We start from the raw sequence: 57,671 nt of genomic DNA, 5'->3' as shown, positions 1-57,671 counted from the left end.
TACTAATGGCACTCACGCCTTATTGAATGCGAACCTTGAGGTAAAAAAGGGAGAATTTCTGTTTATCACGGGGCCAAGTGGTTCTGGTAAATCAACGCTCTTGAAACTGCTGTATGGCCAGGAGTTGCCTACACAGGGACAAGTAATTATTGATGAATGTAATGTAGCGGATTTGCGGGGCGATCGCTTGTCATTATTGCGGCGACGGATTGGTATTGTGTTTCAAGACTACAAACTGATTACCCAACGAACAGTAGCGGAAAATGTCACTTTTGTGCTGCAAGCTCAAGGGTATACCCGTAAAGAAATTCAACGACGTTTAGAGCCAACCTTAAAACTGGTAGGTTTGCTGAGTAAAGCTGACTGCTTTCCAGATCAACTGTCTGGGGGAGAGCAACAGCGGGTGAGTATTGCCCGTGCGATCGTTGGTACACCACCGCTACTGTTGGCAGATGAGCCTACTGGAAATCTCGATCCAGATAATTCCTGGCAAGTGATCCAGATTCTCCAGAAGTTAAATTCCTTTGGGGCTACGGTAATTGTTACCACCCACGATGAACAATTGGTGCGGCGATGCAATCATCCCGTAGTGCAAGTTCACAATGGAAGGCTGTCTCGAAAATAAGGATTGGCGATTGGGGATTGGGGATTAATTAAGACTGATCATTTAACCAATGACAAATCACAAATCACAAATGATTAATAAACGTGATGCTTGACTTTTGCTGATACGGGTGTAAAAGTTGTTGCTATTTTGGGGGCTACGACTTGTAGGCGATCGCAAGCTTGTAAACTCTTAAAAGCTGCCTCTCGAACTACAACTTCTTCCTCTCGACTCAGTAAAAGTTGCAAGCATTGGACAACATCTTGCTCCACTGAAGAATCAACTCGCTTACGGTTGATGAATTTAGTTAGTTGACGTAGGGCAATCAACCGCTTCAATGGATCTTTTTCTGTTAAATTCACCAACAACTGATCGAGGTGGTCTTCTTCTCGATTTTCATAGAAGTTGACAATTTGCCATCCCAATAAAATTAAAGTTAACAGTGTTCCCACACCTTGCACAATAGCACCAGCGGCAATCCAGGGACTTTGAGAGTCAACCCATATTGCTGCTGCCATGTAAGTGCTGACAGTAGCAAGACCACCACTGATGACTGCTAAGGCTAACCGACGATTTGAACTATTTAAGAACTTACGTATTTTAGACCAGCGCAATTGCCAGTCCCACTCCTGCATTGAGTAAACCAATACCATTACTCCAACGCCGATTAAGAGAGCCAATAGCAGTTTCCAGTTCCACAACAACATAGCAATCACGATTGTCAGGAACCCAAGAAATCCCCCAGGCCCAGAAAAGCGCTTAAATGTTTGCTGCTTTATGGCTCCCTTTGTCTTGATTTTTGTCAGCGACCAGTTCCAGTTGGGGATTTGGTTGATCAATTGCTGCCAAGAAGACGAAGCCTGTGCCACAGTGTTTACCTACTTGATTACGAAATTACCTATTGTATAAGTTTTACTATGGATGAAGAAAGGATGAAGGCCCAAACCACAAGATGCCCGGTTTTATGGACGGATAGTAGACTAGTACAGCACGGCGCAAACAAAGATACCATTTTAAATCGCTCAGAGCAAGGGCATCTTGTACGTAAGTGCTAATTAAAGACAAAAACGAAAGTTATCAAGGGTGAATTGACCATCAAAAGCACAGAAGGTAACGCTGTAGATGTTATTCACATCGATAGATAATAAGGTGTTGGGGGAAATTGCCGAGTCTGAGTTGGCAAGATTAGAGCCGGGTAGTGCAGTTTGAGCGAGTAGTTGCCGATCGCGATCGTAGGCGGAAAGCACTAGCCGTTGCGAACTAGTGACAAAGGCACTAACCGAGTTAACTGGACGCAAGAAAGTAGCTTCTAAAAATCCGCTTTTGGGCGCTCCCATTAAGACTGTTAACCCTGAATAGGTTGGAAATGCTGGATTTGATGGCTGTATTGCTAGAGAATTGTGAAAAATAACTCCCCAGCGTTCATATTGGCGCTCTACTGCTTCAAAACACTTCAAGTCTTCTAAGTCTAAAGAAATACAAGTAGGTACAGTAAGTCTGGCAGCATCAATAGCTGGCTCGACCTGACCTCGCCAAGCTGAAGCTTTAATTTCGTTTTGTATATTAAAGTTGTCAAGCGCAAATTTAGCGTCTTCAATCGTTGGTAGTTTATTTGATTGAAGAGTAGCCTGCTTTCCCATGACATCCCGCCTTACTATTACTTAGATAATAATCAGATTAGTTATACATTAAAAGTTATTGTTTCTACGTATAGAAGTAGAAGTAATAGCTTATTTTAATAAGCGTTTTAACTATTGTTGACGCTCAAAATTATTTATGGGTTTTTTGATAGACTACCATAAAAACTTATGCTGGATTCACGCTGGAGTGATACTCGCTACCATGAGAAACCCTTATAAAGCAGTAATTCCAACATTAAGTTACTTTTTTTGATGAAAAAAAATTACCAAATCTTTATAAGTAGTCTAGTAATTTTATATCTACTTAATCTGACGGTGGCGAGAAGTCTTAGAGTGATTACTTCGCTGATAATAACAATGAGTGAGGAGTTTGAACTAAACACATGAAAAGTGCTGAGTTAAAAGACCGCTTACAAGGGGCGTTGCTCTTACTAAGTACACAAGTATTGAGTACTTTTTAATCTACTCGTAAATATCCAGGGTGACTCAAGGGGAGGCGAAGAAATTATCAAATCTTCTCTTTGCGTCCCTGCGTCCCAGGTATCTTGTTTCACTTCTGCCAACGAATCACTACAGTCAACAAAAAATACTTATGTTTCAACCAATAGGATTTGAACAACGCTCCATAAATACCTCACTAGGTAGAAAGGTATATTATACTGCTGCTGGAGCGCCTTGGCAGGACGATGTGACTGCCAAAGATGATCGGGAAACCTTGGTGTTCCTGCACGGCTTTGGTGGTGGATCTTCTGCCTATGAGTGGTCGAAAGTTTATCCAGCTTTTGCCGCCCAATATCGGGTCATTGCGCCAGATTTGCTCGGTTGGGGTAGGTCTGAACATCCAGCACGGAGTTATAAGATTGAGGATTATTTGACGACGATTCGGGAGTTTTTCGAGCAGACTTGTACGGGGCCAGTAACTGCGATCGCTTCTTCTTTGACCGCAGCATTTACAATTCGGGTAGCAGCAGATCATCCTGATTTATTCAAGTCTTTAATTCTTACCAGCCCCGCCGGACTTTCCGACTTTGGCGAAGACTACTCACGCAGTTTTTTTGCCCAGTTAGTTAGCGTTCCCATTGTTGATCGTTTACTTTACAGCACTGGAGTTGCTACTAGTGGTGGTATTCGCGGCTTCTTAGAGCAACGGCAATTTGCTCAATCCAATCGAGTCTACCAAGAAATTGTAGATGCTTATCTCCAATCCGCCCAACAGCCTAATGCTGAGTATGCAGCACTGTCCTTTGTACGTGGCGATTTATGCTTTGATTTATCCCTTTACATTCAGAACTTGACCACTCCCACCGCCATTATTTGGGGACAAAAGTCAGAATTTACAGGGCCCTCAATTGGTCGTCGCCTTGCCGAAATCAATCCCCAAGCGATCCGATTTTTTCAACAGTTGGAAGATGTCGGATTAACACCACAGTTAGAATTGCCAGCAGTGACAATCGGGTTAATTCGCAAATTTTTGCCTTTGCTTAATTAACATGAGTAGTAGAGACGCGAAATTGGACTGGGCAACTCTTAGAGACGCGTTAGCGAACGCCCCCCTACGCTAACGTCCCGCTGCGCTAACGCGTCTCTACATTCTTTTTCACCAGATGTTTAATAAGATTGCAACAGAAAAATATTATCAACAAAAGTGACAATACTATTTGTCTTTCAATCTGATATCAATGACAGTTGCATTGAAGTTATAGTTAAAGCCTTCTAACTCAAATGGCATCCCAATTTTCACTTTACTGTTACCCAGAACTGGGCCATTTTCAGTGACTTGAGCTTTGCCATCTAAAGTCAAAAGAAAATCTGCACTATAATTGTTGGTCTTGGGATCTGGCAATTCTTTAACAGTACCATCAGGTTGGAAAACATTGATTGTTCTAGGTAGCTGTTGAATAGATTTAATTTCAATCTGTCCGTAGGGTTGATTACGGATAATCACATTAGTTTTCTCGCCTTTTTTTAAACCATTTTCGATTAATTTTTGCGGGTCACGTACATTCAAACCGCGAACCACTAAGTCTACTTCTATGGGTACTGTTTTCGCACCGACTTGGGCAACAGAACCAGAAGTGCCAGGAAAGACAAAGATGCCAAAGATAACTAGCAGAATTACCAGCGCCGCACCTAAATCTAGGAGATTTATTTTGCCAAACAAGCGACCTTTTGAATCTAAAATAGCCATAAAAAGTTTTCCGATGTAATAGCGAAGTAATGGATTGTAGCAAGAAAGTTTTCGATGGAAACGGCAATTTTACCTATTTGGTAATAACTCAAAGTATCCGGGGGTTGCGGTTATGCGACAGTTTATCACGAGTTCGTAATTTCCGAGGAGCGGTAGCTAACCCTCAAAGCTTTACCTGTTAATACTGACGCACCTAGAAAGTAAAATCTATTGTTTAAGCCTATCTCTAGATAAAATCCCTAGCCTGCCGCAGTTCGGTAGATTTGCGTCAAGATTATCTGTATAACAACTCCTTTGGTCTTGAGTGCAGAATGCAACTTAGAATACTCTAAATCCGTCTGATAATTTATCTCATCATTGTTATGTTCTCCCGGAATAATCTTCAGAGCGTATTATGTTCAATTGGAAAGGTTTTGTTGGAAATTACCGTGTGTGGCGGCGGCGCTGGTTTTATCCCCTAATTTCGGTGGTAGTCGCCCTGAGTCTGTGCCTGAGTACACCTTTGCCTGGAAGAACTTTAGATTTCTTGCCTCTTCTACTCCAAGGAGTTCAGGCATTTCAGCTTTCTAATATATCCCCTAATCAAGAAGTTGATCTTGGTAAGCAGATTAATCAGGAATTAGTCGGTAGTCAAGTGCGGCTTTACCGCAATCCCGAAGTTAATCGTTATGTAGAGCAAGTTGGTCGGCGTTTAGCAGCGAATAGCGATCGCCCCGATCTCCCCTATACTTTCCAGATAGTTGAGGATGACACCATTAACGCCTTTGCGACCTTGGGCGGCTATGTATATGTCCACACGGGTTTGCTGAAAACCGCAGACAATGAAGCGGAACTGGCAAGTGTACTCGCCCATGAAATTGGTCACATTGGCGGAAAACACGTAGTTAAGCAGATGCAGCAAAAAGCCCTCGAAAGTGGTCTATTAACAGCAGCTGGCTTAGATCGAAATTCAGCGGTGCAAATTGGCGTACAGTTAGCGCGAGACTTGCCACGCAGTCGTAAAAATGAATTTGAGGCTGATCAAAGAGGACTACGAACTTTGACACGTACTGGTTATGCCCAGTCTGGGATGGTTTCTTTTATGCAAAAGCTACTGAAAAAGGGTGGTTCTGCTCCGACATTTTTGAGTACACACCCCGGAACCAGCGATCGCATCAATGCCCTCAGACGTGCAATTAACTCTCAACCCAGTAATGGAAAATATGGCTTGGATAATGCTAGTTATAAAGCTAATATTCGACCATTAGCGAGGTCTTGAGGGAATTGGGCATTGGGAATTGAGCATTGGTTATTCCCCTTGTCTTCCTCATCCTCCCAACTCCCCACTCCCCCTCATCTCAAATATTGCTCAATTCTTATTGCGGCGATCAACTTTAATTTTGGCTGGATCAACGGTAATTACAACCTCTTCTAAAGGTAGGGTACGGATATAGTTTTTAAAGATGTTAACTTGATAAACTAACTGATTTGTGACATCCAGCCCAGTCAACCAGCCACTCCGGGGATGATAAGCGCCAGTATCTATGTCTAGCCATCCCTGTCCTTGTGCCAGTTTACCAGGAGAAACACCCGGCAGGGTAAAGGTAATGGTGTGACCGATAATAATTTGCTTATCTGGGAAATAGGGTTTTTCGATGCTGTGAAATTCCTCTCGTATCCAGCACAGTTCATCGGCAGTTTGTTCTGTCACCGACTTGGAAGGGTCAACACCAGCATGAGTTAACCAAATATCCCCCAAGTCAAGGTATGTAGGTAAAGTTTTTAACCAATCCAGATGGTCATCAGGAATTGGAGCCTCTTGGTAACTGGCCACGGTAGCTTGCCCTCCACCAAACAGCCATGCTTGCATCGTCGAGGAGGAAGTCCTTTCATTGGTCAGAATGTTTAATAACATCTGCTCATGATTTCCCAACAAACATGGGTAGTTATTTTGTTTGACAAAATTAACTACCTGTGCGCTATGAGGGCCACGATCAATTAAGTCTCCCAGAAAATAGACTCGATCTTCTGACGTGGGGGCGATCGCCTCCAACAATGTCATTAAACCTTCATAGTGTCCATGCACATCCCCAATTACAATTCGTCTGGGGCTAATTTCGCTCATTGTCTCTTAGCTGCAATAGTTTTGGCTAATACTTCTGCTACAGTTTACGCTGTCTGCTTTCCGCAATGAAAGGTGAAAATACTGGATAATGTTTATTTTAATTTAATTCTTGTACGAGTCATAAACTTAACTTATCAAATATATACAACGGCAATTGTTTTTCAGATATCACTTATAACAACGATGGCGTAAGACCAGCTTTTTCTGCTAATTTGAAATATCAGCGAATTTCATCTACTTAGCTGAGAATTTAGGCTCTTGCCATATTGATCACTTTCAACTTCACAATGTCTAAGAATTTCTCTGCTGAAATTAGTTCGCGCATCTGCAAGCACATGAATGATGATCATACAGATGCTGTAGTTATTTATGCTAAAGCCTTTGGCGGTTTTACAGATGCTAGCGCAGCCGAAATGATGTCAATTGATGCACAGGGTATGGATTTAACAGCGCAAGTGAATGGTGAAGCTGTACCAGTTCGCATCCAGTTTGATCATGTTTTAGCAGATGCGGAAGATGCCCATCAAACTCTGATTGCTATGGTGAAGCAGACGCGAGTGAAGGCTAAGTAGAAATCGCTTTAACTTAGATCCAATCTTGTTTTGCGTATTTATTTTCTCAAAACTCTAATTATTCATAGTATGAAATATTACTTATATTAAATATAATTAACTAGCTATACTGAGGTGATGATAACGTATTGTAATACGGCACAACCATCTTGATTTTCTCAAGTAATCGTACTAAAGCTTGGGATAAAAGTAACTTAATATCTATGCATAAAATTCGGTTTGTTGATTTATTTTCAGGAATAGGGGGAATTAGATTAGCTTTTGAACAGGCGGCTGATTCTTTAAATATAGAAAGTGAATGCGTTTTAAGCAGTGAAATTAATACTGATGCTCAATTAGTTTATGAAAAAAACTTGGGTCATACAGCTTTAGGTGATATTCGATTAATTGATCAACTACCAGAACATGAATTTTTACTAGCTGGATTTCCTTGTCAATCATTTTCTCATGCTGGCAAAAAAGAAGGATTTGTCGATACACGAGGCACACTATTTTTTGAAATAACAAGATTACTTGATACCTATAAACCACAAGCTTTTATTTTTGAGAATGTCCGAGGGCTTTATAGTCACGATCAAGGGCGAACCTTAGCAATAATTAAGCATAAAATTCAAAAAAGAGGTTATAGTTTTCATGCTTTTTTACTCAATAGTGCAAACTTTGGCTTACCGCAAAATCGTGTCCGTATTTATCTGGTAGGAATTTTAGATGCTTCTCCCACTTTTGAATTGATTTCTGATGTGGGACCAAAAGATTCCCATTCATATAACCCTCAGCAGTTATCTTTATTTTACCCACCCAAAAAATCTGTAACTGTTGCCGATATTTTGGAAAGTAATCCAGATGAAAAGTATGATTGTTCACAAAGTTTTGTTAATGCCTTAAAACGAATATTTAATAATGATTTAAATCGCTTGCATGGGATAAGATTGATTGATTATCGGGGTGGAAACTCTATTCATTCCTGGGATTTAGGATTGCGTGGCGAGTGTAGTGCTGAGGAGATTCAACTAATGAACCGTTTTATATTAAAGAGACGTAATAAACAATTTGGACAGGAACAAGATGGCAAACTATTAACTCAGGAGCAAATAGCTAGCTTTTTTGAACATCCCAATTTAGGAGAAGTTTTGAATTCGCTGGTTACCAAAAAATATCTAAAACTTATTAATGATAAATATAAACCTCTGTCGGGTAACTTTTCATTTGAAGTTTATAAGTTTGTAGATCCAAATAAGATTTCGGTAACGCTGGTTGCTAGCGATGCCAATAGATTGGGAGTTTATCACAATCAGAGAGTACGGCGACTAACTCCGCGAGAAGCTGCAAGGCTACAAGGTTTTCCTGATAGCTTTATACTTCATCCTAATGATCATAAGGCTTACCATCAGTTAGGAAATTCTGTGAGTATAAATGTAGTCAAAGCTGTGGCCCAGGAAATGATTATAAAAACCTTATATTCTACTCAAGAAAGAATAGATAAATCTGGGCGTTCACTTTATTCCCTAACACCCCTAAACCACAAATCCCAGAACTACATTTAAAGCTGTGTGAATAAGTTCCCAGTACTCTGACTCCAGCACACCCAGCAAACCCAAAATCCGACTATGGCCAACAGCACGAATTTGCCCAACATCAATAAAACGGTCTTGGTCTAGTCCATTATTTGGTGTTGCTATAGACACCTAGTGCCTTGTAGTCAGACATCGCTTTAATCTATTTCTTTAGCTATATAAATTAAGCGGACAAATATTTTGGCAATTAATATCAATATTCTGTGCGTAATAACCAAAAGCCGCTATAAGTCATACCAGAATCATCGGGTTGAACTAACAAAAAATGCAATCCTCGGCTTTGCTGTTTTCGCTGTTCAAATGCTTGGGCTGCTGTTGTAACTTCTGGATCTTCAAAAGTGGCAACAATCCATCTATCCACTAAGCCAGCTTCTAATATTAAGCCATTCGGTGCGCCAGATATGTAATTCAAACCTACGGGACGGGCTTGCTGCAACCACCGTGCTAGGCGCATTGATTGCCGTCCACCATAAATTACTACACCAGGGACGGGTACTGTTGATGCCAAACCCAAATTAATCGGTTTGAGATGTTCTGGGATGTGCAAAATGGGAATGGGGCGATCGCTAAATCTGGTTTCCACATCACCAGCAGCTAAAGTCGCAAAACGCCATTGTTCTCCCCAGAGGTTTTCTGATAATGGTGCTGGGGGTGGTTTATCGAGCGTTGAGGGATATTGCTTTTCTTGTAACCACTGCTTCAGTGCCAAAGTGTGGGGGGTAGGTTCGATATTAATACCTAAATTGCGTCCAGCCGCCTCAATTAAACTTAGAGACTGAGGACGAAATACTTGAATCACATCTGGCAATTTTTCACCAGATGCTAACTCAAATTGAGCCGCAACCCAATTAGAATTTGCTGCTGACTGGAGACAGCTAGCTTCATACTCAAAGCTGCGAGTTGCGTCACAAATCAACAACTCCCATAAAATTTGTCCAGATGCATCTGGCAACGGACGACGATAAAAATCAGCCTGCCAAATTTTCATAAGTGGGGAGTGGGGCATTCGTGAGAGATTAAGATAAAATGCCTTTTATCAATCAGTTAAAATACTCAAAACAGTCTTAATAAGAATGATAATCGGCTATGGGGAGAGGGGGATGAGGCGAACGTCGCTCGCCTCATCCCCCTCTATTTAATTATTATTATGCTTTTGATAAAATACTGGTAACATTTTAAACAGATAAGTCTGATTAACAATTCGGGGCCTATCTTTTTCTACCATAGATTGCTACACTCTTTGCCAATCAAGTATTTCAAAAAACTATTTGCAACCTACCACCCTTTTCTAAATCTTTTGCTGAAGGCGAATAATAGACCCACCATCCCGGAGCCGATAACACCAAGTGATGAGTCAGGTTCTGGAACCTCTGCTGCTACTTCCTGTGGCTTTGTATAGCAGGTGCTGGAGACCTTGTTGGTATCCATCGTCACGGCACCATTTTGCGCCAAGGCTCTACCGCACTCAATGTTTACGCCAGTAGTCAGGGTGATGCTCGTGAGCGCTAGAATATTTCCCATGAACTGAGTGCCAGTACCGAGAGTCGCGGAGCTGCCGATCTGGAAAAACACATTGGGAGCTTCACCGTTGGTCGTGACAACAGACGAGTCGCTTGCGGTGGTGAGCGTGCTGGCTATCTGGAAAACGAAGAGCGCATTGGGGTCGCCTTGATTGTCGAGCGTGAGTTTTCCTGTCAACTGAGCCGATGAGCTAAAAGAATAGACGCCAGGTGTGAGCGTGAGTCCACCCAGATCCACACCAGTCAACTCCTTAGTGGGACTCAATTTTGCTAAATAATTGTACGCACTTGCATTATCCAGCTGAGCCTGAGCCGCAACTGCATCAGATGTGAATATCGTTCCGTTCACGATTCCTGGAGAAAAGCCAGTGGCTGAAGAACCTGCGTTGACACCCAGAGATTGCATGATGACGGACGGGCCAGTATTAGTCACCGTCGAGCCACCCAAGACCCCGAAGTCATTCGCCGTTCCAAGCAGAGAACCGGCTTTTGCTGGAGCTTGAAAACTGGAGAATGCAACGATTCCCAAGAGTATCGCGTACTTATAGTTCATTTTGAACATTTAGTTTTTAAGTGTTATCATTTATTATCTGCTTGTCTTAAGAAATACAAGTGTGCTTGATCTCAAAGAAAAAAATTGTGTTTTATTTAACCTTTACACAATCTTTAGGGTTGTATAAAGGCGGGATGAATTTGCACTTGACAAAGACCGAAGTAGTCAAGGATTGCTGGCAGAAGCTTTAAATGATTTATTTGAAAAATATGGCAGGAGTCCGATTGCTTAAGCTTGTACGAAAAATTAAATAGATTTTTATGCAGTATTAGTTGACTTGGGAGACGTGGTAGCTGATGAATTAGCTTTACCATTTGACAAAAGTCCATTTCCCTTAACCTGTCAAGAATGCCCCATACCAATTTAAAAAGCCTGAATCCATTCTTTGACAGAATATTCAGTCCAGATGCCATTTTTCCAGTACGGGTCATTTTCAATCAACTGGCGCACAGTGGCTTCGTCTTCGGCTTCGTAAATCCCAAAAATTTTTGTGACATCCTTGGTGGGGCCAATAGTAATCAGCACACCGGATTCTTTCTGTTTTGCTAATCCGTCTAAATGAGCTTGACGGTGGGGGGCGCGTTTTTCGAGAACGTCTTCGCAGTAAGTTCCCCAGAGTACATATTTAGGCATAGCTAAGACTATTTTGGATTTTGGATTTTGCAGGCAGTGCATCGGGGAGTGAGGAATTATTAATTTCTCACTCCTAGCAAATGACAAACGACAAATGACTAACTTCTCAAGTTGACGCCGAATTTTTCCACCAAGGCTTCGCGAACTTTATTGTGTACTGGTTCAACTTCTGCCTCAGTCAGAGTCCGATCGCTAGCCCGATAAATTAAGCGAAATGCTAAACTCCGCTGTGCTTCGGGGACATTTTCGCCACGATATTCATCAAATAATTCCACCGATTCGAGCAAATCTTTACCAGCTTTGGTAATTACTTTTTGAATTTCGGCAACTGAGATTTTCACGGGTGCGAAAAAGGCGATATCGCGATCGCTAGCTGGATAGGTAGAATAGGGCTGGAATGTTGGCACAAGGACTTCATCTTGTTCTAGAGAATCTAAAAGTACATCTAGATCCAACTGGAAAACATAAACGGAATCTGGTAGGCCTTTTTCTCGTCGCAATTGGGGATGGAGTTGCCCAAAAATTCCCAGTCTATTACCCCGAATCCACAGGGAAGCGGTACGTCCTGGATGTAAGCGATCGTCGCGGCGATCGGGTTGAAATTCTATTTCCAAGGCAAGTTGCCGAAATACACTTTCTAAAATGCCTTTGGCTTCAAACCAGGTGATGGGTTCTTCGCGTCCACTTTTTGACCATTTGCCAAGAGTGCGATCGCCTCCCACAATCCCCGCCAGGGCTTCTGTTTCTTGCAAACCGTCTTCTTCTAGCCAGAAAATTTGCCCGATTTCAAAACCGTTGAGCGCACCATTACCCTGCTCTAAATTGTATTGAAAGGCATCAATTAACCCAGAGATCAAATCGGTTCGCAGCGCTGAATATTCGACAAATAAGGGGTTTGACAGTACTATGTTTCTGTCTTCTCCTGGTTTGACTAAAGAATAGTGGATTAATTCTGTCAATCCTTCAGCCCGGAGGAAAGCTCGTAACTTGCGAATCAATTCTTGATCTAAAGGCAGATAGCCAGCTTCAGCTTTTTCTGGTAAGGTATCACAGAATTTGTTGTAGCCATAGAGACGGGCAATTTCTTCAATTAAATCAATTTCCCGCTCTAAGTCGCGGTAACGATAGGGTGGGACAGAAACTGACCATGTAGGTTGATGGGTGCTATCTTCTCCTGAAGGAGTTAATTTACATCCTAATGCAGTCAGGATGCGCTCAACATCTTGTTCTTGGAGTTCACCTGTGTCCTCTTCCAAATCGATCGGCCCCAGTATTTGATTAACTCGGTCTAAACGCAATGCGATCGAACGACTCCAAGTAGACGGTTCGGGGCGGGTGTCGGCAATTTCCTGCTGGACAAGAATTCCACTGGCCAATTCACTAATTAAGGATAAAGCACGGCGATTAGCTACTTCCAACTCAGCCCGGTTAACTCCCCGTTCGTATCTGCCAGAAGCCTCACTTCTTAAACCTGCGCTGCGGGAAGAACGGCGAATTGCCACGGAATCAAATAAAGCTGCTTCTAAAACTAGGCTTTGAGTCCCTTCATGGACTTCTGTTTCTTCCCCACCCATGACTCCCGCCAGTGCAATGGGTTTTTCGTTGGCGGTAATTAACAAATTTTGGGTTGATAAGGTGCGGGTTTGTCCATCCAGGGTTTTGAGGGATTCTCCAGCAGTGGCGAAGCGAACGCCGATGGTTAAATTTTCACTACTTGCAAGAGATTGTAGGCGATCGCAATCAAAGGCGTGCAGTGGTTGTCCCCATTCCAACAAAACGTAGTTAGTAATATCCACCACATTACTGATGGGACGTACCCCAGCCGCCCGCAAACGCTGTTGCAACCATTCGGGAGATGGAGCAATTTTTACCTGTTCAATTACCGTACCAATGTATGCAGGACAAGCTTGGGTATCGGCGATTTTTAAAGCTAAATTTCCGGCATTTTTGGGAATAGAAACTTCACCAGGTTCAGGAATGCTCAACTTTCCGCCCGTCAAGGCTGCTACTTCTCTAGCTACGCCTACCATACTCAGAGCATCAGCGCGATTAGCAGTTGCAGTCAGGTCTAAAATTACATCATCTAAACCTAACAACGGACGCACATCACTACCCAATGGTAAATTTTCCTGGGTAAAAATATGAATTCCGTCTACATCGGTGGGCAAACCGAGTTCCTTTAAAGAACAAATCATGCCCTGAGATGCCACACCACGCAGTTTTGCAGGTTTAATTTTTAAATCAATCTTGGGTAAGTAAGTACCCGTAGTAGCCACTGGCACATAGATATCTGCCTTCACATTCGCAGCACCACAGACAATATTTAAAGTCTCATCTGCACCGATATCGACTTGGCAAACACTCAATTTATCGGCGTTGGGATGGGGTTGACGTTCTAGCACTTTCCCGATAACAACGCCATTTGCCCAAGTGCGGCGGTCTTCAATCTCTTCAACCTCAAACCCTGCCATTGTCAGGGTTTCGGCTAATTCTTCTGGACTAAGTTTTATCTCTACTAGTTCGCGCAGCCAATTTAGAGAAATACGCATGGAATCTGCTTGTTTTAGGAATCGTCTTTTGCTCTCATTTTAGGGTGCCTACTAGCGATCGATGGCTACTCGTCCCGCAAGGCGTACCCTTTCACTTGAACAATCCTACTACGTTAGACTGGCAGAACAATATTATTGAGGCAGAAATTTGTGGTATGGAGTTACAACAAAGGTGTATTTTCAGGTTATGGACGGCTTTGAAATATTATCGTGTATCGTTCTTAAGCTTTTAATTATGCAAGAAAACAATGAGTTTGATAGGCTTGTAAATAAAGTTAAACCTCTCGTCAAAAGTTGGACTCGCAACCGTAGTGGCTTTGGGTCTTTTCAGCATTACAAAAAGCTTTTATGGCATACTGCACTTTTAGTTAAAAAGTCCGGTATCTTCGTGTCACCAAAATCATTATCAACTCCAATATTTTTAAAACCAGATTTATTGCGTCTATTCATTAGCAACTACAGAGATTTTTATGAAAATATTTTGACGAATCCAAACACATTTCAGCCTACTACAATCTGGGCATTATTTTGGGCACTTTCAACAGCCGAGCATCAGTTTATGTTCAGATTTACTCCATTTTGGAGTAATGAGGAAAGGCTAACTGGTCATTTTGTTTCTCAAATTATGGAGAGGCTTGAAGATTTTGGTGTTCATTGGAGGCAATTAACAGAAGTAACACAACCATCTTTGTCTGAGATGCAAGTTTATTATGCAGATACTGCGAATGAAAGTCGAGAGGCTTTTACAGGTGCAGATTTTGGTCTTATCATTCAAGCACGTTATGAAAACCAACCAGAGTTCTTTAAGGTTGCACGATTTCAAGCCAAGAAAGTTGAAGGAGGTAGCGCTGGTATCAATTTAGAACAAGTAGAAGCGCTGCTCCAACATGAGAAACTTGGCTATTTTCTCTTCTATCATCGTTTCGATATTAAAGAGTGGACACCTCCTCCAATTGTAAAACCAGCAGATTTTTATCAAACGCAATTAGAGGAATTTAAAACAAATAAAAAGAAATACATAACAGATCCTATGAACGGTTACGAAAAATGTTGGGATTTTGCATCTTTTGTAACGTTTGGTTTAGCTGATCCGGCTTCCGAATACGGAGTTATCGAGTCTCGTGCAGACGATGCAGTTTCAACACTTATGGCAGTTGATACAAGCCAATTGAAAAAAACTACTCGAGTGATGATTATTTCTATTGGTGATAATGTATCTGTTGTTGATTGGGAGCAGTTATTTAGAGAGTACGGGGAGTAAATATAACTTTGTTCCAAGTTGCGATCGCCTGGTATTTTAACATCCAAATAGCTAATAGGGTGGACGTTACAATGCTAATTCCGCAAGGGTCTATTCATACATCCACTCCGACGCTGTTGCTTGTAGTGATAATCATCGTCGTATTAAATCGTGTCAAATAGCTCCAAAATTTTCAGTTGCTTTCAACGTTGCACATACTCTCGTAATGCCTCTTCAACAACAGCATCCTTAGTTGGATGACCACCAAGTTCGAGAAGCTCTCCTTAATTAAGTTTTCGTCAATTTCGAGATTAGTAGTCATGTGTAGATTATCGCACAAAGGAATGTGCAGTAAAAACTCATTGGAGTAGTTAATTTAAGTCAAATGCATAAAGACTATTTTCAGTAATTCGGCGCGAGTAAACGGTTTAGTCAGATAGCCAGAAGCCCCTACTAATTTCGCTTTTACTTTGTCTACAATTCCTTTACTACCAGTGACAAAGATGATCGGAGTCTTTTTAAAGATGGAATTATTTCGTATAATCCGGCACAACTCATAACCATCAATTCCTAGCATGTTTAAATCCAGCAAAATTAAGTCCGGTTTGTGCCTTATAATTGACAAAACGGCTTTTAGTGGATCGTTAATAGTCACTACGGAAAAATTTTCATTTTCTAAGAAATAGCTAATTTCTTTGAGAATTGTAGGGCTATCATCTACAGAAACGATTTTGTGGACTTTTTTTACTGTTACAGTAGCAGCCGTTACTCTTTGGGAAGTAGAATTTATGTTATTTGATATTGTTGGTTCCTGAAAGTTTTCTTTTGGAGGAGTGGAAATCTCTGGTAATCGCTGAACAGCAGCTATATTCTCTTCAGAAATATTTGGGTAAGAATTGACGGTGGTACTTAGTTCTTGTTTGGTGTCAACTAACTCCAGAATCAATTTTGAGAAAAGCGTAGGCGTAGCCCGTCGTAGACATTGCTCCTCAAAAATCTTTGGTAATTTATCATAAGGTGGATCGGGTTCATGCAAGATAATCGCACCCTTAAGGATGTAAGGGTATAAATTGCGAGCTAGTTGGATTTCATCTTGATTTAAAATTGCAGCCAGATGACACAGGCTAAAACCCTTCATCCAGTTAATTAAATCTGGCTGGAGGTTTGGTAAATCTTGGCGATCAAATTTGCTGTTAATCAACAGGTATGGACGTTGATATGGAGAAGAAATTTTCGGTACAAAAGCCTGCCAATTCTGTAATCTTACTTGGCAATGGGCGAGAATTTTTTCTACATCTAGTCTACAAATTTTGGGCATTCTATTAGGTGGATCTGTTAATTCATAAGTACCTTCTTTGATGAGCAAAAATGATTCAATCACCTCTTTAACTAATTCTTGAACCAGCGTTGCTGCTTGTGTAGAATGTAGATGTTGTTGACTAACAAGCCAGGATATAGCCTGATACTCAGGAGGATGACTTCTGGAATTGCTGTCATCTTCGATTAACTGACTGTGTGAGTCAGGTTCAAACATCAGTCGTACTTGAACACGAACCTCACTAGTAAGGAGTGGAATTTGGTAGCTGAGGCGTCGCAAATGGCGTTCTAATCGATCAAAGGGTTCCACGGAATGGGTAGCGTAAGTTATTTTCCCCTGTTCTAAGTAAATCGACCAAGAAACTGAGTTACTCAATACTTGTAAACAAGTACTGTCGGAGCAATTAGATAACTGTCTTAACAAACTTAGAGGACGTAGTTTGGTGAATGTACCTGAGGTATTCATATTTTTCAAGTTTTTTTGCGGAATCAACAACCAAACATTTGTAGATTGAAAATATCAGCTATAAAGTATTCTCTTCTTTGTAATATTTCTCTACGCACAAATTATTTCCTTGAAAACATGTACATATATTAAAAATTGTAAGTTTTATAACTCTTTTGTTACATTTGGTACGGTTTACTTAATTTATCTCAAAAAACAAGTAGGTATGAATAAAGGTAAACACTTATCATAGCTAGACTATCAGTAGATGTTGCTTACTTGTGGATTTTACTAACTACTGACAACTTTTGAGTGAAGACCTTAATAATGACGTTTATTTGTGCCCACTCACTTCAAGAGGCAAATTTGATTCTAAGTTCGCGCAGTTACACTGGTATACTTCTAGAGTTAATCAGCTTAATTATGGTTAATTGCTTTTCTGTAAAGGAAGAATTCTTCTACATAAAATCTTTAAAAAGTTATCTAGGAAAGTTTACGTATTTATTGTACTGTAGGTTTAATGGATATAAATTTTTGGTAGATACATTACAACAGGTAATGCTGGGTTTTGATAAACTCTTTTTTGCTAAACTAAGCTTTGCTCAAGTTCATCTTAAATATATAGAAAACTTCATGAAAATAATTTGTTTAATAAAGATTAGAGCATCTACCACTAGATACTATATTCTGTAGTCGCCTCGGCGATTCAAACAATATACTCTGAGCAAAGGAAAATAAAGCTTTGGACTTTAACATAACACAAAAAGTTATGCACGATACATTAAGACTTGATGAAGTAGTAGAATTTGCTGAGAACCCAGAACCACGTTGTCCTTGTGTACTTTTATTAGACACATCTGGGTCGATGCAAGGAGATCCGATTGAGGCTTTAAATCAAGGTTTACTAAGCTTAAAGGATGAATTAGTCAAAAATTCCTTAGCTGCCAGACGGGTGGAAGTGGCGATCGTCACTTTTGATAGTAATATCAATGTAGTACAAGACTTTGTGACTGCCGATCAATTCAATCCGCCTATTTTGACAGCACAGGGCTTGACTACGATGGGTGCGGGAATTCATAAAGCTTTGGACATAATTCAAGAGCGGAAATCTCAGTATCGTACCAATGGGATTGCTTACTATCGTCCTTGGGTATTTATGATTACCGATGGAGAACCGCAAGGCGAGTTAGAGCAAGTGGTAGAGCAAGCATCCCAGCGCCTACAGGGAGATGAGGCGAACAAGCGCGTAGCATTTTTTACAGTTGGTGTAGAAAATGCGAATATGACGCGTTTAAATCAAATAACTGTACGTACTCCCCTAAAGCTTAAAGGATTAAATTTTATCGAGATGTTTGTCTGGCTATCAACTAGTATGTCGGCTGTTTCTCACTCTCAAGTGGATGAACAGGTAGCACTACCGCCGATTGGTTGGGGGACTGTTTAATTAAAAATTGCAGCTTGATGTTTACACAGCTAGCTGCTGGAAAAAAATCTATGAACATATCAAAACAGATTGCTCAATGGCGGATTGTGGCTGCATCTGTATGTGGTACAAGTCACTTAAAAAACAATCAATTATGTCAGGATGCTCATCACTGGCAGATATTGTCAGATAATGTTTTAGTGGCGGCCGCAGCAGATGGTGCGGGTTCTGCTAGCCTTGGGAAAGTGGGAGCGATGGTTGCTGTAGAGACAGCAATAGAAAACATTTCAACCATTGGGCTGACCCGAAAAAGTTTGAGTGATGATGCATTAGTGCGATCGCTCTTAAATGATGCCATACTAGCCGCCAAAAAAGCTGTGGAGGATGAGGCGGCTACTTGTGACAAACAGCCTCAAGATTTAGCAACTACCTTAATTATGATGGTTGCCACACCAGAAGTTGTAGCTGTGGTGCAAATAGGTGATGGTTTGGCAGTGGCAAAAGATCGTCTGGGCAACCTGCTGGCACTGACTATGCCAGACAGCGGTGAATACATCAACGAAACCACTTTTTTAACTTCGCCTCATGCCTTAGATACAGCACAAATGAGACTATGGCGCACAGACATAGTAAACGTTGGTATCATCACCGACGGATTACAAATGCTGGCTTTGAATATGGTTGTTGGCGAACCTCACAAACCGTTCTTTTTTCCGCTGTTTGAATTTGTCGCCAATACCGAGGATAAGACAGAAGCGAAGGAGCAATTGGTAAAATTTTTACGCTCAGAGCGGATTACGCAACGCACTGATGATGATTTAACACTCATTATAGCTGCATTCAACGACTCATGAGCAATCGATTTACAGGTTTCACATCTTACAATAACTCCCGTTAGCGGTAATTTCATTATGCAGGTACTACGTTGTTCCCCTAGAAAAGAAATCCTCAGCCTCAATGTCAGTTTGGGGCGTGGGGGTGAAGCTTGCGTTTATACAGTGCCATCTGATAGCAATTTGGTGGCGAAGATTTACCACAAGCCAACCACTGCCCATGCTGATAAACTCCAGGCGATGCTTGCCAACCCGCCAGAAAACCCTACGGCTAGTTTGGGGCATATCTCTATCGCTTGGCCAGAGGATTTATTACGGGCGGCAGATGGCAAAAATAGCATCCTGGGCTTTTTGATGCCACGTATTCAGGGGATGCGTCCAATCATCGACTTTTACAACCCCCGAACCCGTCGGCAACACTGCCCCCTATTCAACTATCAGTACCTGCTCCGCACGGCTCGTAACCTGGCGGCGGCTTTTGCAGCTTTGCACGCTAGTGGATATTGCATTGGTGATGTGAACGAGTCCAATATCCTTGTCAGTGATACAGCATTGGTGACTTTGATAGACACAGACTCTTTCCAAGTAACCAACCCAAACAACAATGTTGTTTATCGCTGTCCAGTAGGTAAACCAGAGTTTACTCCACCAGAACTACAGAATAAAACTTTTGCCCAGCACGATCGCGAAATCTCTCACGATTTATTTGGGTTAGGGGTGCTAGTATTTCAACTCTTAATGGAAGGCACCCACCCATTTTCGGGGATTTTTCAAGGTGCGATTGAGCCACCACCTTACGAAGCCCGCATTGCGTCGGGTCATTTCACTTACAGCGAAAAGCGTTACGTACCCTACCTGCCGACGCCCATTGCACCCCCTTGGGAAATTCTTCATCCCACCTTACAGGAGCTATTTGTGCGTTGTTTTGAAGAGGGTCACAACAACCCACTACTGCGTCCCAATGCCCAAACTTGGCTCTCGGCAATCGCTGAAGCCGAAGATTCCTTGATTACCTGCACGACAAATCCCCAGCATCGCTACAACAACCATATACGTAGCTGTCCGTGGTGTGAACGTACCGTGCGATTAGGTGGACGCGACCCCTTTCCATCACATCGGGCTATAGAAGCTAGAGAACATCTCCAACCGCGAATCAAAGCGAGAAAGCGCTACGCTCAGACACCGCATTTTCCCCAGCCAGCCATGTCATCGCAGCTAGCTAATTACTGGCAACCAGTAATGACTCCTAGCGGTTCATATTATAAACCTTCCAAAAAGTCAAAGTTGTACCCGATTATTTGTTGCTTGCTCGGTTTTGGTTTATTGGGATATGCAGATGTAATGATTAAATTTACTCAGCCGTTGGTTTCCCAAAATGCTTACACTCAACAAACAATCAGGTCTTCCCAGCCAAATAACAAACTCAGCTTTGCTGATTCTTATCAGCAAGGTTATACAGCTTACAAAGAGCGAGACTATGACAAAGCAATTGTCAACTTTAGCCAAGCAATTGAACAAGAACCTACACATGCTAGAGCAATTGTAAATCGTGGTAATGCCCGCTATAACCTGAAAGACTACGAAGGAGCAGTTACAGATTATAGCCAAGCTCTGAAAATCAATCCCAATCAAATCAAAGCTCTGGTAAATCGGGGCAATGCTCGCTATATGCTTGCCGAATATAGCAACGATCCTGATAGAGAATATAATCTAGCGATCGCGGACTATAATCGAGCCATCGGTCTGGATAATAATGAAATTGAAGCTTTTATCAGACGGGGCATTGTCCGCGCCCAAATGGCTAAATACAGCGGTGAATCTCAACAAGCTTACAAAAAAGCGATCGCCGATTTTACTCAGGCAATAAAACTTAATGTCTCCCAAGCAGAAGCTTATTTTCAGCGGGGTGTTGTTTATTATCAAATTGCTCAATATAGCAGCAATTATCAGCAAGAATATAATCAAGCGATCGCTGACTTTAACCAAGCATTAACCCTAAGCCCCAGACTAGCAAAAGCATATCTCAAACGAGGTATGGTTCGCTATGAACTGGCACAGTATGGCGGTAGTGAATCTAACAAAAACCAGACGAAAGCTGTCGAAGATATCCAGGCATCTGCCAAAATATTTCTTGAGCAAGATGACATGGATAATTATCAGCAAGCACTCAGTAATATGTGCGTAGTCGTAGAAAACAAATGTGACCCTTTATTCCAAGGTTCAAGTAATGTAGAAAAAACTAACTAGAAACAAGTAAGTTTTCTTACTAGCATATTATTGGTTTTGATTTAAAAAATCAAGCCTGACTAGGATTAGTGCCAGCTAATCCTAGTTATTTTATGGGTAATATTTGTATTTAATTAAGTAATTTATTTCTGTATTTATAGATATTCATAGAGCTTTTATATATAAAAGATTTTAATTTATCTTTCCTTTATAATTTCGCCGGAAATTACGGTTAGATTATTGACTGAGAAAAAGAAATTAGAAATCAATTTTTCTCCATCTAAGTGCATCCTCTTCATGTCAAAAAATTCAAATAATCATATCCCTACAAATCTCCGAGGTAATTGCATGAAAGCGGTGATTTTGGCTGGAGGTCTTGGTACACGCCTCAGTGAAGAAACCAGTATCAGACCCAAGCCGATGGTTGAAATTGGTGGTAAGCCAATTCTCTGGCACATAATGAAAACTTACTCGGCCCACGGCATTAATGACTTCATCATTTGTTGCGGTTACAAAGGTTACATAATTAAAGAGTATTTTGCTAACTACTTCTTACACATGTCAGATGTTACCTTTGATATGCGATTTAACCAGATGAATGTGCATTCTGGGTATGCTGAACCTTGGCGCGTCACTTTAGTAAATACGGGTGATAATACAATGACAGGCGGACGGTTAAAGCGAATCAGCGAACATCTTGGTAATGAGACTTTTTGCTTTACTTATGGTGATGGTGTAAGTAATATTAATATCACAGAGCTAGTTAACTTTCACAAACAACAAAATAGCTTAGGAACACTCACAGCCGTTCAACCAGCCGGACGTTTTGGTGCTATTTCTTTAGGATATGAGCAAACCAAAATCACCAGCTTTCGGGAAAAACCAGAAGGTGATGGAGCTTGGATTAATGGCGGTTATTTTGTGTTAGAACCAGAAGTAATCAACTTAATTGCTGATGACTCTACGGTGTGGGAGCAAGAGCCATTAGAAAAGCTAGCTGATATGGAACAGCTATCTGCTTTCAAACATGATGGTTTTTGGCAACCGATGGATACTTTACGTGATAAAAACTATCTCGAAGGGCTGTGGAAAAACAATCAAGCTCCTTGGAAGGTATGGTAAGGGGACTAGGGACTAGGGACTAGGGACTGGGGGAGATTTTTTCTAACCGAATACCAAGTACCCAATCCCAAATGATTTTATAGATTTACTGTAATTTGAAGTGCGATAATACTAATGTATGATTTTGCGATTATAGGTGGGGGAATAGTTGGACTTTCGACAGCGTTGGCTTTAGGAAAACGCTATCCTAATGCCCGGATTTTAGTACTAGAAAAAGAGAGCCAATGGGCATTTCACCAAACTGGCAATAATAGCGGGGTAATTCATTCTGGTATTTACTACAAACCAGGAAGTTTCAAAGCTAAATTTTGTCGTGATGGTTCTCGCTCTATGGTACAATTCTGCCAAGAGCATGGAATTGACCATGAAGTTTGTGGTAAAGTGATTGTTGCAACTGAAGAACAAGAACTACCACGCTTAGAAAATCTCTACCAACGCGGCTTAGACAATGGCATAGAAGTCCAGAGAATCAGCCCCGAAGAAGTCAAGGAAATTGAACCTCATGTAAGATGTGTAGGTGGAATTCGGGTATCCTCAACTGGTATTGTTAATTACAAGCAAGTTTGTTTAAAATATGCCCAGCTAATTCAACAGCAGGGTGGGGATTTGCACCTCAAGACAAAAGTTCTGAAAATCTCCCCAAGTGGTAAAAATCAGGTACTGCAAACAAACAGCGGTAACTTTGAAACACGCTTTGTAATTAATTGTACTGGATTGCATAGCGATCGCACCGCCAAACTAGGTAAAGTTGAACCCCAAGCAAAAATTGTACCATTCCGGGGAGAATATTACGAACTCACACCAGAAAAACGCTATCTGGTCAAAACACTAATCTACCCAGTTCCCAATCCAGATTTTCCCTTCCTGGGTGTCCACTTTACGCGGATGATTGATGGTAGCGTCCATGCAGGGCCAAACGCCGTTCTATCGCTCAAACGCGAAGGTTATAAAAAAACCGACTTTGACCTACGGGATTTTCTGGAAGTCATCACCTATCCCGGTTTTTGGAAGTTAGCAGCCAAACACGCTGATGAAGGCATCCAAGAAATCATTCGTTCTTTTAGTAAAGCAGCCTTCACCAGAAGTTTGCAAAAACTAATTCCCGAAGTCCAAGCAGAAGACTTAGTTCCCACCCATGCAGGAGTCCGCGCTCAAGCCTTAATGAACGATGGCAAGCTTGTAGACGACTTTTTGATTGTTTCTGGTCAAAACTCCATTCATGTTTGCAATGCTCCTTCTCCAGCTGCCACATCTTCTCTAGAAATTGGCAAAGCGCTTGTGGCAGAAATTCCCCAACTTTCGCATCTAGAGAGTGTAGTAACTGCATAGATAGCATAGTTATTATTTCCGGGACTGCTGAATTAAGGGATGAATCTTGTATAGTGGGCATCTTTCTTTGCCTGCCTCGAAATACAAGGGACGAGTAAGATACCCATCCCACAACAAACAAAAAAGTGTCATGCATCAATTAAGAACCGTTATAAAGTACTGCTACCCAATGGGTAAGCCTGTCTAACTTTTCACTGTGGAAAAGCTCGCGTTAAACCTAATCCCCTAGCCCCTTCCCGACGCGGGAATGGGGAAAATTCAAAGTCTCTCTCCTCTTAGGAGAGAGAAATAGAAGTGAGGTTTTCCATATACCGTGAAAAGTCAGGTAAGCCTGCAAAGGTTTTAGTAACTACGTAATGACTGTTCACTGAGTCATATATAGCGCTTCTGTGTTGAGTCCAATACAGACCTAACCCCCAACCTCTTACGCCAGGTGCAACAAGAGTGGCTCGCCGCCCAACGCACTGGCTCCCCTACTAGCGTTGGAGAGTAAGATTCAAAGCCGAATGGCACTAAGAAAAGGCGAAAGGCTTGTGTCACCTCGTTCCCAGTCTGAAGACTGGGAATGTATTCCAAGAGGCTCTGCCTCTGGTCAAGCCACTGGAGGCGGCAGCCCTCCGAGAATGGGTTAAGAGCCTGGAGGCTCTTAACCAGTTAGGGCAAAGCTTATAGCTTTTCTTAGTGCCATTCGATTCAAAGCCTCTCTCCTTTTAGGAAAGAGGAATGGAAAGAGGTCAACTTTTGCATACAAACAAAAAATATAGCGGTTCCCTTCTAGATGCAACACGCTGTAGGGCATACATCTGTGCGTCCATACTAAACGAAGAATTTAACTCATCAATACAAAGGCATTAACCACAATGAAAATATTAGTAACTGGCACAGAAGGCTATCTAGGTTCGTTATTACCGCCTCTGTTAATCGAACGAGGACATGAAGTTATTGGTTTAGATACCGGTTTCTATAAAGTTGGTTGGCTGTATAACGCCAATGGGGTAACACCCAAAACCCTCAACAAAGATATCCGTAACATCACCCCTGATGATTTGGAAGGTATTGAAGCCATAGTTCACATGGCGGAACTCTCCAACGACCCAACCGGACAATTGGCACCCAATATTACCTACGAAATTAATCATGTAGGTTCAGTTCGTCTAGCTAGTCTGGCTAAGGCTATGGGTGTGCGTCGCTTCGTATATATGTCTTCGTGCAGTGTCTATGGTGTTGCTACCGCCGGTGATGTCACAGAAGAATCCCCAATTAATCCCCAAACAGCCTACGCAGAATGCAAAACTCTCGTAGAAAGAGATGTCACACCACTCGCTGACGATGACTTCTCTCCCACCTTTATGCGGAATGCCACTGCCTTTGGTGCTTCTCCCAGAATGCGCTTTGATATCGTTTTAAACAACTTAGCAGGGTTGGCATGGACTAGCAAAGAAATCAAAATGATTAGTGATGGTACACCTTGGCGGCCATTAGTCCACGCATTGGATATTTGCAAAGCAATAGTCTGCACCTTAGAAGCACCACGAGACATTGTACATAACCAAATCTTCAACGTGGGAGATACAGCGAATAACTATCGCGTTAAAGAAATCGCGGAAATTATTGCTGATGTTTTTCCAGATTGTAAATTGTCTTTTGGTGACAACGGCGCAGATAACCGCAGCTATCGCGTATCCTTTGAGAAAATCAACACAATCCTACCCGGATTTAAATGTGATTGGAATGCCCAACTTGGTGCCCAACAGCTATTTGATTTATTCAGTCAAATACACATGGCTGAAGATACTTTCTTGTTTAGAGGGTTTACTCGCTTAAAACAGCTAGAGTATCTAATTCGTACAGAGCAGATTGACAAAGATTTCTTCTGGAATAAAAAATAGCTAGAGTTGGCTATTAGTGTGTAAATAAATAATTTAATCAGAGTAATTGTTCGTAATTTGTGCTTTAGCACTAAAGTGCAAAATACGAACCGATTAAATCAAAATATACACACTAATAACATCAATATTTCATCATCAAATTATTTACAATCAGTGAGTTGAAATTTATGGCGATCGCAAAATGTCGTTTTAGTGGTCAACCTCTGCACCAAACCTTTATTGAACTAGGAATGTCACCTTTAGCAAATGCTTATCTTAGAGCAGAACAGCTAAATAATGCCGAAAAATTTTATCCCCTCCATGCTTATGTCTCTGAAGACACTCTCTTAGTTCAATTAGAACAGTTTGAAACTCCAAATCACATTTTTAGTGACTATGCTTACTTTTCTTCATACTCGGTAACTTGGCTAAAACATGCTAAAGCTTACACTGATATGATGATAGAAAAGTTTAATTTTAATCATCATAATCAAGTTATTGAAATAGCTAGCAACGACGGCTACCTACTGCAATACTTTTTAGAGAAGGGAATCCCAGTTTTAGGAATAGAACCAGCAGCAAATATCGCCAAGGTTGCTGAAGACAGAGGCATTCCTAGTATCAACAAGTTTTTTGGAGTTGAAACTGCCAAAGAACTCGTGATACAAGGAAAACTAGCTGACCTTTTGATAGGTAATAATGTTTTAGCTCATGTACCGGATCTAAACGATTTCATTGCTGGGATGAAACTCATCCTCAAACCCAATGGCATTTTGACGATGGAGTTTCCTCACATCTTACAACTCATTCAAGAAAATCAGTTTGATACGATTTATCATGAGCATTTTTCTTACTTCTCATTCCTGACTATCGAAAAAATTTTTGCAGCGCACAATTTGCAACTTTTTGATGTGGAGGAATTAGCAACTCATGGCGGTTCACTAAGAATTTATGCCAAACATGACTATGCCGATCATCTCAGTATCAGTGAACGAGTTAGCCATCTGAAAGCCAAAGAAATTGCCGCTGGACTGCATCGCATAGAGACTTATATTACATTTGGAGAAAAAGTCAAAGAAACAAAGCATAAGCTATTAAATTTTCTCTTGAAGGCTAAAGCAGAAGGTAAATCAATCGCTGGTTATGGCGCACCAGCTAAAGGCAATACATTGCTCAATTACTGTGGGATTGGGAAAGATTTTGTTGATTACACAGTAGATTGCAATCCCTACAAACAAGGCTTATTTTTACCTGGCACTCATATTCCCATCTTTGAACCAGATAAAATATATGAAACTAAACCAGATTATGTCCTAATTTTACCTTGGAATCTCAAGGAGGAAATTATGGAACAGATGGCATTTATTGGCGAGTGGGGTGGACAGTTTGTAGTGCCAATTCCTGAAGTAAAAATTTATCCATGTCCTGTTCCGGATCGGCTTTTAATAGCATCGTAATTACTAAATAGAAGCAAAAAACGCCTCTAATTAGGTGCTTTCAAACGTTGAAATCTCTTGACAATAAAGATATTTATTCCTGAGTACATTTGTTAAGCATATCAGGTTGGATAATTATTTGTCTACCCAAGTAGCTAGAGAATCGCCTGTAAATTAGTGTGTTAATTGCCAAGTTACTGTTAACACTAAATCTTGGCGATAACCACTCATATATCAATTTTTAACTACTATTTATTACCATGCATAAATTACTAACCATTGCTATACCGACTTATAATCGTGCTGAATTACTTGATAAACAATTAGCATGGCTAGCTCAAGCTATTAAAGGTTTTGAAGATGATTGTGAAATTTTAGTTTCTGATAATTGCTCAACAGACAATACTCAAGAAGTGATCCAAAAATGGAAAGCAATACTTAGCAATATTACATTCAATTCAAATAAAAATTTTCAGAATTTAGGCGTCGTAAGAAATATTATGTATTGCCTAAATTATACAACAACAAAATATGTTTGGACAATTGGTGATGATGACCCAATTCAAGATAGAGCTATTCCTTATGTAATTAGTAAACTCAGACAACATGAAGATTTATCATTATTGTTTCTTAACTTTTCAGGTTGGAACAAAATTACTGGTGAACCAGTTCATCCACCAACAATTGTTGGTAATCGCTGGTTTGATATAGATAGTGAAGATGGTGATGGTGATGGTAAAGCTATATTTGAGCATTGTTTCTCAAAAAGTGTCGGTGCAGTCATTTTTCTGACTGCTACAATCTACCGCACTGATTTAGTAAAATACGCTCTCCAAAATTGGCAAGATGCTGAGAATAACTGGATATCTTTAGCATATTTAGCCGGGTATTGTGCTGCTAATGGTCGTGTAATTGTCACGAAAGAAACTTATTTAGAATGTATTGTTGGTGTGAGTTATTGGCAAAAAGAACCAAAATCTGCACTCTTAATGCAATACAAACACATACCCGAAGTGATTTTGAAATTGGAGAAAAGTGGATATTCTAAGCAGTTTTGCAGACGGATGCTTTTGCAAAACGGTAAAGAAGTCAACTTGAAAGTTTTCTTAGGTGCTTTAAGAAGATGGCCTATGTCCGCGATTAAAACAGTAGTTCCATTTTTGGCTTTAGTCAGTTTGTGTGCTTTTGACGTAATGGTTTCTAAAGAGTTCGGGTTAGCAGAATCGAGTAAAATATCTACCCAAGAAATTCAAAGCTATAAGCCATAAGCTACTAAATTACTGACACATATACATCGAAACTCGAAGGAATTTACGATATGTTTAGTGTAATTAAACGCAAAATATCTACACTGTCTTCTGACTTTGAATATTACCTAGCCCGTTGGAAGCATAGCAGAAATCTGCCAGCATTGGAAGGACGCGATCGCAACATCCTTAATGCACTCAAAAAAGATGGTGTTTGCGTCACAACATTGGCAGATTTAGGGTTTGACTCTAGCTCTGAGCTGCTCAAAGCTGCTTACCATCAATTGTCTCAGATGGAAAATCCTAACAACAACCATCTAGATGAAAAGTTACCACAAATTTCTACAGTTACAGGTTTACCAGAATTTTATGCCTGGGGAATGGAGAAAAGACTTCTCAATATAATCGAAAATTATATTGGTCTTCCTATTGCCTTTCATGGTGTACATTTACGCAAAGATTTTCCTAGCAAACATCAGTTTGGGACGCTTCTATGGCATAGCGATGCTGAAGACCGTCGCATTATCAAAATCTTTATTTACTTGACCGATGTAGAAGAAAAAACTGGGCCTTTTGAATACATTCCCCGTTCTTTAACTTCCTTGTTTAGTTGGAATTATATTCAGCTTTTCTACAAACTTTGGAAGTCAGGCTATATGGGCCTCGACGATGAAGAAGTAAAACCAGTCATACCCAAATCAGCTTGGAAATCCTGCCCAGGCCCAGCAGGTACTGTCATTCTTGTAGATACGAAAAATGCTTTGCATCACGGCACAGTCCGCACAAAAGAACGCTCAACACTATTCTTTTGTTACACCGCCAACCCTCCTGAAAGACCAGACCTCTGCACCCAATACTGGGATGATACTTATCCCAGAGCAGAGTTACGTTCTGCATCAGATGCAATGTCTATTTAGGGACTAAGTATTTACTGTGGGGTGGGCATCTTGCTCGCATTTGGTTACTGGGCGGGCGAGACGCCCACCCCACAAAATTGGATAATTTATTTCTTGGAAATCCTTTAATCTGCGGACGTTCTAAGACTCAACATTCATCTCAAAGGAATATATGATTTTCATCGAAACTGCACTCAAAGACGCATTCATTATTGACTTAGAAGAAAAGCCCGACCACCGTGGTTTTTTTGCTCGGTCTTTCTGCGCTCAAGAATTTGAAGCACACGGATTAAAGCCAACAGTTGCTCAATGTAACCTGTCTTTTAACTACAAAAAAGGCACTATTCGGGGGATGCACTATCAAATTCTGCCAGCCGCAGAAACAAAATTAATTCGTTGTACGAAAGGCGCTATTTATGACGTAATTATTGATATGCGTCCTGAATCTCCTAGCTTTTTATCACACATTGGTGTAGAGCTAACCCCAGAAAATCACCGTGCTTTGTATGTTCCAGAAATGTTTGCTCATGGCTATCAAGCACTCACAGATGAGACTGAAGTTGTATATCAAGTGGGGGAATTTTACACCCCAGGATATGAAAGAGGTTTACGCTATGACGACCCATTCTTTAACATTGATTGGCCTCTAGATGTGACTGAAATCTCCGAGAAAGATTTAAATTGGCCTTTGTTGAGAATGATGACTGTTGGCGGTACAGTTTCCAGATAACTATAGGCTATTTATCTGCGCGACGCCAGTTGCTACAACGCTCTTAACCCGCGTCACACACTGGCTCCTCTACATGAGGTAAAAATAATTAATTAGGGTAGAAATAAATGCAAAATAATATTCTATCTCGCGTTGGCAATACTATCTCTTTTGTTTCCAAAAAAGTCCAAGCACGCATCGATTATGCGAAGACTTTACAGGTTGTTTCTCTAAAGCCTAAACAGCCTTCTAAAGGAAATGCACTTCTTTCTTATCGGATTGAACCATTTCTGATCAAACCAGGTCAGCCTATCCCTAATGACCAGAGTTGGAACTGGGAATGTCTACTAATCGCCCAAACTTTTTTAGACTTGGGCTATAACGTTGATGTTATCCAATTCCACAATGATAAATTCGTTCCTCAAAAAGACTACGCATTTTTCATTGATATCCGTCATCGTTTAGAAGCGCTTGCACCAAAACTGAATAAAGATTGCATTAAAATTTTCCATGTTGACATTGCTAATATGATTTTTCGCAATGCAGCAGAATGCAACAGACTTCTAGAACTTCAACAGCGTCGAGGAATTACCTTACGTCCACAACGATTTGAAACGCCCAACTTAGGAATTGAATATGCCGATTACGCTACCGTATTAGGCAACAATTTCACAGTTGATACATTCAAATATGCGAACAAACCAATGTATCGTATTCCCATTTCCTCGTCATTCGTTTATCCCTCTCCTGACGAGAAAGACTTTGAAGCGGTAAGAAAGAATTTTCTATGGTTTGGTGGTAGTGCTTTAGTTCTCAAAGGATTAGACTTGGCTTTAGATGCCTTTGCCCAAATGCCGGAATACAATTTAACAGTTTGTGGCCCGGTAAGTAATGACAAAGAGTTTGAGCAAGCTTTCTATAAAGAACTATACGAAACACCCAACATTCATACATACGGTTGGATTGATGTTAGTAGTCCTGACTTTTTAAAGATTACAAATAATTGTTTGGGACTTGTTTATCCTTCCGTTTCTGAGGGACAGGCAGGTGCAGTAATCACCAGCTTGCAAGCCGGATTAATCCCGATTTTGAGCTATGAATCTGGTGTGGATGTTCACGATTTTGGTGTGATTTTCGATAATCTTTCCCTTGAAGAAATTAAGGCGAAAGTTAGAAGTATTTCCAATTTGCCCGTTGAAGACCTCAAGCTGATGTCTAATAAGGCATGGGAATACGCAAGAGCAAATCATACCAAAGAAAAGTTTGCCCAAGCCTACAGAAATGCTATAGAGCAAATTATCGAAGATCACAGCCAGAAAAAACAGACTGCTTCTATAGCAAAGTCTCATGTAGACGAGCCAGCAATTTACGATGAAAATGTACTTAAGATTTAGCTGTAACAAATTATTAAGTGCAAAATTATCGAGAATTTGTATCACAATAAACAGTTCCAAAAAGGAGTTTAGTTCATGATTATTATCGATCGCGCCTTACAAGCCCGTGCAGCAGCAGGAAATCCTATCAAGGTAGGAATGATTGGTGCTGGTTTTATGGGTCGAGGAATTGCCAACCAAATTGTCAATTCAGTGCCAGGAATGGAGTTAGTTGCTATCTCCAATCGCCAGATTGATGCAGCTAAACAAGCTTATTCGGAAGCCGGAATTGAGGAGATTCAAGTTGTTGCAACTGTCAGCGAATTAGAAGATGCGATCGCTAACGGTAAGTATGCAGTCACAGAAGACGCAAAGTTACTGTGTCGGGCTGAGGGCATCGATGCATTAATCGAAGTCACAGGTGCAGTGGAATTTGGCGCTGGGATCGTTATGGAAGCGATCGCTCATTGCAAGCATGTGATCATGATGAATGCCGAACTCGATGGCACCATTGGCCCCATCCTGAAAGTGTATGCCGACAAAGCAGGCGTCATTCTCAGCGCTTGTGATGGCGATCAGCCAGGGGTACAAATGAACCTCTACCGCTTTGTAAAAAGTATTGGTTTAACTCCGTTATTATGCGGTAACATTAAAGGACTCCAAGACCCCTATCGCAATCCCACCACCCAGGAAGGATTTGCTAAACGTTGGGGTCAAAAGCCCCACATGGTGGCTAGCTTTGCCGACGGAACCAAAATTTCCTTTGAACAAGCGATCGTTGCCAATGCCACAGGGATGAAAGTCGCCAAACGGGGAATGCTGGGATATAACTTCAACGGTTATGTCGATGAAATGGCCCATATATATGATGTTGAACAACTCAAAGAACTGGGCGGCATTGTCGATTATGTAGTTGGAGCAAAACCTGGCCCAGGCGTATATGTATTTGCCACTCACGACGACCCCAAGCAACAGCACTATCTCAACTTATACAAATTAGGCGAAGGCCCACTTTACAGCTTCTATACTCCTTATCACCTCTGTCATTTTGAAGTTCCCCTGTCCGTAGCGCGTGCTGTCTTATTCGGTGATGCCGTTATGTCTCCATTAGCTGGCCCGCTAGTAGATGTTGTCACCACTGCCAAAATCGACCTGAAAGCAGGAGAAACCTTAGATGGCATCGGCTACTACATGACCTACGGACAATGTGAAAATTCTGATATCGTCCAACAGCAAAATCTTCTACCAATCGGTCTAGCTGAAGGGTGTCGCCTCAAACGAGATATTTCTAAAGATCAAGTCCTCACTTATGAGGATGTAGAATTACCTGAAGGCAGACTTTGCGACCAACTACGAACTGAGCAAAACACCTATTTCGCTCCAGAAAAAATCTTAGTAGCAGTTGGATAATATCGGTTCCAAAAACATTTGCGAGAAATGAATTGGCTGTAGGGGCATACAGCTGTACGCCCCTAATACGGTTTGGATAAGATCCCCCCGCCTGCGGCGACCCCCTTAAAAAGGGGGTAAGGATCAGATAAAGCCCCCCTTTTTAAGGGGGGTTGGGGGGATCTCCGAGGCGTCTACATATTTGTCGCAATAATTTCGTAAAGAGGATAAGAAGTTATACTGCTGAAGACTAAAGTTGTTGATAGTAATTTGCTGGGGAGCGTTTAAACAAACCCGATCGAAACTTTAGGTCAAATTCATGAAAATTGCTCTAGTCCACGATTATTTAACCCAGCGAGGTGGGGCAGAGCGTGTGTTTGAACTGCTTTGTAAGCGCTATCCCGAAGCAGATATTTTCACATCTTTGTACGATCCCCAAAAAACTATAGATTTAGGCGATCGCATAGTCAACACAACTTTTTTGCAAAAGATTCCTGGGGCAGCCAAATATTTCAGGTCGATGGCTCCTCTATATTTCCCTGCCTTTCGTGCCTTGGATTTGCAAGACTACGATTTAATTATTAGCAGTAGCACCAGCTTTGCCAAAGCAGTGCGAAAAAACCCCAATGCCCGCCACATTTGTTTTTGCCATAATGTCACCCGTTTCTTATGGGATACAACAACTTATTTAAGAGAGTACGGAGACTATAGATATTTTGCTCCTTTAATTGAACAAGTATTTCAAGTAATGAGAAAGGTAGACCTAAAATATGCACAGGAACCTGACCTTTACATTGCTAACTCTAGTGTTGTTGCCCGCCGGATTGAAAAGATTTATGGCAAAAAGGCAATGATGGTGAACTATCCAATTGATACTAGTAAATTTGTTTTTTCCGATATAAAAGATGAATATTATCTGGCCTCCGCCCGGATGATCAGTTATAAGCGACTTGATATAATAGTCGAAGCTTTTAATTGGTTAGGGTGGCGGTTATTAATATCTGGTGATGGGCCAGAACAAGCACGGTTAAAATCCAAAGCATTACAAAATATTGTGTTCTTGGGACACGTAAGTGATAGAACCCGCAAAGACTTGTTTTCCAAAGCCAAGTCTATTATTGTCGCAGCCTTAGAAGACTACGGATTAGTTCCGGTAGAGGCTAATGCTAGCGGCACACCAGTCATCGCTTATGGAGCAGGTGGAGTATTAGATACTCAAATACCAGGTGAAACAGGAGTCTTTTTCAAAAGACAAACACCCGAATCTTTACAAGTTGCATTACTAGAAGCCAACGGGATTTCTTGGGATTACGATCGCATCCGTAATCATGCAGTAGCAAATTTTTCAGAAAATGCCTTCTTTGGTAAAGTTGAGCAAATAATTAACCAAACTTGTGGTGTGCATCAATTATTCATTTAATTTCTGAATCTCTTTCCATTATAAGATTACCTATTTATTTTCTCTCTCGTCCTTGGCGGTTCGTAAAAAAATAGGTATTCTTCGGAGAATCTCTTAGCGCAAGTCTTGTTGGTGTAGCCTTTCGTAGAAAAGACAAGGATAATAAAAGTGGTTCAAACTAGTCTAAATCCTCACATAAGTGCAGCTTCTGAAAATGAACCAAGTTACGGACAAATGTTTGCCGTATTTGTGCGGAGATTTCCTTGGTTCTTAGGAGTATTAATTAGTTGTATTGCTATTGCCAGCGTAGTAACTGTCAAGACAAAACCTACTTATAAAAGTTCTATGCAACTGCTAGTAGAACCTAACTATCAAGGCAAAACAGAAGGTGCGGGGGTAGATAACCAGTTTACTGACTCTAATGTGGTCATAGATACTGCCACCCAGCTTAACTTGATGCAGAGTTCGGGACTTATTCAAAAAGCAGTTGATAAACTTCAGTCTGATTATCCAGATATCAGTTCAAGTGAAATTAAAGCTTCTTTGGTCTTAACTCAATTAAGGAGCAAAGAAGATAATGTCGCTACTAAAATATTTCAAGTTGAATACACTGCTGGAGATCCAGAAAAGACCCAAAAAGTTCTGGGTGCAATTCGACAAGTTTATGTGCAATATAACAAACAACAACAGAATTCGCGTTTACAAAAAGGTCTGCAAATTATCAGAGAACAGTTAAGTAAAGCCAGTGAAGAAGTAAATGCGGCTGAGACAAACTTACAAAGGTTTCGTAGAAACCAGAACTTAATCGATCCAGAGTCACAAGCTAAAGCGATTGAGACAGCTTTAAATAATATTTCCCAAGAAAGACAGACAACTCGTGCTCAGTATGGGGAAGCTTTAGCACGCCAAAAATCTCTGGAAGAACAACTTAACCGTTCTCCCCAAAATGCTCTAGTTGCTTCTCGTCTGAGTCAGTCTACTCGCTATCAAGGCTTACTGAACGAAATCCAAAAAAGTGAACTGGCACTAGCACAAGAACGCTTACGTTTTACAGATCAAACTCCGAGTGTGCAAAAGCTCAAAGAACAGCTTCAGGGCCAGAAGGAATTATTGCAACAAGAGGTAGGAAGAACTTTAGGCGGAAAGTCTGCTAGTGCATTCACTTCTGGAGACTCTCTTCTCGAAAAAGGACAGCTTGGCCAAATTGATCTCAGCCTTGCTGGTCAGTTAGTAGAAACGCAGACAACTATAGTTGCTTTAACTGCTCGCGATCAAAGTTTGGCTCAGAAAGAAAACGAGTTGCGTTTTGAAATCAAACGCTTCCCGCCTCTTTTGGCTTATTACAATCGGATGCTACCGCAGTTGCAATTTAGCCGTGAAAGATTAGAGCAGCTTTTAAGAGCAGAACAACAATTGCGGCAAGAACTTTCCAAGGGTGGATTTAATTGGGAAGTGGTGGAAGATCCCCAAAAAGGCGCACAATTAGGCCCCAATCTCCAACAGAATTTGCTGTTAGGTGCTGTGGTTGGGTTAATGTTAGGAGGCATTGCTGCCTTTATTCGCGAATCGGCAGATGATGCAGTTCACACCACTGCTGAGTTAGAGAAGCAAATGGCCATGCCGTTGTTGGGAACAACTCCCAAGTTACCGCCAGCCAAACCCAAAGAATCTATGATCAAGTTGCCTTTTGGTAAGCCAGAAGTTCTTGCCCCCTGGACAATTCAGGTATTGCAATCTCCACCGCGTTGGGAATCGCTGGATCTGATTTACAAAAACATTGAACTTTTAAATACTGTTACTAATTTAAAATCTTTGATGATTACCTCGGCTTTAGCCGATGAAGGTAAATCAGCTTTGGCGTTGGGTTTGGCAATGAGTGCTGCCCGTTTACACAAAAGGGTACTGCTGATTGATGCCAACTTACGCGATCCCAGTCTCCACGAACAACTGAATCTTCCTAATGAGCAGGGGCTTTCAACTTTATTGGCGAGTGACACAACTCTACCCAACCAAATTAGTCTTCAATACTCAGGTTCCGCCTACATCGATATTTTGACTGCTGGCCCCAAACCTGCTGACCCTGCTAATCTGTTGAGTTCCCCTCGGATGATGCAATTAATGGCAGCATTTGAGGAAAACTATGATTTGGTACTCATAGACGCTCCCCCAGTTCTCGGCTTGGTGGATGCCATGCTTACCGCATCATCTTGTCGTAGCGTGGTCATGGTAGCAAGCATTGGTATTGTAACGCGAAGTCAGCTGACTCAAGCGACAGCTATGCTGAGTAAGTTAAATCTGATTGGGGTTGTAGCTAATGGGGTATCAAACTCTAGTAGTAATTACGTACCTAATATCAAACAACAGCAATTAGCTCTACGTCAAGCTGTAGAAAAGTAATTAGTATAACTAGATGAAAGATCCCCGACTTCTTAGAGAAGTCGGGGATTTTTCTCGTTTCTAGCCTCTGGCTGGAAATGCAGATCAAAAGCGGCTCTGCCGCGAGTCAGGGAGGCGGAGCCTCAAAATAGGCATTCCCAGTCGGAGACTGGGAACGAGGTATTCTTTCTCGTTTCTAGCCTCTGGCTGGAAATGCAGATCAAAAGCGGCTCTGCCGCGAGTCAGGGAGGCGGAGCCTCAAAATAGGCATTCCCAGTCGGAGACTGGGAACGAGGTATGAACAAAATTTAATTTAGTTGTGATCAGGAAAAATTTAGTATATTTATGCTATCTTTATGAATTATCAGAGAAATCACTGGCTCTTTAAAGAGCAAATAAAGAATTTATTTGAGCGATCGCTACTTCTACATAGTCTTATATTCTAGAGATTAAAGCACTTCCAAAAAGGTTAAAAGACAACACTAGACTGGTTTTGTTAAATCTATCGACAGAATGAACACCTCAGCGTAATTAAACGTAAATATAGATTCATGGGTAATTTCCCTCTACACTTCTCTACTGTCAGTAGTTTCCGGAAAATCATGATTTGCCCATGAATGTTAATAGTAGCGGTGATTGCTACATATCTAATTAGTATCTGTCTAATTTGTACATCTCTACACCAGCAGAATTCGGCGCGATATGTGCTTGGCTGAGTGGCAAATAGTAATGACATATTTTTGCCCTCAATTATCTCCAATTTTTTGGAGTTAGAACAAGATTTGGATTTGGGTCTTTGGCATTGATAGCCTTTGATAACTCCTCAACAATTCACTCCTGTATAAACCCAAAGACATTATGACAACTTCAATAATTCCAACTCTAGAGAATTTATATGATGTAACCCAGCCACACCAAGATAATCGTGGGTACTGCACACTCCAGTGGCGACGGGGTAAGCTTTTGGTGAAGCCGCCAGGACGAGTTAAACAACCATATCTACCTTCATTAGATAGTAAGCGATCGCTAGTAGAATGCTTACAACATTCTCCTGTAAGTTTGGTAAGCATAGATCCAAAATTGGGTGAAGCTTTGGTCAGGTTTTGGGCAGATGCCTGTGAAGAAGCTCAAAAACCAATATTTCTAAGCATACCTGCTGGCAATAAACTACCTAACCAACCCTGGAGACAATTACAGCGACTAATTGATTGGATTGCTGCTTGCGTGTTACTGCTATTAGTAAGTCCAGTCATGTTGGGATTGATTGTATTAATGCAGGTTTACTCGCCAGGGTCACTTTTTTGTCGTGAGTGGCGTGTTGGAGAACGGGGTAAACTCTTTCGGGCGATGAGGTTTTGCACAACTACAAAGCACAAGATCACACCACTAGGGCGTTGGATGTGTAAATACGGTCTTGACAATTTGCCCCAGTTATTAGATGTGCTGCGGGGTGACATGAGTTTGACCGGATCTTGTTGTTGGACTTTGGAAGATGCAATACAGCTAAATAAACTACCAGAAATTACAGCTTCGTGGGAAGTAGAGGCACAGTCTCACCCAATACTGCTCGGTTAAGCATTTTCAACTCGGAATTCGGTTCGGGGAAAAGGTTAAAGGGTAAGGGTTAAAGGTTTTTTCTTTCGCCCTTTCCCCTTCCCATTTTCCCCTTAACCGACAAGTATTGCAGTCTCACCTGTTACATCTGGATAGCCAAACACTGTAATTTATCTGTGCGGTAACTGATGATTTCATCTACCGCACTTGGGCTAAAGCAAAAATAGCGGTCTATCTACTTTGCCAAACTATTATTATAAAATCCATGCATTTCAAACTTCCTCAACCACTCGGCAACTTGCTCAAAGCTACCAGCTTTTGGCAAGAAAACTATTTGATATTACAAGAATTTAAGCACTTTCGCAAAATTGCAATTTTAGCTCTCATATTTTCAGTTCTAGCGGCAACCTTTGAAGGTGTAAGTATTGGTTTTTTACTTTCCTTTTTACAAAGCTTAACTAGTCCCAACGCTCAACCTGTTCAAACAGGCATAGAATGGTTTGATATTTGGATTTTGGGAGCAAAGACATCAGCAATTAATCGTCTATACCGCGTATCTTCGCTGATTTTATTGAGTACTTGGTTACGTGCCATCTTCAATTACTTTTCTCAAGTCTATACTGAATTATCTCAGCTAAATCTTGGCGATCGCTTACGTAAGCAGATTTTTGAACAGTTACAATCTTTATCGCTAGGTTACTTTGCCAAAACTCGTTCTGGTGAACTAATTAACACCCTGACGACAGAAATTGAAAGGATCAGACAGGGTTTCAGTAGCGGAGCCTTTTTAGTGACTAGAGGATTAACAACCCTTGTCTACTTAATATCAATGTTTTTGATATCATGGCAACTAACGCTAATCTCAGCATTATTATTTACCCTTTTAGGTGTAGGATTATCCAATCTAAATGCCAGGGTGAGAGAATCAAGTTTTGGTATGACAACTGCCAATGCTAATTTTACATCAACAGCCGTAGAATTTATTAATGGCATTCGCACTGTTCACTCGTGTGGTACTCAAGAATTTGAGCGCCAGCGTTACTACAAAGCTAGCGACAAGATAGTAAGTACTACAACTAAAGTTGTCTTCACTTGGACAATTGTCAAGCCAATTGCTGAAGGGGTAGCTACTACGGTATTGGTTGGAATGATTATTTTGGCATTCACTAGCCTGGTGACTAATGGAACGCTACAAGTTGCTTCTTTACTAACATTCTTCTTTGTGCTATTTCGGTTTATTCCATTTGTTCAAGATATTAATGGCACAAGAGCATTTCTCAGTACTTTACATGGTTCAGTAGATAATGTAAAGAATCTCTTGAAAAGTGATGATAAAAATTATTTTCAGAATGGAACACTCAAGTTTAATTCTTTAAAAAGGTCAATAAATTTAGTATCTGTAGATTTTGGCTACGACGATGAAAATTTAGTGCTGCATAATATTACCCTAACCATTGAGAAGGGAAAGATGACAGCATTAGTCGGAGCATCTGGTGCTGGTAAAACAACGCTAGCTGATTTAATTCCGCGATTTTATAATGCTACAGATGGATATCTTTATATTGATGAAATTGATATACGGAAGTTTGAAATTAACTCTCTACGCCGCAAAATAGCTGTCGTCAGCCAGGATACTTTTATCTTCAATGCTAATGTTTGGCAAAATATTGCTTACGGTACTCCAGAAGCCACTAATGATCAAATTCAAGCAGCTGCTAAACTAGCGAATGCACTAGAATTTATTTTGGAAATGCCCGAAGGATTTGACACCCAATTGGGAGATAGAGGTGTGAGGTTATCTGGAGGACAAAGGCAGCGAATTGCTATTGCACGTGCTTTGCTACGGAACCCAGAAATTTTAATTTTGGATGAAGCAACTAGTGCCTTAGATTCTGTCTCTGAGCGATTAATTCAAGATTCATTAGAAAAGCTATCTGTTGGAAAAACAGTAATTGCGATCGCTCACCGTCTTTCTACCATTTCTAAAGCAGATAAAGTTGTAGTTTTAGAACAGGGACGGATAGTAGAACAAGGTAAGTATCAAGAACTCCTAGAACTCAAAGGCAAGCTTTGGGAATATCACAATATGCAATACCGTAATTCGTAATTTTTAAATTATGAATTCATTATCTTGGTTAATTGCTTATAGTTTTAACAAGGAAAAATAAATGGTAAATCTAGGCTACCACGCTGCTAAAATTCAGGGTAAATTTAATCGCTCTCTATATAAAGCAGCCCTTTATCAGATTGTGAACATCCCGATCAAACAAACTCGGCAAGTTCCGATAAGTGTCTATGCCTTCTCATGTGAACGCGATCTGCCAGAACAAGTAGCAAGTATTCGCTCCTTCATCCGTTATGTCGGCATTCCAGATACATTCACTGTAGTTTCTGATGGCAGTTACACTGATTCTAGTTGTAATTTACTCCGCCGGATCAATCCTTGCGTTCAGGTAATACCTTTACAAAACTTCCTGAGAACAGATTTACCTCAATGTGTTTTTGATTACGCCCAACTGCATCCACTGGGCAAAAAATTGCTGGCATTAATGTCAATTCCGATTAATGGGACTACGATTTACACTGATTCAGATATTTTATTTTTCCCCGGCGGAATTGACTTAATTAATTTGAGCAATTCCGATGACAAATACTCTCTTTATTTACCTGATTGTTCCATCTCATTAGACGAGCGAATTATTTATGATAATTCCGAGAAGTTAAATGCAGTAAATAGTGGATTTATATTATTTAGGCATGAATTTGACTGGAGTTTTGCTATCGAACGTTTAGCAAATCTTCAAGAAAATCCCACTTATTTTACTGAACAAACAATTGTCCATTTGACAATGCACCATAATCATGGTGAACCTCTATGCTCAAAACAATATGTTCTGCATGTAGAAGATCAATTTATCTATCCAGAAAAATTTGCTAGTCAAAAAATTGCCCTAAGACATTATGTTAATGATGTCAGACACAAGTTTTGGTTTAATTTGGACATATAGCTTGATGAGAATAGGCTCTATTTACATGAGCCATTAAACTAATAAGGACGTGAAAATAAGTGGTGAATAATGCTTAACTCAATCAATGATACCAAGCAAAATGAGAAACAATTACCTAGGGGAATTTTTGAAAAAAACCTGATTTATCAATGCTCAAATTTTGAGATCGGTGGGAGCGGAGGTGTTGAAACTTATTTAGCATCTCTGTTTGAACATCGACCACCTGATATTAGCGATCGCGTGATCAAATCGCTTAAAAATATTGACCAAAGCCAGTTTAAACTGCTACACATTCACAGCCCAGATTTGCTATTGGAGCTTACAGGCGAATGTCCTACCATCTTCAGCGTTCATAATCACTCATTGTATTGTCCTAGTGGCACAAAATATTTAGCAGAGCCGCGGACAATCTGCGATCGCAACTTCTCTTACTTAGGATGTACCTGGGGTAAGTTAGTAGATAAATGTGGGAGCCGTAAACCCTTAAGAACTCTTAGAGAACTTCAAAATACTCATCAATTATTAGATGTATTAAAAAAGATAAAAATTACTTTTGTTGCTAATAGCGAATATGTGCGGCAACAATTGATTCAAAATGGTGTACCCCCTGAGCAAACTGTAACGCTACACTGTGGGATCTCTGTACCACAAACAGCAACTGCACCTCTGAGTTTAGAAGTCCATCAAAATCATAGAATTTTGTTTGCTGGGCGGATTGTTTCTGATAAAGGTCTAGAATGGTTACTCAAAACTTTAATACATACAGACCCGCAAATTCAGCTTGATATCGCAGGTGAAGGCTGGGAACGACCCCGCTTAGAAAAGTTAGCAAACACCCTTGGATTGAGTAACCGAATAACTTGGCATGGTTGGTGCGATCCGGAAAAAATAAATAAACTTTATCAACAGTGTTTTGCAGTCATCTTTCCTAGTGTCTGGCCTGAACCTGCCGGTCTGGTAACTCTGGAAGCTTATGCTCGTTATCGACCTGTAATTGGTAGCACAGTCGGAGGGATTCCAGAACATTTACAAGATGGAGAAACGGGTATTCTTGTTCCAGGTAATAATATCAAAAAGCTGGTTGATGCCATCCATGATTTGTATCGAGATTATCAAAAAAGCCGATACATGGGCGAACAAGGTCATGCTTTATTGATGAAGCAATTTACAATGGCTGCTCATGTAAATAATCTCCGAACAATTTATGCAAAAACAATAGCTGAATTTCCTTCTAAAGCTGAAGAACTATATATATAGTATCCCTCAAGTTAAATAAGCTTACTTTCGTCAATACATCAAATGGTGCATCTTTTGCTTAGAAAAAATTACGAGATAAAAATATGTCGTTACATCAAGAATACCAACAACCTTTAGTCAGCATTATTATCCCTACTTATAATAGACCAGAGTATCTCAAGCAAGCGATCGCAAGTGCTATCAAACAAACTTATCAAAATATTGAAATTATTATTTCTGATAATTGTAGTTCAGAAAATCCCCAAGCACTTGTCGCATCTTTTGGTGATTCACGTATCAAATTTTGGCAGCATCAGCAAAATGTGGGTATGTTAGCTAATCAGCAGCATGGCTTCAAGATGGCGCGAGGTAAATATGTTGCTAGTCTCCATGACGATGATATGTGGAATGAAGACTTTTTAGCAAAGCTTGTACCACCACTAGAAGCAAATCCTGATTTAATCATCGCTTTTTGTGACCAATATATTATAGATGCTAATGGCATAATTAATCAGGTTGGAACTGAAGAAAATACACGGGCTTATCAGCGAGATAAACTAGCAAAAGGAATTCATCAACCTTTTTATAAAATTGGGTTGGTAGATAAAAGTATACCTACTGCTGCATCTTGCGTGATTCGCAACAATTTGGTGGATTGGGATCGTATTCCCTCAGAAGTTGGCGGCATGTGGGATTTATATTTAACCTATCTGTGCTGTATATCTGGTCGTGGCGCTTACTATTGTCCAGAAAAATTGACGCAATATCGTGCCCATGAACAAACTGATACTATGCTCAGTGGTAGTCGAGATGTACAGGCAAAAATCCGCAAAGCTAAAAGCGAAATGTTTTGTTATCAAGTCTTTATGGAAGATGCTCGTCTACAGGAATTTAGAACTTATTTTCAACAGAAATGGTTAGAAGCTAATACTACTTTCGGAATTGGTTTGCTACGAAGCGAACAGATAGCAGCAGCACGTCCTTATTTTTGGCAGACATTAAAAAAACAAAAATTTAATGTGCGAACTTTGGCAGCACTTGGTCTTAGTTTTACTCCGCATTTTTTAGCAAGTAAGTTAATGAAAATATCGAAATAAGGCAGCAATTGCATTTAAGTTATCTTTTAAACTAACCACAGAGACGCAGAGGACACAGAGAGAATAAAAATCAGAGTATTTTTAACTCCTGCTTTGCGTCTTTACGTGAGTTTATATTACTCAGTAAGGTAGTGTATGAAACTTTGTATTGTTACTCATAAAATCAAAAAAGGTGATGGTCAAGGACGGGTAAACTATGAGGTTGTTAATGAAGCAATCCGTCGTGGTCATCACTTGACATTATTAGCTAGTGAAGTCGCATCAGAACTAGAAGACAATAGCCAAGTTAATTGGATTAAAATTCCAGTCAAAGGCTATCCTACAGAATTTGTGCGTAATTTCATATTTGCCCAAAAAAGTGCAGATTGGTTACGTAAACATCGCTCTGATATTGATTTAGTTAAAGTCAATGGAGCAATCAATATGGCTGCGGCTGATGTGAATGCTGTACATTTTGTCCACAGTTCATGGTTGCGATCGCCTGTTCATATTTCCCGCAACCGCCGCGATTTGTATGGTTTTTACCAATGGTTGTTTACGGCTTTTAATGCCCGTTGGGAAAAACAGGCTTTCCGAAAAGCGCAGGTTGTTGTGGCTGTATCCGAAAAGGTAGCCCAAGAATTAGTCAATATTGGTGTACAGCGTTCTCGGATTCGGGTAATTGTCAATGGTGTTGATTTAGAAGAGTTTACCCCCGGTGAAAGCAATCGCCAAAAATTAGGTTTACCGGAGAATGTCACCCTGGCCTTATTTGCTGGAGACATCCGCACACCTAGAAAGAATTTAGATACAGTACTACACGCCTTGGTGAAAGTTCCCAATTTACATCTGGCGGTGGTGGGTCACATCGAAGGTAGTCCCTTCCCACAACTAGCGGCTTCTTTGGGGTTAAGCGATCGCGTGCATTTTGTCGGATTTCGCCGTGATATCCCCGAAATTATGCGGTCAGTAGATTTATTTATTTTTCCTTCCCGATATGAAGCTTGTAGCCTCGTATTGTTAGAAGCACTTTCTTCAGGACTGCCAGTAATTACTGCCACGGCTACCGGAGGTGCAGAGTTGGTGACACCAGAATGTGGCGTCGTCTTACGCGACTCAGATGATATCGATGCTTTAGCTGTGGCGATGATGTCCTTGGTAAGCGTAGATATGCTAATGCAGCAAATGAGTCAAGCTGCTCGTTCTGTGGCAGAACAATATAGCTGGACTACTATGGCACAAACTTATGTGGATCTATTCGAGGAGTTAAGCAAGAATGCGGAACACCGTTCTCATACCGACTTATCGCCGTCCACAAGACCTATCACGCTGCCTTTTGGCGCTACAGAAGCAAACTAAACCCGTCGATCAGGTGATAGTGGTTGTGCGCGATACGGATACAGAAACTTGGCAATTTCTGGCGCAACTAAACGCGCACAACTTGCCACTGCATACTGTGAAAGTCGCACAACCTGGGGTAGTAGCAGCTCTCAACGCCGGATTAACAGCAGTGGAGGGTGATATTGTTTCCATTACTGATGATGATGCCGCACCCCACCCGGATTGGTTAGAGCGTATTGCCGCTTACTTTACCTATGATAGTCGCCTCGGCGGTCTGGGAGGGCGTGATTGGGTACACCACGGCAGCAAATTAGAAGACGAATCCCGCTTGGTAGTTGGACAGTTGCAGTGGTTTGGGCGAGTGATTGGCAACCATCATCTGGGAGTGGGAGAACCCCGCGAAGTCGATATTCTCAAGGGCGTGAACATGAGTTTTCGTACCCAAGCAATCGGACAACTGCGCTTTGACGAGCGTATGCGTGGTACTGGAGCGCAGGTACACTTTGAAATGGCGTTTACTCTGGCATTAAAGCGGGCTGGTTGGAAGATAATTTATGATCCTAACGTTGCTGTAGATCACTATCCAGCACAACGTTTTGATGAAGATAAGCGAAATAACTTTAATGAGATTGCCTTTATTAATTTAGTCCATAATGAAACCTTAGTTTTACTAGAGCATTTGCCATTTATCCGCCGGATTGTATTTTTGTTCTGGGCAGTATTCGTGGGTACATGCGATAGTTTGGGCTTAATACAATGGCTGAGATTTTTACCTAGCCAAGGGCAGTTGGCAGGGAAAAAGTTATTAGCATCTTGGCGTGGACGTTGGCAAGGATATAAACAATTCAAAGTTCAAAATTAAAGACCTGGCGAATAGAATTCGCGGCTACACAAACTAAGGAAAAATTCAGTGTTTTAAGTTTTACCTGTGTAGACGCGGTTTCTAACCGCCCTTTTAACCTTAAAATGAATGAATTCTAAACAGATACTTTTCAATAGTTTTTTACAAGAAAACTATTCTCCTGAAGAGCGATCGCTACAGGGTTGGATGGCGATCGCAGGTTTTATATTACTAACTGTAGTTTGTTATTTTGCTGGTGCTACTGCCGCATTGCGCCTAATTTACCCAGTAACAGCTTTAGCAGTAGCCGTATTTTTATACTTGCGGCATCCCATTCTCTACATCAGCTTTACCTGGTGGATCTGGTTTCTCACACCCTTAGCTACCCGCTTAGTTGACTATCGGGTGGGCTGGGACGCTACCCGTCAAATGCTCATAGCACCATACTTAGTGGTGTTTGTCACCATAGCAACATTCTTACGACACTTTCCCCGCGCCTCTGGTCAAGGGGGTTTGCCGTTTGTTTTGGCTTTTATCGGAGTGTTCTATGGCTTTCTAATCGGTCTAATTTACAACCCACCTATCCCTGTCGCACGTGGATTGATGGATTGGCTCAGTCCGATTATCTTCGCTTTTCACTTATTTATCAACTGGCGAGATTATCCCAGCTATCGCCAGAACTTTCAGCGAACATTTCTCTGGTGTGTGTTGATTTTAGGAACTTATGGCGTATATCAATTTGTGGTGGCTCCTGAGTGGGATAGGTACTGGCTGATACAATCAAAATTATTCATGAGTTCTGGAAATCCTGTGCCTTTCGGGATGCGCGTCTGGAGTACATTGCACTCAGTCGGCCCCTTTGGTTCAGTCATGCAAGCTGGTTTACTATTGTTATTTACCAGTTCGGGAAACTTAATTTTTCCGGCTTCAGCTGTTGGTTACTTGTCCTTTCTGTTGACACAAGCGCGTACTAATTGGGGAGGCTGGTTATTTGGAATAATTATGATTATGGGTTCAGTCAAGGCGCGGATTCAAATGCGCTTAATTACCATAATTGTGGTCATGGCAATTTGTGTTGTGCCATTGACAACTATCGAGCCAATTGCTGGGGTTGTAGCAGCCCGTTTAGAAACTTTTTCTAATCTTGAAGAAGATAACAGTTTTAAAGATAGATCGGGAAGTTATGACAAAAACCTTGGTTTAGCTCTTTCTAATGGTCTAGGTAACGGTTTAGGAAATATTTGGAAGGTCAACGAAAAAACTGGTCAAATTGAAGTGGTGGTGATTGATAGTGGCATTTTAGATATGTTTTTCACCCTTGGGTGGTTTGGAGCCATCTTTTATATGGGTGGATTAATTTTGTTAATTGTTAGTGTTAGTAGCTATGGTGAAGGTCGTTTTGATAGTTTTGTCAGTGCTGCCCGCGCCATTGGTATCAGTTCTGCTGCACAGTTAGTTATCGGTAGCGGTATGTTGAGTGTGGCAGGGATGATTCTTTGGGGATTTTTAGCTATGGCGATGGCAGGACATAAGTACTATAGCAATCCCAAGATCCCGGACTTCTCTAAGAAGTCGAGGATCTGATAAATCTTACAACTTAAATAGGACTGATAGAAATTATGAAAGTAATTATTGTCATGCCACTAGCCGAGCAACGAGGCGGTGGTGAAATGATGCTTTGGGATTTGGTGCAGCAGGGACGTAATGCTGGTGTTGAGTGGCTGGTGATATTTTTAGAAGACGGCCCGATGGTAGAACAAGTGAAGTCCCTCGGTATTGATGCGCGAGTTGTGGAAAGTGGACGTTTACGCCAAATCCACCGTTTTGTGGGCGCTGTTTTTCGGATAGCTGCGATCGCCCGCCGCGAACGTGCAGATATAATTGTCAATTGGATGTGGATCACGCATATATCTGGAGGTTTGGCGGCGATGCTGGCGAGGTTGCCTGCTGTGTGGTATCAACTAGAAGTACCTAGCGATCAGACTTGGTTGGTGCGAATCGCTACTTTAATCCCCGCGCGGGCAATTATCACTCTTTCACAAGATGGTAAGCAAGCACAAGCAGAAATTTGGCCCCACAGACCAACACCTTTGGTTTATCCTGGTGTCGCACTAGACCGATTTGAGCCTAATGCTTTACCGTCTCCTGAAGAAGCACGGCGGAAACTGGGCTTACCTTTACATGGGCCGTTGATTGGAATTGTGGGACGATTGCAACGATGGAAGGGAATGCACGTATTGGTGCAAGCGATGCCCAAAATTTTACAGAAGTATCCCGATGCCCATTGTGTGGTAGTTGGTGGTAAACACGATTTAGAACCCGATTATGAGGACTTCTTAAAAGCAGAAATCGCCGCTTTGGGCTTGAAAGACCAAGTAATTATGGCTGGGCTACAGCGTAATATCCCGGAGTGGGTACAGGCGATGGATGTATTTGTTCATGCATCAGATAAAGAGCCGTTTGGGATTGTGATTATTGAGGCGATGGCACTGGGTAAACCTGTAATTGCTGGTAATGCAGGCGGCCCGACAGAAATTATTACCGATGGGATGAATGGACTATTAACACCTTACGGCGATGCGGATAAATTAGCGATCGCAATTCTCCGCTATCTTGACGAGCAAGAATTTGCCCGGAGTGCGGGAGTAGCTGCCAGGCAACGCGCCCTGGATTTCTCAACGCAGAATTATGCCCAAAATTTTATTAATGCGATTCGTTCGGCAATACCAAGCGTTTCATCTGCTGAATGAAACGGTAAACTTGTTGCAAAAGTCAATTTTATGAAAATGAAACCACAGATTTACATCGATTAATTATCTATGTGCATCTGTGGTTAAGAATAATAAATTAGATTGAAAGGAATTAAATTTTATGGATCATCCTTTTATCCGTTGTGGTATGCTTGTTCGGCAAAATCGCAAAATCTTTAATTCGATGGCTTTGTATGACTTACGTCGGGTGAATAATGTAACAGTACTGGCGGGAATGGCACTAAGATAAGCCCAAAGCCTTGTGTTGCCTCGTTCCCAGCCTCCAGGCTGGGAATGTATTCCGAATGGGCTGCTGCCTCTCGTCAAGAAAGAGGAGGCGGAGCCTCCCAGGATGGGTTCCTAGCCTGAAGGCTAGGAACCAGTCAGGGCAAGGGTTATATCTTAACTTAGTGCCATTCAGTACTGGCGGATTGTGGTGATCGCTATTCTCTACGACTTTTCCAGTATCCAGACTCTCGACTGCAATGCATAACAGCAAGAATTAGAATGTAGTCTTGCTCGATTGTATAGATAACACCGTAGGGAAACTTTCGTGTCAGGCATCACAAGAGTGTCTTCATCGATTAATGGACAGCGAGTGGGTGACTCCCTAATTTGATAAACTGTATCTTCCACTGCATCGATAAACCCTTGTGCTAACTCTAGACGACTTTCGGCATAATATTGAACTGCTTGAGAATATTCAGTCAGCGCCTGAGGGTGAAATACATATTTCATTGTTCAAGAAGTCGCCTGATCTGTGCTAATGCTTCGTCCCCTGGTATCGGCTCAACAGCACCGCTGCGGATTTCATCTCCCCGCCGTTTTGCCTCAGTCATCCAACCAGCCTCAACCATTGGATCAATGTCAAATTCTAGGCTTTCAAGCAGCTTTTCTGCCAGAAATGCTCTTGATTCACTTGGCAAAGACAATACTTCTTGTATCAGTTGTTCGATAGACAACATAATCACACAACTGGTGTTTAACTTTTGCTTTTAGTGTACCTCATTGATGAAGTAAAGCCGATACAACTATGGGGAAACTAACCTATGGCGATGGGCGATCGCAATCTGCTTTCAAAACGCCAAATTACAGACGAGGAAATACGATCCATTTGCTCGTCAAAGTTTTTCAGAGTGAGATGCTAGTAGCTAAGTGCGTGAAGACTCAGATTTGAATGAAAACCTGAGTTTAGGTATTCCACTTTCCTGTAAGCGACTTTTGATAATATCTACAACTTCCCTGTATGACATATCATCTTTAGGCCCAAATGGTATATCTGCTTTCCACTTACCATTTAAGGTGACAGTAAGCATAGCAGGTACTAGAAATTTCCTAGCAGATATATATGCTTTACTTATGTATCCTTCTTCTTCGTTGAGTCTTACTTTATTGAAATCTGATAGACAGGATTCTAGTAGCAACCAAAATACTCGATCTACTGTGGCTGCTAAATAAACTTCTTTATAAAGAGAGCCTTGCACTGTTGTGCCTTTTGCACCATGTATGTAGTTACCTCTACCGATTGTTGTCTTTCCACCGTTTGCGAGACTAATAACCCTGTAGCTTATTGGTTCTTTAAGATTACCCAAAAATGTCTTGACGAAGATAGTCATCCTTTTATCTTTGTTATTGTCTACGTAGTTATCATCTTTTGGTAAATAATTCAAGTATTTGTTGACTTGATACTGTTCCAAGTCAAGACCACGTTCTATTAATAATTGCTTGAAATACTCTTTTTTGGCAATAAGGTTTGTTAGTCTATTGGGAGAGTTTGGATTGCTTTCTTCTTCCGTCTTGTGTTCTATCAGGAAAATTTTCAGTTTGCTAGTGTCTATGTGTTCGTTAAATAGCAATTTAATCAGATCCTTCTTATATGGAGATAATCGTTCTATTGCCTTGTGACGCATTTGCTCATATTCATGGTATTGGTTCTCGGAAGACATATAAATTCCCGTAACACTTAGCAGGCATTTATTTTTGAGTATAACTAGAGAGTCTTCATTGACAACCCTCATATCAACTCCAGCTAATTGAGTCAATTCATAACCTTGAATATGTTCTAAAGCTTCTTTCGCGGCTCTGTAGATTTCGATAGCAAAGCCATTAACCAATAGTCTTCTTAAGAAGAATAACCCATATTGTTCATCTTTTATTTTACCTTTGCAAGCCCAGTTGTCTGAATAGTTAGTGCGCTGCTTGAACACCTGTTTTAAGAAACGATTAACAGACCGCCAATCCTTTGCAAATTCTTCTAACTCTTGTAAATTTATACAGACGTGTATTACATTCAGGGGCAATACAGCTTTCTGAACTCTCCAATCATCTCGCCAATATATAGAATCATTAATCAGCTTAGGGTCTTGTTTTCGTGGAGGCTCTACACCTAATACAAAACTGTATGGTGCAAGGATAGTTAGTGTTTCCCGTAATAGCGTTTCTGTTGGATGTAGTTTCTTTATTTTAATTTTAGTTCCGTTCAGTTGCGGGTTGTACTCCTCAATGCGCTGTCGTTCCATAGCATTGAGATGTGATTCAGCTACCAATTCGTAGTATATGACAAACTGCTTCTTTCGCTGTTTTTGTAGCTGATCCAGTCTGTGATGGCTATCACCTGCCCAACGACTACGTAAATTTTTCGCCTGCCCTACATACCAAACTATAAATTGTTCATCTAATACATAGTATATTCCTGAATTTTCAGGAAGTAACTCTCTACTCTTTATACTTATATGAGGTAATTGCAATATATATTCATTTGCATTCATATTCACCTTCTATAGTTACTAAGTTAAGTATCTACAGCTAATATTCCCAACTTTGCAAGCTATATTAAAATGCATCTCACAACTTAACAATAAAACTGTCTCGCAGATGAAAGTCAGCCTCCGCGCCTCGATGAGTTAACGCCCAGTAAGTCACCTTACCATCTCTATATTTAATAACGGTAGTAATGCCAACTTCAATGGCTTGCTCTGCCGAGATGATTTTACCCAAATCGACATCCAACAGAAGTGTTAAACCATCAGGTTGATTCTGAACACTAAACGGTAGCTTTTCAAAAGCTGTTTCCTCTTGCATTCCTTGACGATACCCATCAAAATGATAGACATTCCAGTGTCCGGCGGGAGAGAGATTGAATTCCCAATACCGTTGAGAATTATTGATGCCAAGGAAGAACTCAAAACAAGTGTCTTCCCACAATTCGTACTTGCGTGATGGTGCATTTGATGGTGGAGTAATTGCAATCTCTTTTAAATCGCCTCCAAGGGTATAGCAGATACTAAGTTGATTAGCATTTCGGGCGATATTGCCTGCAATTTTTAAATTAAGCAGGGATTTTGTAGAAGCAAAGGGTTGCAGCGAAAATGTTTGGTCGTTCATTTCATGTCTTGGATAATTTTGCAAATCTGCGTTTCTTGAGATTCAATACTTTCGGTAAGCTTAAACTGGACGATCGCTCTTGCTAAATTATGTTCTGGGTGCTTAACTTTAAAGTAGACATTCCCCGCTAAATAATCAGCAAAAAATCTCAGTCCTAGTTCAAAAGTAATTAGACGAATGGCATCATATATGTATGCATAATCATTTTCGATCAGAAATGCCTTTGCCACAGCGAGATAACCCTGTAGAATTTCCTGGCACAGATCAGTATCGAAATAAATACTTTCCCAATTCTCGGTTTCTTCACCAGCAGGATTACAACCCGATCGCAGACAATCGCCAATATCGTAATGTACCAGACCGGGTTTAACAGTGTCCAGGTCGATCACGCTGACTGCTTGCTGAGTAACAATGTCAAACATAACGTTATTGATTTTGGGATCGCCGTGCATCAGACGTAGTGGTAAGATACCCTCAGCTTTGGCATTTTCTAGGATATGTGCAAAGGTTTGGCGATCGCTAACAAACTGCAAGCAATAATTAACTTCTGAAGATTGACGCACCCTAGTTTTCGCCAAAACTTCCTGATAATGTTGGAGATAAAGCGGTGTAATATGGAACCCTTGAAGAGTGTCAGCAAGTTTTTCTGGTGGCAAATCGCTGATTAAATTGTGAAACATCCCCAAGGCATAACCGATTTCTTTGGCGTGTGAGCGATCGCTCATCGTATCAAAGGACTGGGAACCTTCAATAAAGCTGATTGCCCGCCAAAATGAGCTATCTGCATCCCTCCAGTGGTCTTGAGCATTTTTGGTCAAAAGTACGCGTGGCACTTCCCAGCGACGATTAAGGGGTGTATCCTGCAACCGTTTGTGAACATGCTCTGTTAAGGTACGCATATTCTGCATAATCAGTTGTGGCTGACGAAAAACCTGTGTGTTGATGCGTTGCAGGACAAAATGTTGTTCTTTTGAGGAATCTAGAGTTACTAAAAAGGTGTCATTGATATTACCACTGCCAAATGCTTTAACGCCTGTAACCTTCCCCAGTTGGGCGAATTGGTTAGCGATCGCCACCAGATTCCGGGCATCCTGTGTATTTAATTCTTCTGTCATGTGTTTGACCTGCACTACTCCTCACGTACATTGCACGAAAGCAATAGGGGATATCGTACCGCAAGTGTCAATATAATTCGTAATTCGTAATGACGCTCGTTCCTCTCTACGAGACGCTGCGCGAACGCTACCGCTTCTCTACGAGACGCTTCGCGAACAGCCCTCAAATTAGGACTAAAGTCCTTACTACAAACCTTAAATTATTCACGCCGCTCTACTTACAGCAATCCTGAATCCATTCGTGAAAAACAAGATCCCCGACTTTTCAAAGAAGTCGGGGATCTGCGGGTTGCAATTTTCGTCAACCCCGTGTTAATTCAACAGTTAGGAAATCTCATCGTTATTAACCCACTCGTCATAAGATGAGTCATAACCAATGTAGTGAAGAAAGTATTGCTGACCTTGGGTTTGCTCAATCGTTGCGGAATACCAAGCCTCTTGGTCATCATCCCAACATTTTACCTTTTGACCTACTGCATATCCATTGTCATCAGAGGAGCGAAGATCGCGAGTCCGAATGTCATCTTCACCCACCCACTCGTCATGAGATGAACCGTAACCAAGGTAATGAATAAAGAATTGGTCATCTTGCATTTTCTCAATTGTTCCCTGATACCAATCCGCGTCTTCATTATCCCAGACTTCTACTGTTTTGCTTACTTCATACTGATTATTATCTGATTGGACAGCAGATGAGACATCTTGAATAGGCTTTTGTTCCTCTTGTTTAATTTCCTCTTTTACTAAAGTGTATGCTTGCAAAATCAAACTGCGAGCGACAGTTTGAATTCCTGTATGCTCGTAGTAATTGGTAGTTTGATCTAGGAATGCTGCAACCAAATCTAAATTATCATCAGCAATCTGAATAAAATTACCCAAGTTACTAGAAATTGATTGCGGGGTTATGCCTGTCTTGGATACTAAATTATTCATCCAGCCTTGCACAGAGTTGAAACCCTGATTGATAAAACCAAGTTTATCAGAAGGATTACTGCCTGGGAGAAAGTTATTAACGGCTAAGAAAACCGGATTTTGAGTTATGACGCTAGCATCAGTGCCACTAATAACTCCGTGAATTTTACTGAGGAAGTCGGGGCCTAATGGCAGAATTCCATCTAGACAAACTAGAGCTACCATCCGCATTAGGGATGCATTTTGATAGTTGTTAGTAAGGGAATTAGCAAACTCTTGAGGATTCGGTTGAGGAATGCCATTTAGTTTGCAAAAGGCGATGATTTCGACAGCTATTTTTAGTACCAAGTCAATGGATTGAGTGACATCAGCTTTGGGAGTAATTTTACCTAAAAAAGAGAGAAAGCCGATTTTCTCACTAACTTTATTCGCTAAAGCCGCTGCTCCCATAGCTGTGTCTGCCTTATCAATTGTTTGATAAAGTTTGATTGCGAACTGGTAGCCTTGTTGAGGATCTTCGTATAAAACAACAGCGCGATCGCGAATTTTCGGAATTACCTTAGCATCGGTTTCTCCAGTAATGGTACGAATACTATTGTCAAACCCCGTCAAATTGCTCCACTCACCTGGTGCTACATAATCAAGAGCCTTTAAAACTTTGACAGTGATATTGTCAGTCGGTAATTCGTCAACCAACTGAATAATTGATTTATCCATCAGCCGATCCTCAAAACTCAAGATATCGTTACTACAACACGTTTCAGAGCAGCCCACACCCCACAAGAAGCCTTTCTTTGGTGGGCGCTGGGCAATTACTGAACCGTATTTATAGAGTTCCCCGACCTAACCAAAAAATAACGATGTGAGTAACAGGCGCTACACCTAAAAATATTGCCCAGGCGATCGCGCTGCAAGTATACAATGTACTCTTGAAGTTTTACTTAGAAGGAATGCGATCGCGACTCAGAGCTTTATCCCCTTCTGGGGATGAAAACAAGATAAAATAGAGAAACTGTGGCTCAAATGATACCATGCCTCGAAGCTCTCAAAAAAAGCCAAATATCGCTCCATCTCACCTTACATGGTCGCCAGACACAGAGTTAATCGGCTTGGAATTTGAGTTAGTCCCCGCAAAAGATTGTGACCTCTTCCCTCAGTATACGATTGGACTACACGCCTGGTTTCTCCAGCAAGTGCGTTCCACAGACTCAGAACTTTCTGCTTACCTCCATGATGGAGAGTCAGAAAAACCTTTTACCATCTCAGCTTTAAATGGAGAGATTACTAGTAGCGGCAGACAAATACAATTATCTGCAAACACCTCCTATCGTTGGTATGTCACAGCTTTATCTCATCGAGTGCAACAGTGGATGGCGCAATGGGTAGAAAATTTGCCAGAGGTGCTTGATTTAAGAAATGCCCCTTTGCAGATTCGTTCTGTCAAAATTGCCCATCCTCCCACGACTTATACACAACTGCTAGAATCTGAGCATAGTGGGACTCTCGCTTTGAGATTTCTCAGTGCTACAAGTTTTCGCCGTAAAGGTCATCACTTCCCTCTACCAGTACCAGTAAATGTATTTCATAGCTACCTGCGCCGCTGGAATGACTTTTCGGGGATGTCTGTTGACCAGGATGCTTTTCTGACTTGGTTAGATGATTATATCTTGATTATTCGTTGCCAACTGACAACCGCGAAGGTATTGGCGGGGAAGAAAGGCGCAGTTACAGGATTCACTGGGGCAATTGAGTTTAGTTTAACTAAAGATGCAGCAAAGCAGCCAGAATTTGGGCAGTTATTTTCTGCTTTAGGGAAACTTGCACCCTACTGCGGTACTGGTCACAAAACTACTTTTGGCTTGGGACAAACACGTTTGGGTTGGTCATCTGAAGTTGTCCAAGATATACCTGATGTGCAAACTGTCCTGGCAAAACGCATTGAAGATTTAACAGAGATGTTTAAGGCACAACGCAAACGGACAGGGGGAGAACGCGCAGATGCGATCGCTTCAAAATGGGCGACAATCTTAGCACGGCGGGAAATTGGTGAGTCCTTGCAGGTGGTAGCAGAAGATTTAGAGATGCCTTATGAAACAGTGAAGACTTATGTGAAGTTGGCACGTCGCGCTTTGAAGAGTGAGGAGTAGTTTGATATACTCTTGTTCAAGAAAGCGGAACGTTGAAAAATTAATATTGCGTTTTCTAGTTAAAGTGTTGGTTGTTACCCTACACACGCAAATTTTTCGCGGGGGTATGCCAATGCTTGAAACCCTTATGATTTCGTTGACCCCCGCGAATCGCTTACTGCGTAAGGATTTGAGATGTCTATTGTCGGGAGCTAGTGTCAGTAAAGTATGCTTATTGACAGTAAAATCAGACCCCCTGCGAAAATGGCACTTTCAAACCCAGTCGTAGCAAGTGTTCTAGAAGGGTAGGGTTTTCAAATCATTATCCCTCACGGGGATGGAAACAGTATTCTTGGGACTTTGGTTTTCTTCCTTAAAATTACCAAAAAATGCAGGTAAATCAACCAAATTTATCCGGTCAAGGAGTGCTGAAGCACCACGAATATCCGGTAATTTCGATTCTTCAAAAACATATTGTTTAATTTTTGTCGCACCACCATAAACTAAGCCAATACGCGTTTTATCCTCCCAAAGTTTTAAGTAATCCTCTTTTTGCTTTAACTCATTGAGTGTTTTAGGCGTACAGTCTTCAAAAGTGTTGTAGAGTCGCTGTGCTTGTTGAACAACAGATTTTATACTTTCCGGCACATCCTCTCCTTGTTGCAATCCCTGTCGCATTTGATGTAACGTACTGAGTTCATCATGATTGAGATTGTGCTTTTCACCCCAGGCAAGACACCAGGCTAGTGCAGTAATTGTACGTGTGCGATAATCCTTTGTCATAGGGTTAAATCAAAGCAATCAGCGATTAGACTCAACCTGCCAATAGTCTTATTTTCTGCTGAGAGGGCTTGGTAAAAAGTAACTTATTTATCTTTTAAGTGTCCATACTATTTCATACTCCCTTTCCAGTAAAAATGGCTTCTGCAAGCGTTCACACTTCTTCAGAAGCCATTTTGTCATCTGTAATGACATAAAAAAGTTATACAATTTGAATATCTGTAAGTCTTATGTTTACGTTCATATTTTCCTAAACATCAAAAAATAAAGTTGTACACTTTTTCCAGTATCTCTCATATTCATAAGTAAAAAAGTTGTATAATTCCTCAAAAGCAAGCCTTGTAAGGGTTTGGAACTATTTGTTACAAGATTCAATGGCAATCGTTCCCCAGACAAAGCCAAATCAGTAATTTTGGTTGGTGATGTATGCGATCGCAGTAGCAGAAGCTGTTACAGAGTGCGTGAAACACCCAAAGGTGAAAGCGGAAGCTGCTACAGACTATGCGAATAGATATTAGGAAGCGATCGCTTGTTTTAAGAAGTGCATTGTTTGATTTTTGTAAGCGATCGCCCCGAAAGTTTCCCGAAAGTGCGATGGCACTAGCAGTAATTGATTTTCGACTTCAAAGCTAATTGCTCTTTGTACCAATGCCATCGCAGAAGTGCTTGTCGCTCACATTGGGATTTGATTGTAAATAAACACGTAGCCTGTTGCAACTGTAGCTCATTAGATCGTTGAGACTACCAGAAATTATTAAATTATTAAGGTGATTTGGGTACATATTCCAGAGTTTCACGGTTTTGTCAAAACTAGCAGAAGCAATGGTCTTGCCATCGGGGCTGAATGCTACGCTATAGACCGTATTACTATGCCCGTTGAGGGTGATGATTTCCTTCCCTGTAGCCGCATTCCAGAGTTTCACGGTTTTGTCAGCACTAGCAGAGGCGATGGTCTTGCCATCGGGGCTGAATGCTACGCTATA

General features: G+C 41.1%; 51 protein-coding genes and 1 pseudogene (1 of these 52 running past the window's edge). 33 read left to right on the top strand and 19 right to left on the bottom strand.

The features are described 5' to 3' along the window. Positions 1-625: the 3' portion of a cell division ATP-binding protein FtsE gene (gene ftsE, locus V7K62_RS29860; RefSeq protein WP_334870614.1), read on the top strand. It extends 122 nt beyond the left edge of the window; only the last 625 of its 747 coding nucleotides appear in the window; the start codon falls outside the window, past its left edge; the stop codon is at positions 623-625. Between the two features lie 74 nt (positions 626-699). On the opposite strand, the gene V7K62_RS29855 is transcribed toward ftsE, so the two are convergent. Both V7K62_RS29855 and V7K62_RS29850 read right to left on the bottom strand, forming a co-directional pair. Further along, positions 700-1,473, bottom strand: a complete 774-nt coding sequence (locus V7K62_RS29855) for an armadillo-type fold-containing protein (protein WP_334870612.1) — start codon at positions 1,471-1,473, stop codon at positions 700-702. 186 nt (positions 1,474-1,659) lie between these two features. Then, a complete protein-coding gene (locus V7K62_RS29850) occupies positions 1,660-2,244 on the bottom strand; it encodes a hypothetical protein (protein ID WP_334870610.1) in 585 nt (194 codons plus the stop codon). A 592-nt stretch (positions 2,245-2,836) separates the two neighbouring features. Between V7K62_RS29850 and V7K62_RS29845 the strand changes: the two genes are divergently transcribed. Further along, a complete protein-coding gene (locus V7K62_RS29845; RefSeq protein WP_334870608.1) occupies positions 2,837-3,733 on the top strand; it encodes an alpha/beta fold hydrolase in 897 nt (298 codons plus the stop codon). A gap of 165 nt (positions 3,734-3,898) precedes the next feature. Here V7K62_RS29845 and V7K62_RS29840 read toward each other — a convergent pair whose 3' ends face one another. After that, the gene (locus V7K62_RS29840; protein WP_334870606.1) at positions 3,899-4,432 is read right to left on the bottom strand and encodes a DUF4330 domain-containing protein; all 534 of its coding nucleotides are present in this window, start codon (positions 4,430-4,432) and stop codon (positions 3,899-3,901) included. 394 nt (positions 4,433-4,826) lie between these two features. Between V7K62_RS29840 and V7K62_RS29835 the strand changes: the two genes are divergently transcribed. Then, entirely contained in the window at positions 4,827-5,690 is an 864-nt protein-coding gene (locus V7K62_RS29835; protein ID WP_334870605.1) for a M48 family metallopeptidase, read from the top strand. 90 nt (positions 5,691-5,780) lie between these two features. Here V7K62_RS29835 and V7K62_RS29830 read toward each other — a convergent pair whose 3' ends face one another. Beyond that, positions 5,781-6,536: a metallophosphoesterase family protein gene (locus tag V7K62_RS29830; RefSeq protein WP_334870603.1), complete on the bottom strand. Its 756-nt coding sequence runs from the start codon at positions 6,534-6,536 to the stop codon at positions 5,781-5,783. A 287-nt stretch (positions 6,537-6,823) separates the two neighbouring features. Here V7K62_RS29830 and V7K62_RS29825 point away from each other — a divergent pair, with 287 nt between their 5' ends. Both V7K62_RS29825 and dcm read left to right on the top strand, forming a co-directional pair. Next, positions 6,824-7,108, top strand: a complete 285-nt coding sequence (locus V7K62_RS29825) for a DUF2470 domain-containing protein (protein ID WP_334870601.1) — start codon at positions 6,824-6,826, stop codon at positions 7,106-7,108. Between the two features lie 203 nt (positions 7,109-7,311). After that, a complete protein-coding gene (dcm, locus tag V7K62_RS29820) occupies positions 7,312-8,652 on the top strand; it encodes a DNA (cytosine-5-)-methyltransferase (protein WP_334870599.1) in 1,341 nt (446 codons plus the stop codon). On the opposite strand, the gene V7K62_RS29815 is transcribed toward dcm, so the two are convergent. The 3 genes from V7K62_RS29815 to V7K62_RS29805 form a co-directional block, all read right to left on the bottom strand. After that, the gene (locus V7K62_RS29815) at positions 8,623-8,793 is read right to left on the bottom strand and encodes a hypothetical protein (RefSeq protein WP_334870597.1); all 171 of its coding nucleotides are present in this window, start codon (positions 8,791-8,793) and stop codon (positions 8,623-8,625) included. The genes dcm and V7K62_RS29815 overlap by 30 nt on opposite strands. 82 nt (positions 8,794-8,875) lie before the next feature. Then, positions 8,876-9,670, bottom strand: a complete 795-nt coding sequence (locus V7K62_RS29810; protein ID WP_334870595.1) for a Tab2/Atab2 family RNA-binding protein — start codon at positions 9,668-9,670, stop codon at positions 8,876-8,878. Between the two features lie 287 nt (positions 9,671-9,957). Continuing rightward, entirely contained in the window at positions 9,958-10,764 is an 807-nt protein-coding gene (locus V7K62_RS29805; protein ID WP_334870593.1) for an ice-binding family protein, read from the bottom strand. A gap of 145 nt (positions 10,765-10,909) precedes the next feature. Between V7K62_RS29805 and V7K62_RS31695 the strand changes: the two are divergent. Next, positions 10,910-10,987 (top strand): annotated as a pseudogene (locus V7K62_RS31695) (ribbon-helix-helix domain-containing protein); the annotation flags it as partial. A 131-nt stretch (positions 10,988-11,118) separates the two neighbouring features. Here V7K62_RS31695 and V7K62_RS29800 read toward each other — a convergent pair. Both V7K62_RS29800 and pheT read right to left on the bottom strand, forming a co-directional pair. Continuing rightward, positions 11,119-11,388 carry a YciI family protein gene (locus tag V7K62_RS29800; RefSeq protein ID WP_334781486.1) on the bottom strand — a complete coding sequence of 90 codons (270 nt, stop codon included), beginning with the start codon at positions 11,386-11,388 and terminating at the stop codon, positions 11,119-11,121. Positions 11,389-11,486: 98 nt separating this feature from the next. Further along, entirely contained in the window at positions 11,487-13,937 is a 2,451-nt protein-coding gene (gene pheT, locus V7K62_RS29795) for a phenylalanine--tRNA ligase subunit beta (protein ID WP_334870592.1), read from the bottom strand. A gap of 235 nt (positions 13,938-14,172) precedes the next feature. Here pheT and V7K62_RS29790 point away from each other — a divergent pair, with 235 nt between their 5' ends. Continuing rightward, the gene (locus V7K62_RS29790) at positions 14,173-15,198 is read left to right on the top strand and encodes a hypothetical protein (protein WP_334870590.1); all 1,026 of its coding nucleotides are present in this window, start codon (positions 14,173-14,175) and stop codon (positions 15,196-15,198) included. 355 nt (positions 15,199-15,553) lie between these two features. Here the strand turns inward: V7K62_RS29790 and V7K62_RS29785 are convergent, their stop codons facing one another. Then, positions 15,554-16,960: a response regulator gene (locus V7K62_RS29785; protein WP_334870588.1), complete on the bottom strand. Its 1,407-nt coding sequence runs from the start codon at positions 16,958-16,960 to the stop codon at positions 15,554-15,556. A gap of 748 nt (positions 16,961-17,708) precedes the next feature. On the opposite strand from V7K62_RS29785, the gene V7K62_RS29780 reads away from it, so the two are divergent. From V7K62_RS29780 to V7K62_RS29660, 25 genes are all read left to right on the top strand, one after another. Then, positions 17,709-18,383: a vWA domain-containing protein gene (locus tag V7K62_RS29780; protein ID WP_334870586.1), complete on the top strand. Its 675-nt coding sequence runs from the start codon at positions 17,709-17,711 to the stop codon at positions 18,381-18,383. 50 nt (positions 18,384-18,433) lie between these two features. Next, the gene (locus V7K62_RS29775) at positions 18,434-19,216 is read left to right on the top strand and encodes a PP2C family serine/threonine-protein phosphatase (protein WP_334870584.1); all 783 of its coding nucleotides are present in this window, start codon (positions 18,434-18,436) and stop codon (positions 19,214-19,216) included. Positions 19,217-19,273: 57 nt separating this feature from the next. Then, positions 19,274-21,442 (top strand): tetratricopeptide repeat protein, encoded by a 2,169-nt coding sequence (locus V7K62_RS29770; protein ID WP_334870582.1) that lies wholly within the window; start codon positions 19,274-19,276, stop codon positions 21,440-21,442. Between the two features lie 327 nt (positions 21,443-21,769). Further along, positions 21,770-22,543, top strand: a complete 774-nt coding sequence (gene rfbF / locus V7K62_RS29765) for a glucose-1-phosphate cytidylyltransferase (protein ID WP_292717108.1) — start codon at positions 21,770-21,772, stop codon at positions 22,541-22,543. 114 nt (positions 22,544-22,657) lie between these two features. Beyond that, entirely contained in the window at positions 22,658-23,872 is a 1,215-nt protein-coding gene (gene lhgO / locus V7K62_RS29760; protein WP_334870580.1) for an L-2-hydroxyglutarate oxidase, read from the top strand. Positions 23,873-24,378: 506 nt separating this feature from the next. After that, complete coding sequence (locus V7K62_RS29755; protein ID WP_334870578.1) at positions 24,379-24,504, top strand: hypothetical protein; 126 nt, start codon at positions 24,379-24,381, stop codon at positions 24,502-24,504. A gap of 228 nt (positions 24,505-24,732) precedes the next feature. Then, positions 24,733-25,761: an NAD-dependent epimerase/dehydratase family protein gene (locus tag V7K62_RS29750; RefSeq protein WP_334870576.1), complete on the top strand. Its 1,029-nt coding sequence runs from the start codon at positions 24,733-24,735 to the stop codon at positions 25,759-25,761. Between the two features lie 167 nt (positions 25,762-25,928). Beyond that, entirely contained in the window at positions 25,929-27,197 is a 1,269-nt protein-coding gene (locus V7K62_RS29745) for a class I SAM-dependent methyltransferase (RefSeq protein ID WP_334870574.1), read from the top strand. A gap of 239 nt (positions 27,198-27,436) precedes the next feature. Next, on the top strand, positions 27,437-28,444 hold the full coding sequence (locus tag V7K62_RS29740; protein ID WP_334870572.1) for a glycosyltransferase family 2 protein: 1,008 nt from the start codon (positions 27,437-27,439) through the stop codon (positions 28,442-28,444). Between the two features lie 50 nt (positions 28,445-28,494). Then, on the top strand, positions 28,495-29,340 hold the full coding sequence (locus tag V7K62_RS29735; protein WP_334870570.1) for a phytanoyl-CoA dioxygenase: 846 nt from the start codon (positions 28,495-28,497) through the stop codon (positions 29,338-29,340). Between the two features lie 151 nt (positions 29,341-29,491). Beyond that, positions 29,492-30,049, top strand: a complete 558-nt coding sequence (rfbC, locus tag V7K62_RS29730; RefSeq protein WP_334870568.1) for a dTDP-4-dehydrorhamnose 3,5-epimerase — start codon at positions 29,492-29,494, stop codon at positions 30,047-30,049. Positions 30,050-30,156: 107 nt separating this feature from the next. Beyond that, a complete protein-coding gene (locus tag V7K62_RS29725) occupies positions 30,157-31,422 on the top strand; it encodes a glycosyltransferase (protein ID WP_334870566.1) in 1,266 nt (421 codons plus the stop codon). Positions 31,423-31,497: 75 nt separating this feature from the next. Beyond that, positions 31,498-32,811, top strand: a complete 1,314-nt coding sequence (locus V7K62_RS29720) for an NAD(P)H-dependent oxidoreductase (RefSeq protein WP_334870564.1) — start codon at positions 31,498-31,500, stop codon at positions 32,809-32,811. Between the two features lie 298 nt (positions 32,812-33,109). Then, positions 33,110-34,210, top strand: coding sequence for a glycosyltransferase (locus V7K62_RS29715; protein WP_334870562.1), 1,101 nt, complete (start codon positions 33,110-33,112; stop codon positions 34,208-34,210). Positions 34,211-34,357: 147 nt separating this feature from the next. Beyond that, positions 34,358-36,586, top strand: coding sequence for a GumC family protein (locus tag V7K62_RS29710; RefSeq protein ID WP_334870560.1), 2,229 nt, complete (start codon positions 34,358-34,360; stop codon positions 36,584-36,586). Positions 36,587-37,423: 837 nt separating this feature from the next. Then, complete coding sequence (hepC, locus tag V7K62_RS29705) at positions 37,424-38,140, top strand: heterocyst development glycosyltransferase HepC (protein WP_334870558.1); 717 nt, start codon at positions 37,424-37,426, stop codon at positions 38,138-38,140. A gap of 244 nt (positions 38,141-38,384) precedes the next feature. Further along, on the top strand, positions 38,385-40,226 hold the full coding sequence (hepA, locus tag V7K62_RS29700; protein WP_334870557.1) for a heterocyst formation ABC transporter subunit HepA: 1,842 nt from the start codon (positions 38,385-38,387) through the stop codon (positions 40,224-40,226). Between the two features lie 61 nt (positions 40,227-40,287). Then, positions 40,288-41,127, top strand: a complete 840-nt coding sequence (locus V7K62_RS29695) for a hypothetical protein (RefSeq protein WP_334870555.1) — start codon at positions 40,288-40,290, stop codon at positions 41,125-41,127. A gap of 69 nt (positions 41,128-41,196) precedes the next feature. Further along, positions 41,197-42,384 carry a glycosyltransferase family 4 protein gene (locus tag V7K62_RS29690; RefSeq protein WP_334870553.1) on the top strand — a complete coding sequence of 396 codons (1,188 nt, stop codon included), beginning with the start codon at positions 41,197-41,199 and terminating at the stop codon, positions 42,382-42,384. Between the two features lie 83 nt (positions 42,385-42,467). Next, positions 42,468-43,460 carry a glycosyltransferase family 2 protein gene (locus tag V7K62_RS29685; protein WP_334870551.1) on the top strand — a complete coding sequence of 331 codons (993 nt, stop codon included), beginning with the start codon at positions 42,468-42,470 and terminating at the stop codon, positions 43,458-43,460. Between the two features lie 135 nt (positions 43,461-43,595). Next, on the top strand, positions 43,596-44,798 hold the full coding sequence (locus V7K62_RS29680; protein ID WP_334870549.1) for a glycosyltransferase family 4 protein: 1,203 nt from the start codon (positions 43,596-43,598) through the stop codon (positions 44,796-44,798). Next, complete coding sequence (locus V7K62_RS29675; RefSeq protein WP_334870547.1) at positions 44,716-45,642, top strand: glycosyltransferase family 2 protein; 927 nt, start codon at positions 44,716-44,718, stop codon at positions 45,640-45,642. The genes V7K62_RS29680 and V7K62_RS29675 overlap by 83 nt, the downstream gene beginning before the upstream one ends. Before the next feature lie 108 nt (positions 45,643-45,750). Further along, entirely contained in the window at positions 45,751-47,205 is a 1,455-nt protein-coding gene (locus tag V7K62_RS29670; protein ID WP_334870545.1) for an O-antigen ligase domain-containing protein, read from the top strand. Positions 47,206-47,240: 35 nt separating this feature from the next. After that, positions 47,241-48,371: a glycosyltransferase family 4 protein gene (locus tag V7K62_RS29665; RefSeq protein ID WP_334870543.1), complete on the top strand. Its 1,131-nt coding sequence runs from the start codon at positions 47,241-47,243 to the stop codon at positions 48,369-48,371. Positions 48,372-48,492: 121 nt separating this feature from the next. Further along, the gene (locus V7K62_RS29660) at positions 48,493-48,621 is read left to right on the top strand and encodes a hypothetical protein (protein ID WP_334870541.1); all 129 of its coding nucleotides are present in this window, start codon (positions 48,493-48,495) and stop codon (positions 48,619-48,621) included. Between the two features lie 200 nt (positions 48,622-48,821). Here V7K62_RS29660 and V7K62_RS29655 read toward each other — a convergent pair whose 3' ends face one another. The 6 genes from V7K62_RS29655 to V7K62_RS29630 all read right to left on the bottom strand — a co-directional run bounded on the left by V7K62_RS29655 (position 48,822) and on the right by V7K62_RS29630 (position 54,499). Beyond that, positions 48,822-49,109, bottom strand: coding sequence for a hypothetical protein (locus V7K62_RS29655; protein ID WP_334870539.1), 288 nt, complete (start codon positions 49,107-49,109; stop codon positions 48,822-48,824). Continuing rightward, entirely contained in the window at positions 49,106-49,336 is a 231-nt protein-coding gene (locus V7K62_RS29650; protein WP_334870537.1) for an addiction module protein, read from the bottom strand. Before V7K62_RS29650 ends, V7K62_RS29655 begins: the two co-directional genes overlap by 4 nt. 186 nt (positions 49,337-49,522) lie before the next feature. Beyond that, positions 49,523-51,139, bottom strand: a complete 1,617-nt coding sequence (locus tag V7K62_RS29645; protein ID WP_334870535.1) for a GIY-YIG nuclease family protein — start codon at positions 51,137-51,139, stop codon at positions 49,523-49,525. A 76-nt stretch (positions 51,140-51,215) separates the two neighbouring features. Beyond that, positions 51,216-51,755 carry a DOMON-like domain-containing protein gene (locus tag V7K62_RS29640; protein WP_334870533.1) on the bottom strand — a complete coding sequence of 180 codons (540 nt, stop codon included), beginning with the start codon at positions 51,753-51,755 and terminating at the stop codon, positions 51,216-51,218. Then, complete coding sequence (locus V7K62_RS29635) at positions 51,752-52,870, bottom strand: phosphotransferase enzyme family protein (RefSeq protein ID WP_334870531.1); 1,119 nt, start codon at positions 52,868-52,870, stop codon at positions 51,752-51,754. The genes V7K62_RS29640 and V7K62_RS29635 overlap by 4 nt, the downstream gene beginning before the upstream one ends. Before the next feature lie 324 nt (positions 52,871-53,194). Then, on the bottom strand, positions 53,195-54,499 hold the full coding sequence (locus V7K62_RS29630) for a hypothetical protein (protein ID WP_334870529.1): 1,305 nt from the start codon (positions 54,497-54,499) through the stop codon (positions 53,195-53,197). A 314-nt stretch (positions 54,500-54,813) separates the two neighbouring features. Here V7K62_RS29630 and cas6 point away from each other — a divergent pair, with 314 nt between their 5' ends. Further along, the gene (gene cas6 / locus V7K62_RS29625) at positions 54,814-55,929 is read left to right on the top strand and encodes a CRISPR-associated endoribonuclease Cas6 (protein ID WP_334870527.1); all 1,116 of its coding nucleotides are present in this window, start codon (positions 54,814-54,816) and stop codon (positions 55,927-55,929) included. A 276-nt stretch (positions 55,930-56,205) separates the two neighbouring features. Here cas6 and V7K62_RS29620 read toward each other — a convergent pair whose 3' ends face one another. The 3 genes from V7K62_RS29620 to V7K62_RS29610 all read right to left on the bottom strand — a co-directional run. Beyond that, positions 56,206-56,691, bottom strand: coding sequence for a hypothetical protein (locus V7K62_RS29620; RefSeq protein WP_334870525.1), 486 nt, complete (start codon positions 56,689-56,691; stop codon positions 56,206-56,208). 511 nt (positions 56,692-57,202) lie between these two features. Then, on the bottom strand, positions 57,203-57,343 hold the full coding sequence (locus tag V7K62_RS29615; RefSeq protein WP_334870523.1) for a hypothetical protein: 141 nt from the start codon (positions 57,341-57,343) through the stop codon (positions 57,203-57,205). After that, a partial coding sequence (locus tag V7K62_RS29610) for a WD40 repeat domain-containing protein (RefSeq protein ID WP_442937353.1) occupies positions 57,318-57,671 on the bottom strand: 354 nt, incomplete at its 5' end. The genes V7K62_RS29610 and V7K62_RS29615, both read right to left, overlap by 26 nt.

The organism is Nostoc sp. (assembly GCF_036917935.1).
In the GTDB taxonomy this organism is placed as follows: domain Bacteria; phylum Cyanobacteriota; class Cyanobacteriia; order Cyanobacteriales; family Nostocaceae; genus Nostoc.
The sequence above is the reverse complement of the archived record's forward strand: the minus strand, read 5'-3'. Positions and strand labels throughout refer to the sequence as shown.

Bases quoted from the DNA above. Each gene is read 5' to 3' on its own strand.
- V7K62_RS29725 (WP_334870566.1), top strand. From the start codon at position 30,157: ATGCAAAATAATATTCTATCTCGCGTTGGCAATACTATCTCTTTTGTT.
- V7K62_RS29635 (WP_334870531.1), bottom strand. From the start codon at position 52,870: ATGACAGAAGAATTAAATACACAGGATGCCCGGAATCTGGTGGCGATC.
- V7K62_RS29715 (WP_334870562.1), top strand. From the start codon at position 33,110: ATGAAAATTGCTCTAGTCCACGATTATTTAACCCAGCGAGGTGGGGCA.
- V7K62_RS29620 (WP_334870525.1), bottom strand. From the start codon at position 56,691: ATGACAAAGGATTATCGCACACGTACAATTACTGCACTAGCCTGGTGT.
- V7K62_RS29775 (WP_334870584.1), top strand. From the start codon at position 18,434: ATGAACATATCAAAACAGATTGCTCAATGGCGGATTGTGGCTGCATCT.
- V7K62_RS29745 (WP_334870574.1), top strand. From the start codon at position 25,929: ATGGCGATCGCAAAATGTCGTTTTAGTGGTCAACCTCTGCACCAAACC.
- V7K62_RS29780 (WP_334870586.1), top strand. From the start codon at position 17,709: ATGCACGATACATTAAGACTTGATGAAGTAGTAGAATTTGCTGAGAAC.
- V7K62_RS29670 (WP_334870545.1), top strand. From the start codon at position 45,751: ATGAATTCTAAACAGATACTTTTCAATAGTTTTTTACAAGAAAACTAT.
- V7K62_RS29630 (WP_334870529.1), bottom strand. From the start codon at position 54,499: ATGGATAAATCAATTATTCAGTTGGTTGACGAATTACCGACTGACAAT.
- V7K62_RS29785 (WP_334870588.1), bottom strand. From the start codon at position 16,960: ATGAATACCTCAGGTACATTCACCAAACTACGTCCTCTAAGTTTGTTA.
- V7K62_RS29805 (WP_334870593.1), bottom strand. From the start codon at position 10,764: ATGTTCAAAATGAACTATAAGTACGCGATACTCTTGGGAATCGTTGCA.
- V7K62_RS29645 (WP_334870535.1), bottom strand. From the start codon at position 51,139: ATGAATGCAAATGAATATATATTGCAATTACCTCATATAAGTATAAAG.
- V7K62_RS29810 (WP_334870595.1), bottom strand. From the start codon at position 9,670: ATGAAAATTTGGCAGGCTGATTTTTATCGTCGTCCGTTGCCAGATGCA.
- V7K62_RS29675 (WP_334870547.1), top strand. From the start codon at position 44,716: ATGCGGAACACCGTTCTCATACCGACTTATCGCCGTCCACAAGACCTA.
- V7K62_RS29750 (WP_334870576.1), top strand. From the start codon at position 24,733: ATGAAAATATTAGTAACTGGCACAGAAGGCTATCTAGGTTCGTTATTA.
- V7K62_RS29830 (WP_334870603.1), bottom strand. From the start codon at position 6,536: ATGAGCGAAATTAGCCCCAGACGAATTGTAATTGGGGATGTGCATGGA.
- pheT (WP_334870592.1), bottom strand. From the start codon at position 13,937: ATGCGTATTTCTCTAAATTGGCTGCGCGAACTAGTAGAGATAAAACTT.
- V7K62_RS29680 (WP_334870549.1), top strand. From the start codon at position 43,596: ATGAAACTTTGTATTGTTACTCATAAAATCAAAAAAGGTGATGGTCAA.
- lhgO (WP_334870580.1), top strand. From the start codon at position 22,658: ATGTATGATTTTGCGATTATAGGTGGGGGAATAGTTGGACTTTCGACA.
- V7K62_RS29660 (WP_334870541.1), top strand. From the start codon at position 48,493: ATGGATCATCCTTTTATCCGTTGTGGTATGCTTGTTCGGCAAAATCGC.
- V7K62_RS29685 (WP_334870551.1), top strand. From the start codon at position 42,468: ATGTCGTTACATCAAGAATACCAACAACCTTTAGTCAGCATTATTATC.
- V7K62_RS29835 (WP_334870605.1), top strand. From the start codon at position 4,827: ATGTTCAATTGGAAAGGTTTTGTTGGAAATTACCGTGTGTGGCGGCGG.
- V7K62_RS29690 (WP_334870553.1), top strand. From the start codon at position 41,197: ATGCTTAACTCAATCAATGATACCAAGCAAAATGAGAAACAATTACCT.
- V7K62_RS29850 (WP_334870610.1), bottom strand. From the start codon at position 2,244: ATGGGAAAGCAGGCTACTCTTCAATCAAATAAACTACCAACGATTGAA.
- V7K62_RS29695 (WP_334870555.1), top strand. From the start codon at position 40,288: ATGGTAAATCTAGGCTACCACGCTGCTAAAATTCAGGGTAAATTTAAT.
- V7K62_RS29790 (WP_334870590.1), top strand. From the start codon at position 14,173: ATGCAAGAAAACAATGAGTTTGATAGGCTTGTAAATAAAGTTAAACCT.
- V7K62_RS29770 (WP_334870582.1), top strand. From the start codon at position 19,274: ATGCAGGTACTACGTTGTTCCCCTAGAAAAGAAATCCTCAGCCTCAAT.
- V7K62_RS29845 (WP_334870608.1), top strand. From the start codon at position 2,837: ATGTTTCAACCAATAGGATTTGAACAACGCTCCATAAATACCTCACTA.
- V7K62_RS29615 (WP_334870523.1), bottom strand. From the start codon at position 57,343: ATGGCATTGGTACAAAGAGCAATTAGCTTTGAAGTCGAAAATCAATTA.
- V7K62_RS29800 (WP_334781486.1), bottom strand. From the start codon at position 11,388: ATGCCTAAATATGTACTCTGGGGAACTTACTGCGAAGACGTTCTCGAA.
- hepC (WP_334870558.1), top strand. From the start codon at position 37,424: ATGACAACTTCAATAATTCCAACTCTAGAGAATTTATATGATGTAACC.
- rfbC (WP_334870568.1), top strand. From the start codon at position 29,492: ATGATTTTCATCGAAACTGCACTCAAAGACGCATTCATTATTGACTTA.
- V7K62_RS29840 (WP_334870606.1), bottom strand. From the start codon at position 4,432: ATGGCTATTTTAGATTCAAAAGGTCGCTTGTTTGGCAAAATAAATCTC.
- cas6 (WP_334870527.1), top strand. From the start codon at position 54,814: ATGCCTCGAAGCTCTCAAAAAAAGCCAAATATCGCTCCATCTCACCTT.
- V7K62_RS29665 (WP_334870543.1), top strand. From the start codon at position 47,241: ATGAAAGTAATTATTGTCATGCCACTAGCCGAGCAACGAGGCGGTGGT.
- dcm (WP_334870599.1), top strand. From the start codon at position 7,312: ATGCATAAAATTCGGTTTGTTGATTTATTTTCAGGAATAGGGGGAATT.
- V7K62_RS29825 (WP_334870601.1), top strand. From the start codon at position 6,824: ATGTCTAAGAATTTCTCTGCTGAAATTAGTTCGCGCATCTGCAAGCAC.
- V7K62_RS29655 (WP_334870539.1), bottom strand. From the start codon at position 49,109: ATGAAATATGTATTTCACCCTCAGGCGCTGACTGAATATTCTCAAGCA.
- V7K62_RS29755 (WP_334870578.1), top strand. From the start codon at position 24,379: ATGGCACTAAGAAAAGGCGAAAGGCTTGTGTCACCTCGTTCCCAGTCT.
- V7K62_RS29640 (WP_334870533.1), bottom strand. From the start codon at position 51,755: ATGAACGACCAAACATTTTCGCTGCAACCCTTTGCTTCTACAAAATCC.
- rfbF (WP_292717108.1), top strand. From the start codon at position 21,770: ATGAAAGCGGTGATTTTGGCTGGAGGTCTTGGTACACGCCTCAGTGAA.
- V7K62_RS29650 (WP_334870537.1), bottom strand. From the start codon at position 49,336: ATGTTGTCTATCGAACAACTGATACAAGAAGTATTGTCTTTGCCAAGT.
- V7K62_RS29735 (WP_334870570.1), top strand. From the start codon at position 28,495: ATGTTTAGTGTAATTAAACGCAAAATATCTACACTGTCTTCTGACTTT.
- V7K62_RS29740 (WP_334870572.1), top strand. From the start codon at position 27,437: ATGCATAAATTACTAACCATTGCTATACCGACTTATAATCGTGCTGAA.
- V7K62_RS29720 (WP_334870564.1), top strand. From the start codon at position 31,498: ATGATTATTATCGATCGCGCCTTACAAGCCCGTGCAGCAGCAGGAAAT.
- hepA (WP_334870557.1), top strand. From the start codon at position 38,385: ATGCATTTCAAACTTCCTCAACCACTCGGCAACTTGCTCAAAGCTACC.